Source organism: Pseudomonas sp. KB-10 (genome assembly GCF_018221585.1).
Lineage (GTDB): Bacteria > Pseudomonadota > Gammaproteobacteria > Pseudomonadales > Pseudomonadaceae > Aquipseudomonas > Aquipseudomonas yangonensis.
Window position 1 is genome coordinate 512386 of the sequence record NZ_QYYB01000002.1, and the last position, 53042, is coordinate 565427.

59 protein-coding genes, 1 tRNA gene and 5 pseudogenes (2 of these 65 only partly in view) are annotated in these 53042 nt (G+C 63.6%); 37 read left to right on the forward strand and 28 right to left on the reverse strand.

Features of this window, described 5'->3' with window-relative positions:
• Positions 1–595, reverse strand: partial view of a LysR substrate-binding domain-containing protein gene (locus DXK50_RS07315; RefSeq protein WP_161867992.1) — the 5' portion only. The gene continues 305 nt to the left of window position 1, outside the view; only the first 595 of its 900 coding nucleotides appear in the window; its start codon is at positions 593–595; its stop codon lies beyond the left edge, outside the window.
• Positions 596–714: 119 nt separating this feature from the next.
• Here DXK50_RS07315 and DXK50_RS07320 point away from each other — a divergent pair, with 119 nt between their 5' ends.
• Positions 715–1416 carry an FMN-dependent NADH-azoreductase gene (locus DXK50_RS07320; RefSeq protein ID WP_212629837.1) on the forward strand — a complete coding sequence of 234 codons (702 nt, stop codon included), beginning with the start codon at positions 715–717 and terminating at the stop codon, positions 1414–1416.
• Between the two features lie 42 nt (positions 1417–1458).
• On the opposite strand, the gene DXK50_RS07325 is transcribed toward DXK50_RS07320, so the two are convergent.
• Positions 1459–2472 carry a sterol desaturase family protein gene (locus DXK50_RS07325; protein ID WP_212629838.1) on the reverse strand — a complete coding sequence of 338 codons (1014 nt, stop codon included), beginning with the start codon at positions 2470–2472 and terminating at the stop codon, positions 1459–1461.
• A gap of 110 nt (positions 2473–2582) precedes the next feature.
• Positions 2583–3326, reverse strand: a complete 744-nt coding sequence (locus tag DXK50_RS07330; protein WP_212629839.1) for a class I SAM-dependent DNA methyltransferase — start codon at positions 3324–3326, stop codon at positions 2583–2585.
• 179 nt (positions 3327–3505) lie between these two features.
• On the opposite strand from DXK50_RS07330, the pseudogene DXK50_RS25410 reads away from it, so the two are divergent.
• From DXK50_RS25410 to DXK50_RS07370, 9 genes and pseudogenes are all read left to right on the forward strand, one after another.
• A pseudogene (locus DXK50_RS25410) lies at positions 3506–4282 on the forward strand (PAS domain-containing protein); the annotation flags it as partial.
• Positions 4283–4387: 105 nt separating this feature from the next.
• Positions 4388–4816 (forward strand): annotated as a pseudogene (locus tag DXK50_RS25415) (methyl-accepting chemotaxis protein); the annotation flags it as partial.
• A gap of 208 nt (positions 4817–5024) precedes the next feature.
• Complete coding sequence (locus tag DXK50_RS07340; protein WP_212629840.1) at positions 5025–6116, forward strand: SMP-30/gluconolactonase/LRE family protein; 1092 nt, start codon at positions 5025–5027, stop codon at positions 6114–6116.
• A gap of 209 nt (positions 6117–6325) precedes the next feature.
• The gene (locus DXK50_RS07345; protein WP_212629841.1) at positions 6326–6805 is read left to right on the forward strand and encodes a phage infection protein; all 480 of its coding nucleotides are present in this window, start codon (positions 6326–6328) and stop codon (positions 6803–6805) included.
• 213 nt (positions 6806–7018) lie between these two features.
• Positions 7019–7366, forward strand: a complete 348-nt coding sequence (locus tag DXK50_RS07350) for a cupin domain-containing protein (RefSeq protein ID WP_013716543.1) — start codon at positions 7019–7021, stop codon at positions 7364–7366.
• Positions 7367–7596: 230 nt separating this feature from the next.
• Positions 7597–8187, forward strand: a complete 591-nt coding sequence (locus DXK50_RS07355; protein WP_161865881.1) for an SCO family protein — start codon at positions 7597–7599, stop codon at positions 8185–8187.
• Complete coding sequence (locus tag DXK50_RS07360; RefSeq protein WP_212629842.1) at positions 8177–8839, forward strand: cytochrome c oxidase assembly protein; 663 nt, start codon at positions 8177–8179, stop codon at positions 8837–8839. The genes DXK50_RS07355 and DXK50_RS07360 overlap by 11 nt, the downstream gene beginning before the upstream one ends.
• A gap of 197 nt (positions 8840–9036) precedes the next feature.
• Positions 9037–9513, forward strand: coding sequence for a serine protease inhibitor ecotin (gene eco, locus DXK50_RS07365; RefSeq protein WP_212629843.1), 477 nt, complete (start codon positions 9037–9039; stop codon positions 9511–9513).
• Positions 9514–9699: 186 nt separating this feature from the next.
• A complete protein-coding gene (locus tag DXK50_RS07370; RefSeq protein WP_212629844.1) occupies positions 9700–10521 on the forward strand; it encodes an HDOD domain-containing protein in 822 nt (273 codons plus the stop codon).
• Between the two features lie 76 nt (positions 10522–10597).
• Here the strand turns inward: DXK50_RS07370 and DXK50_RS07375 are convergent, their stop codons facing one another.
• Complete coding sequence (locus DXK50_RS07375; protein ID WP_461818596.1) at positions 10598–11434, reverse strand: YecA/YgfB family protein; 837 nt, start codon at positions 11432–11434, stop codon at positions 10598–10600.
• Between the two features lie 114 nt (positions 11435–11548).
• Between DXK50_RS07375 and DXK50_RS07380 the strand changes: the two genes are divergently transcribed.
• The 3 genes and pseudogenes from DXK50_RS07380 (at position 11549) to DXK50_RS25425 (ending at position 14871) form a co-directional block, all read left to right on the forward strand.
• Positions 11549–13558, forward strand: a complete 2010-nt coding sequence (locus tag DXK50_RS07380; RefSeq protein ID WP_212629846.1) for a peptidase U32 family protein — start codon at positions 11549–11551, stop codon at positions 13556–13558.
• Between the two features lie 512 nt (positions 13559–14070).
• A pseudogene (locus DXK50_RS25420) lies at positions 14071–14406 on the forward strand (methyl-accepting chemotaxis protein); the annotation flags it as partial.
• 42 nt (positions 14407–14448) lie between these two features.
• Positions 14449–14871, forward strand: a complete 423-nt coding sequence (locus DXK50_RS25425) for a CZB domain-containing protein (protein ID WP_249186742.1) — start codon at positions 14449–14451, stop codon at positions 14869–14871.
• On the opposite strand, the gene DXK50_RS25430 is transcribed toward DXK50_RS25425, so the two are convergent.
• The 3 genes and pseudogenes from DXK50_RS25430 to DXK50_RS07395 all read right to left on the reverse strand — a co-directional run bounded on the left by DXK50_RS25430 (position 14868) and on the right by DXK50_RS07395 (position 16603).
• Positions 14868–15473, reverse strand: a complete 606-nt coding sequence (locus tag DXK50_RS25430) for a methyl-accepting chemotaxis protein (RefSeq protein ID WP_438810730.1) — start codon at positions 15471–15473, stop codon at positions 14868–14870. The two genes, DXK50_RS25425 and DXK50_RS25430, sit on opposite strands and share 4 nt — an antisense overlap.
• A pseudogene (locus tag DXK50_RS25435) lies at positions 15453–16202 on the reverse strand (PAS domain-containing protein); the annotation flags it as partial. The gene DXK50_RS25430 and the pseudogene DXK50_RS25435, both read right to left, overlap by 21 nt.
• A 104-nt stretch (positions 16203–16306) precedes the next feature.
• Positions 16307–16603 (reverse strand): putative quinol monooxygenase, encoded by a 297-nt coding sequence (locus DXK50_RS07395; RefSeq protein ID WP_161865873.1) that lies wholly within the window; start codon positions 16601–16603, stop codon positions 16307–16309.
• A 151-nt stretch (positions 16604–16754) separates the two neighbouring features.
• Between DXK50_RS07395 and DXK50_RS07400 the strand changes: the two genes are divergently transcribed.
• Positions 16755–17342 (forward strand): NADPH:quinone oxidoreductase MdaB, encoded by a 588-nt coding sequence (locus DXK50_RS07400; protein WP_212629848.1) that lies wholly within the window; start codon positions 16755–16757, stop codon positions 17340–17342.
• 9 nt (positions 17343–17351) lie between these two features.
• Here DXK50_RS07400 and DXK50_RS07405 read toward each other — a convergent pair whose 3' ends face one another.
• Positions 17352–18212 carry a CAP domain-containing protein gene (locus DXK50_RS07405; RefSeq protein WP_212629849.1) on the reverse strand — a complete coding sequence of 287 codons (861 nt, stop codon included), beginning with the start codon at positions 18210–18212 and terminating at the stop codon, positions 17352–17354.
• A gap of 185 nt (positions 18213–18397) precedes the next feature.
• On the opposite strand from DXK50_RS07405, the gene DXK50_RS07410 reads away from it, so the two are divergent.
• Complete coding sequence (locus DXK50_RS07410; protein WP_212629850.1) at positions 18398–19447, forward strand: GGDEF domain-containing protein; 1050 nt, start codon at positions 18398–18400, stop codon at positions 19445–19447.
• Here DXK50_RS07410 and DXK50_RS07415 read toward each other — a convergent pair whose 3' ends face one another.
• The gene (locus tag DXK50_RS07415; protein WP_212629851.1) at positions 19448–19897 is read right to left on the reverse strand and encodes a hypothetical protein; all 450 of its coding nucleotides are present in this window, start codon (positions 19895–19897) and stop codon (positions 19448–19450) included.
• 263 nt (positions 19898–20160) lie between these two features.
• On the opposite strand from DXK50_RS07415, the gene DXK50_RS07420 reads away from it, so the two are divergent.
• Positions 20161–20442, forward strand: coding sequence for a peptidylprolyl isomerase (locus tag DXK50_RS07420; RefSeq protein WP_090430990.1), 282 nt, complete (start codon positions 20161–20163; stop codon positions 20440–20442).
• A gap of 80 nt (positions 20443–20522) precedes the next feature.
• Here the strand turns inward: DXK50_RS07420 and DXK50_RS07425 are convergent, their stop codons facing one another.
• Positions 20523–21416 (reverse strand): EamA family transporter, encoded by an 894-nt coding sequence (locus tag DXK50_RS07425; RefSeq protein WP_212629852.1) that lies wholly within the window; start codon positions 21414–21416, stop codon positions 20523–20525.
• A gap of 139 nt (positions 21417–21555) precedes the next feature.
• Here DXK50_RS07425 and DXK50_RS07430 point away from each other — a divergent pair, with 139 nt between their 5' ends.
• On the forward strand, positions 21556–22290 hold the full coding sequence (locus DXK50_RS07430; RefSeq protein ID WP_212629853.1) for a sulfite exporter TauE/SafE family protein: 735 nt from the start codon (positions 21556–21558) through the stop codon (positions 22288–22290).
• Between the two features lie 27 nt (positions 22291–22317).
• Here DXK50_RS07430 and DXK50_RS07435 read toward each other — a convergent pair whose 3' ends face one another.
• The gene (locus tag DXK50_RS07435) at positions 22318–23352 is read right to left on the reverse strand and encodes a DUF1176 domain-containing protein (RefSeq protein ID WP_249186707.1); all 1035 of its coding nucleotides are present in this window, start codon (positions 23350–23352) and stop codon (positions 22318–22320) included.
• A gap of 239 nt (positions 23353–23591) precedes the next feature.
• Between DXK50_RS07435 and DXK50_RS07440 the strand changes: the two genes are divergently transcribed.
• The 3 genes from DXK50_RS07440 to DXK50_RS07450 all read left to right on the forward strand — a co-directional run bounded on the left by DXK50_RS07440 (position 23592) and on the right by DXK50_RS07450 (position 25162).
• Positions 23592–24293 carry a YebC/PmpR family DNA-binding transcriptional regulator gene (locus tag DXK50_RS07440; protein WP_161865863.1) on the forward strand — a complete coding sequence of 234 codons (702 nt, stop codon included), beginning with the start codon at positions 23592–23594 and terminating at the stop codon, positions 24291–24293.
• A gap of 40 nt (positions 24294–24333) precedes the next feature.
• Positions 24334–24735 (forward strand): NUDIX hydrolase, encoded by a 402-nt coding sequence (locus DXK50_RS07445; protein ID WP_212629855.1) that lies wholly within the window; start codon positions 24334–24336, stop codon positions 24733–24735.
• Positions 24736–24832: 97 nt separating this feature from the next.
• Positions 24833–25162, forward strand: coding sequence for a DUF2025 family protein (locus DXK50_RS07450; RefSeq protein WP_161865861.1), 330 nt, complete (start codon positions 24833–24835; stop codon positions 25160–25162).
• A 7-nt stretch (positions 25163–25169) separates the two neighbouring features.
• Here the strand turns inward: DXK50_RS07450 and DXK50_RS07455 are convergent, their stop codons facing one another.
• Together DXK50_RS07455 and DXK50_RS07460 are read right to left on the reverse strand one after the other, a co-directional pair.
• The gene (locus DXK50_RS07455) at positions 25170–25991 is read right to left on the reverse strand and encodes an amino acid ABC transporter permease (RefSeq protein ID WP_212629856.1); all 822 of its coding nucleotides are present in this window, start codon (positions 25989–25991) and stop codon (positions 25170–25172) included.
• Positions 25988–26809, reverse strand: coding sequence for an ABC transporter substrate-binding protein (locus DXK50_RS07460; RefSeq protein WP_212629857.1), 822 nt, complete (start codon positions 26807–26809; stop codon positions 25988–25990). The genes DXK50_RS07455 and DXK50_RS07460 overlap by 4 nt, the downstream gene beginning before the upstream one ends.
• A gap of 103 nt (positions 26810–26912) precedes the next feature.
• Between DXK50_RS07460 and DXK50_RS07465 the strand changes: the two genes are divergently transcribed.
• The 3 genes from DXK50_RS07465 to DXK50_RS07475 all read left to right on the forward strand — a co-directional run bounded on the left by DXK50_RS07465 (position 26913) and on the right by DXK50_RS07475 (position 29421).
• Positions 26913–27809, forward strand: a complete 897-nt coding sequence (locus DXK50_RS07465) for a homocysteine S-methyltransferase family protein (RefSeq protein WP_212629858.1) — start codon at positions 26913–26915, stop codon at positions 27807–27809.
• Between the two features lie 53 nt (positions 27810–27862).
• Positions 27863–28267 (forward strand): GNAT family N-acetyltransferase, encoded by a 405-nt coding sequence (locus DXK50_RS07470; protein WP_161865857.1) that lies wholly within the window; start codon positions 27863–27865, stop codon positions 28265–28267.
• A 107-nt stretch (positions 28268–28374) separates the two neighbouring features.
• Positions 28375–29421 (forward strand): GGDEF domain-containing protein, encoded by a 1047-nt coding sequence (locus DXK50_RS07475; RefSeq protein WP_212629859.1) that lies wholly within the window; start codon positions 28375–28377, stop codon positions 29419–29421.
• Between the two features lie 3 nt (positions 29422–29424).
• On the opposite strand, the gene DXK50_RS07480 is transcribed toward DXK50_RS07475, so the two are convergent.
• The 3 genes from DXK50_RS07480 to DXK50_RS07490 form a co-directional block, all read right to left on the reverse strand.
• A complete protein-coding gene (locus DXK50_RS07480; protein ID WP_212629860.1) occupies positions 29425–29751 on the reverse strand; it encodes a hypothetical protein in 327 nt (108 codons plus the stop codon).
• 140 nt (positions 29752–29891) lie between these two features.
• A tRNA-Thr gene (locus tag DXK50_RS07485) sits at positions 29892–29967 on the reverse strand.
• A gap of 55 nt (positions 29968–30022) precedes the next feature.
• A complete protein-coding gene (locus DXK50_RS07490) occupies positions 30023–30865 on the reverse strand; it encodes a CvfB family protein (RefSeq protein ID WP_212629861.1) in 843 nt (280 codons plus the stop codon).
• Positions 30866–31104: 239 nt separating this feature from the next.
• Between DXK50_RS07490 and DXK50_RS07495 the strand changes: the two genes are divergently transcribed.
• Positions 31105–31296 carry a hypothetical protein gene (locus DXK50_RS07495; RefSeq protein ID WP_024309032.1) on the forward strand — a complete coding sequence of 64 codons (192 nt, stop codon included), beginning with the start codon at positions 31105–31107 and terminating at the stop codon, positions 31294–31296.
• 59 nt (positions 31297–31355) lie between these two features.
• Here the strand turns inward: DXK50_RS07495 and DXK50_RS07500 are convergent, their stop codons facing one another.
• Together DXK50_RS07500 and DXK50_RS07505 are read right to left on the reverse strand one after the other, a co-directional pair.
• The gene (locus DXK50_RS07500) at positions 31356–32501 is read right to left on the reverse strand and encodes a PQQ-dependent sugar dehydrogenase (RefSeq protein ID WP_212629862.1); all 1146 of its coding nucleotides are present in this window, start codon (positions 32499–32501) and stop codon (positions 31356–31358) included.
• Between the two features lie 83 nt (positions 32502–32584).
• The gene (locus DXK50_RS07505) at positions 32585–33286 is read right to left on the reverse strand and encodes a substrate-binding periplasmic protein (RefSeq protein WP_212630002.1); all 702 of its coding nucleotides are present in this window, start codon (positions 33284–33286) and stop codon (positions 32585–32587) included.
• 169 nt (positions 33287–33455) lie between these two features.
• Between DXK50_RS07505 and DXK50_RS07510 the strand changes: the two genes are divergently transcribed.
• Entirely contained in the window at positions 33456–34433 is a 978-nt protein-coding gene (locus tag DXK50_RS07510) for a zinc-dependent alcohol dehydrogenase family protein (RefSeq protein WP_212629863.1), read from the forward strand.
• Between the two features lie 311 nt (positions 34434–34744).
• Positions 34745–36925 carry a putative bifunctional diguanylate cyclase/phosphodiesterase gene (locus DXK50_RS07515; protein WP_212629864.1) on the forward strand — a complete coding sequence of 727 codons (2181 nt, stop codon included), beginning with the start codon at positions 34745–34747 and terminating at the stop codon, positions 36923–36925.
• 231 nt (positions 36926–37156) lie between these two features.
• Here DXK50_RS07515 and DXK50_RS07520 read toward each other — a convergent pair whose 3' ends face one another.
• On the reverse strand, positions 37157–37942 hold the full coding sequence (locus DXK50_RS07520) for a hydroxypyruvate isomerase family protein (protein WP_212629865.1): 786 nt from the start codon (positions 37940–37942) through the stop codon (positions 37157–37159).
• A complete protein-coding gene (locus DXK50_RS07525; RefSeq protein WP_212629866.1) occupies positions 37939–38829 on the reverse strand; it encodes an NAD(P)-dependent oxidoreductase in 891 nt (296 codons plus the stop codon). The genes DXK50_RS07520 and DXK50_RS07525 overlap by 4 nt, the downstream gene beginning before the upstream one ends.
• A gap of 129 nt (positions 38830–38958) precedes the next feature.
• Here DXK50_RS07525 and DXK50_RS07530 point away from each other — a divergent pair, with 129 nt between their 5' ends.
• The 8 genes from DXK50_RS07530 to DXK50_RS07565 all read left to right on the forward strand — a co-directional run bounded on the left by DXK50_RS07530 (position 38959) and on the right by DXK50_RS07565 (position 44743).
• Positions 38959–39810, forward strand: coding sequence for a putative selenate ABC transporter substrate-binding protein (locus tag DXK50_RS07530; protein WP_024309039.1), 852 nt, complete (start codon positions 38959–38961; stop codon positions 39808–39810).
• A complete protein-coding gene (locus DXK50_RS07535) occupies positions 39807–40607 on the forward strand; it encodes a phosphonate ABC transporter ATP-binding protein (protein ID WP_212629867.1) in 801 nt (266 codons plus the stop codon). The genes DXK50_RS07530 and DXK50_RS07535 overlap by 4 nt, the downstream gene beginning before the upstream one ends.
• Entirely contained in the window at positions 40601–41428 is an 828-nt protein-coding gene (locus DXK50_RS07540) for a PhnE/PtxC family ABC transporter permease (RefSeq protein ID WP_212629868.1), read from the forward strand. Before DXK50_RS07535 ends, DXK50_RS07540 begins: the two co-directional genes overlap by 7 nt.
• Positions 41425–42189 carry a phosphonate ABC transporter, permease protein PhnE gene (gene phnE / locus DXK50_RS07545; RefSeq protein ID WP_212629869.1) on the forward strand — a complete coding sequence of 255 codons (765 nt, stop codon included), beginning with the start codon at positions 41425–41427 and terminating at the stop codon, positions 42187–42189. The genes DXK50_RS07540 and phnE overlap by 4 nt, the downstream gene beginning before the upstream one ends.
• Positions 42190–42284: 95 nt before the next feature.
• Positions 42285–42587: an ArsR/SmtB family transcription factor gene (locus tag DXK50_RS07550; RefSeq protein WP_013716588.1), complete on the forward strand. Its 303-nt coding sequence runs from the start codon at positions 42285–42287 to the stop codon at positions 42585–42587.
• A 153-nt stretch (positions 42588–42740) separates the two neighbouring features.
• Positions 42741–43730, forward strand: coding sequence for a zinc-dependent alcohol dehydrogenase family protein (locus tag DXK50_RS07555; protein WP_212629870.1), 990 nt, complete (start codon positions 42741–42743; stop codon positions 43728–43730).
• A gap of 28 nt (positions 43731–43758) precedes the next feature.
• Entirely contained in the window at positions 43759–44124 is a 366-nt protein-coding gene (locus tag DXK50_RS07560) for an antibiotic biosynthesis monooxygenase family protein (protein WP_212629871.1), read from the forward strand.
• A 139-nt stretch (positions 44125–44263) separates the two neighbouring features.
• Positions 44264–44743, forward strand: a complete 480-nt coding sequence (locus tag DXK50_RS07565) for a VOC family protein (RefSeq protein ID WP_161865100.1) — start codon at positions 44264–44266, stop codon at positions 44741–44743.
• An 8-nt stretch (positions 44744–44751) separates the two neighbouring features.
• Here DXK50_RS07565 and DXK50_RS07570 read toward each other — a convergent pair whose 3' ends face one another.
• From DXK50_RS07570 to DXK50_RS24900, 3 genes are read right to left on the reverse strand one after another with little or no spacing between them, the layout of a single operon-like run.
• Entirely contained in the window at positions 44752–45237 is a 486-nt protein-coding gene (locus DXK50_RS07570; protein ID WP_212629872.1) for a hypothetical protein, read from the reverse strand.
• A 45-nt stretch (positions 45238–45282) separates the two neighbouring features.
• A complete protein-coding gene (locus DXK50_RS24895; RefSeq protein WP_283088439.1) occupies positions 45283–45753 on the reverse strand; it encodes a helix-turn-helix domain-containing protein in 471 nt (156 codons plus the stop codon).
• Positions 45695–46171, reverse strand: a complete 477-nt coding sequence (locus DXK50_RS24900) for an AraC family transcriptional regulator (protein ID WP_249186709.1) — start codon at positions 46169–46171, stop codon at positions 45695–45697. Before DXK50_RS24900 ends, DXK50_RS24895 begins: the two co-directional genes overlap by 59 nt.
• Positions 46172–46310: 139 nt before the next feature.
• On the opposite strand from DXK50_RS24900, the gene DXK50_RS07580 reads away from it, so the two are divergent.
• The gene (locus DXK50_RS07580; protein WP_212629873.1) at positions 46311–47066 is read left to right on the forward strand and encodes an SDR family oxidoreductase; all 756 of its coding nucleotides are present in this window, start codon (positions 46311–46313) and stop codon (positions 47064–47066) included.
• A gap of 133 nt (positions 47067–47199) precedes the next feature.
• Positions 47200–47534, forward strand: a pseudogene (locus DXK50_RS07585) (SDR family NAD(P)-dependent oxidoreductase); the annotation flags it as partial.
• Here the strand turns inward: DXK50_RS07585 and DXK50_RS07590 are convergent.
• Positions 47528–48277 carry a substrate-binding periplasmic protein gene (locus DXK50_RS07590; protein ID WP_212629874.1) on the reverse strand — a complete coding sequence of 250 codons (750 nt, stop codon included), beginning with the start codon at positions 48275–48277 and terminating at the stop codon, positions 47528–47530. The pseudogene DXK50_RS07585 and the gene DXK50_RS07590 overlap by 7 nt on opposite strands.
• Before the next feature lie 375 nt (positions 48278–48652).
• On the opposite strand from DXK50_RS07590, the gene DXK50_RS07595 reads away from it, so the two are divergent.
• A complete protein-coding gene (locus tag DXK50_RS07595; RefSeq protein WP_167358717.1) occupies positions 48653–48826 on the forward strand; it encodes a hypothetical protein in 174 nt (57 codons plus the stop codon).
• Between the two features lie 302 nt (positions 48827–49128).
• Here DXK50_RS07595 and DXK50_RS07600 read toward each other — a convergent pair whose 3' ends face one another.
• From DXK50_RS07600 to DXK50_RS07615, 4 genes are all read right to left on the reverse strand, one after another.
• Complete coding sequence (locus DXK50_RS07600; RefSeq protein WP_212629875.1) at positions 49129–51174, reverse strand: pyridoxamine 5'-phosphate oxidase family protein; 2046 nt, start codon at positions 51172–51174, stop codon at positions 49129–49131.
• Positions 51175–51227: 53 nt separating this feature from the next.
• Entirely contained in the window at positions 51228–51854 is a 627-nt protein-coding gene (locus DXK50_RS07605; RefSeq protein ID WP_212629876.1) for a glutathione S-transferase family protein, read from the reverse strand.
• A 137-nt stretch (positions 51855–51991) separates the two neighbouring features.
• Positions 51992–52882: a LysR family transcriptional regulator gene (locus DXK50_RS07610; protein ID WP_212629877.1), complete on the reverse strand. Its 891-nt coding sequence runs from the start codon at positions 52880–52882 to the stop codon at positions 51992–51994.
• On the reverse strand, positions 52879–53042 hold the final stretch of the coding sequence (locus DXK50_RS07615; RefSeq protein WP_212629878.1) for a LysR family transcriptional regulator. The gene runs 760 nt beyond the window's last position; the window shows 164 of its 924 coding nt (coding positions 761–924); the start codon falls outside the window, past its right edge — the gene reads right to left on this strand; its stop codon occupies positions 52879–52881. Before DXK50_RS07615 ends, DXK50_RS07610 begins: the two co-directional genes overlap by 4 nt.

Here is a 53042-nt window from a genome sequence, read left to right on the forward strand (position 1 = left end):
GCGAGGAAATCGCCGCCTGGTTGCGAAAGTGAATCAGCGCATGCCTGGGCAGATCGGCGGCATCGTGCAACTCCAGTAGCGGGCTACAGGCCGGCACGAAGGTGTTGTCGAAGAGTTTCTCCGCAACCAGCCCTGGCCAGCGGCCATCGCCGTAGCGAATGGCGATATCGGCGGTGACGCCGTCGAGCGCCACCGGCTCATGCGAGGCATGAATGCGCAGGTCGATATCCGGGTGGGAATCGCGCAGCAGGCAGACCCAGGACAGCAGCCAGCGCACCGCCACCGCGGGCGTGGTGCTGAGGGTGACCGCATGCCGGCGCGGTGCGGCGCTGAGCCGCTCGACCGCAGCGCCGATGCTGTCGAAGGCGCTTTCCAGCACCTGCTGCAGCTCGCGCCCGGCCATGGTCAGTTCCAGCTGACGAGGCTTGCGTACGAACAGTGCAAGGCCGAGGGATTCCTCCAGCGCACGGATCTGGTGACTGATCGCCGTGGCGGTGACGGAGAGTTCCTCCGCGGCTTGCTTGGCGCTCTCATGACGAGCCGCCGCCTCGAAGGCACGCAAGGCAGATAGCGGTGGTAGTCTGCGCCGGCTCATAACTGAGTTTTCCTCATCTGTTTAAGAAAATATTGATCGTTTGTCGCCATATAGGAGCAAACCTAGCCTGTCACTGCAGCTTTTCACAGATGAATAGAAATTCAAGCAGGAGACTCGCCATGACCCATATTCTGCATCTCGACGCCAGCGCCCGCCCCGGCCTTGCCGGCAAGGATGAACACGGCTCGCACAGCCGCAACCTCAGCCATCGCTTCGTCAGCCAGTGGCAGGCACGCCGCCCACAGGACGTCGTCACCTACCGCGACATCGGCCAGAACCCGCCATCGATCATCAGTCATGACTGGATCGCCTCGTCCTTTACCCCCGAGCCGCAGCGCGAGGCCTGGATGCGCGACACCCTGGCCGAAAGCGATCGCCTGGTGGACGAACTGATCGCCGCCGACGTGCTGGTGATCGGCACGCCGCTGTACAACTTCGGCATGCCCGCCGCGCTCAAGGCGTGGATCGACCAGGTGGTGCGCCCCGGCCGCACCGTGGAGGTGGACGACAGCAACCCGCTCGATCCCTATGTGCCCAAGCTGGCCGACCGGCCACGCCATGTCGTGATCCTCACGGCGCGCGGCGGTGTCGGCTTCGATGCCGGTGGCGAGATGGCGCACATGAACCATCTGGAACCGAATGTGATCACCGCGCTCGGTTTCATCGGGCTCACCCGCGTGCACCAGATCGCCATCGAAGGCCAGGAAGTCGGCGGCGAACTGCTCGCCGAGTCAGTCAAGCAGGGGCTGGGCAAGGTCGATGCGCTGGTGGCCGAACTGCAGCGTTCGCTGCAGGCCGAACGCCTCGAAGAGCCGGCGTGACGACGCGAGGGCTTCGCGTGGATGGCCGCGGCGCCGTCCGCGCTAAACCCTGCGGCGCAGGTATCGCCCTTCGATGCTGTGCAGCGCCTTGCGCGCAGTATCGATGAAAGGCAGCACGATCAGGCTGTACAGGCTCTGGTAACGATGCGCATCGCGTTCGGCGGTGCCGAAGCTGAGCGGCTCCGGGGTGTGCGTGGTGGTGTAGAGCGTGCCGAACATCCAGTCCCAGATCGACAGGTTGGTGCCGAAGTTCTTGTGGAAGTGGTGCGGGGCATCGCTGTGGTGGATCTGATGCTGCGCCGGACTGTTGAGCAGGTGTTCCAGCCTGGGCCCGAAGGAGAGCCAGATATGCGTATGACGCAGATTGGCCGCCAGGCAGTTGAAGATGAACACCAGGTAGGTCACGCCGAACAGCGTGTAGCGGCTGATCTCGCCCCCGCACAGATACCAGAACGTCCCGGAGTAGGCGCCCAGCAGTACCAGCGTCAGCAGGCTGTCGGCGAGCTTTTCCACGACATGCACACGGCTGGCAGTAAGCGGCACCAGTACGGGCGCGACGTGGTGAACCTTGTGGAACTCCCACAACCAGCGCGAGTGGAAGGCGCGGTGCGTCCAGTAGCTGGCGAAGTCGTTGATCAGGAACACGCCCAGGCCGTAGAGCAGGCTCAGGCCAAGGTTTTCACCCAGTTGCGGCCGCGCGCCCCAGAGATTGGTGAAGAAGGCCATGTAGTCGGCCGAATGCAGCACATAGGGGTCGACCAAGCCGATCACCGGCACGATCAGCAGCACGCGCAGCAGAGCACGGACGAAGTAGTAGCGGTAGTCGAGCAGCGCCGAAGGATGCAGCAGCACCTGGCGCCCACCGATGAACTGCCAGAACGATGCAATGCCGCTGCTCACGCGCCGCCGGCGGTAAAGCAGGTAGGCCACGCTGTAGGAAAGCAGGATGAAGACCAGGCCGATACGCCCGTTGAGGTCGAAAAGGCCCTGAAACTGCCTGACCACGACGGCCAGCAGGTCGGTCAACGGATCGGCTGCCAGCGACAGCTCTTGCATCACTCCAGCCTCCCCCGGCAAAAGTGGCGGAATGATAAGCAAGAATGATGCTTTAGCAAATGAGAATAGTTACCTAAGCACACCTTTGAGCCAGCACAGCCGCATACGGCTCAGCGTTTGCTGCAGGCGAACAGCGCGTTGCCGGATTTGGCATCCCACTGCGCCAGGCGTTGATAGTCATGCTCCAGCACCTGCACCTCGAAATACGGCGCCAGCAGGGTCTGCAACTCAGCGAAGCTCACCGCCACCATCGGATGCTCGTCGTGCCAGATCTCGCTCTGCTCACCCTGGGTGCGTTCTATGCGCAGGCGCAGCGCCTGCTGTTCGCCCTCACCGCGGTAGAACCAGCCGGAGCTGAAACGCAACTGCCCTTCGCCATGCTGCGCGCTGTGGGATACGAACGAAGCGTTGTCGATGCGCTGCTTGTCCACGGCGTTGAAGCAGAACACCCCGCCCGGCGCCAGGGCACGGTGTACGCTGGCGATACAGGCCTTGAGCCGCTCGATGCTGGCGCTGTAGTGGATGGAGTAGAGAAAACAGGTGATCAGGTCCAGCGGCTGGTCGGCCTGGAAGCCGCACATGTCCTGCCGGAAAAAACGTGCCTCGGGGCAGCGCTGGGCGGCGCGGTCGAGCATCGGCTGGTTGATGTCCAGCCCGCTGCTGGCGTAGCCGGCATCGAGGAAATGGCGCACGTGCGGGCCGGTGCCGCAGGCCAGGTCGAGATGGCGCTTGCCGCCGTTGCCGAACAGCTGCTGCAGGCGGTGCACGCAGTGGCTCTGCGCGGCGTAGTCGATGTCCGCGCACATCAGGTCGTAATAGCCCGACAGGTCGGTATAGAGAGCGTTGCCGGACATGGTGACCCGTCAGGGGAGTCGAGGGGCGCGCATCATATCGCAAGCGCAGCCGCGCGCCGATAGAGAAACTTCGCTGCGCTGACGGCTATTCCCAACGGGCCGGTACGTGCCGCGCCCCCGCTAAACTCCTGGCGGTTGCAGCCGAAACAATGGCGTCAACCTTCATCGAGATGACCCACATGTTCAATGGAAGACTGAAGCAAGAGTTGCAGGCATTGCGTGACGATTTCTCTTCCGTTGAGCAGGTGCGCGCCAGCCTGGAAGAGGAAATGCTGGTGCTGATGCTCGACCCGCAAGGTCGCATCGCGCGCGCCAACGACAACTTTCTCAAGGAGATGGGCTACACGCCGGAGCGGCTGCAAGGCCAGCCCCTGCTGGCGCTGATCCCCGAACATGTGCGCGGTCTCGACTTCCACCACCGCGTGCGCCAGGCGCTGGAGCGTGGCGAGCATCTCGCCGGGGTGATCCGGCTGGTGCGCGGCGATGGCGAGGAAGCCTGGCTGCGCTCGATCCTGCAGCCAGTGCGTGACAGCAGCGGACGCATCCGTTACTTCTCGATCCACGCCAGCGACCTGACCCGTACCATCGTCACCTCTCGCGAGCATGAGAACCTGATCAAGGCCCTGCAGCGCTCCACCGCGGTGATCGAGTTCAATCTGAACGGTGAAGTCCTGACCGCCAACCAGCGCTTTCTCGATGCCATGGGTTATAGCCTGGCGCAAATCCAGGGCAAGCATCACCGCATCTTCTGCGACCCGAGCGAGTACAACTCCCCCGAGTACCAGCGATTCTGGGAGCAACTGCGCCGTGGCGAATTCGTCGTCAACCGCTTTCGCCGCCTCGATAGCCACGGCCGCGACGTATGGCTGGAGGCGTCCTACAACCCCATTACCGACGCCCACGACAAGCTGTACAAGGTGGTCAAGTTCGCCACGGTGATCACCGACCAGGTGCAGCGCGAGGAGGCCGTGGCTCAGGCCGCAGGCATTGCCTTCGAGACGTCCAAGGGCACTGACGAAAGCGCACGCAACGGCGCCTCGGTGGTGCAGCAGATGCTCGATGCCATGACCGAACTGGCCGCACGCATGCAGGAAGCAGCCCAGGGTATCGAAGCGCTGGACAAGCAATCCCAGCTGATCGGCTCCATCGTCAAGAACATCAGCAGCATCGCCGACCAGACCAATCTGCTGGCTCTGAACGCGGCCATCGAGGCGGCACGTGCCGGAGATCAGGGTCGCGGTTTCGCGGTGGTAGCCGACGAGGTTCGGCAGCTGGCCTCGCGCACCAGCGCAGCAACGGTAGAAATCACCTCGGTGGTTGGGCAAAACCAGCAATTGGCCGAGCGTGCAGTGGAGATCATCGATCGCGGCAAGACCCAGGCCGAGCTGGGCCTTGAACTGTCGGGCCAGGCCGGCCAGGTCATCGAGGAAATCCAGGACGGCGCACGGCGCGTGGTCAGGGCGGTCGAAAGTTTCGCCACGCAGCTGTGACGCAGGACACCGCCGATGCCGTGATGGCGTGCCGCCTGGACGGTCATCACACAACCCGCTATTGCAAGACGCCCTCAACAGCCTTATCCAGAGCCAAGCCGAGGCTAACCTGAATAAGTTGAGGCGTCGGTATTTTCAAAGTTGTCATACATCGTATAAGTTCTATAAGTCGCATCCGCGATCAACAAGAACAACAAGGAACCTCACGATGAATGACGAACGACGCCCCGACGGCTCACGCCGCCATTTTCTCAAGCAATCGCTGGTCTGTTCCGCTGCCGCCGCCAGCGCTGCGTCTCTGCTCCCGCAACTGGCCAATGCCACGCAGCCTCTCGATCTGCGCTACCCGTCCGGCGCGGTCAAGGCGCTGGATGACAGTTTCCTGCAATTGCGCCTGTTCAACGCCAGCGTGGAAAAGCTCGCCGATGGTATCCGCTGGGCCGAAGGCCCGGTGTGGTTCGGGGATGGTCGCTACCTGCTGGTCAGCGATATCCCCAACAACCGCATCATGCGCTGGGATGAGATCAGCCAGTCGCTGGCCGTCTACCGCCAACCATCGAACTATTCCAATGGCCTGGCGCGCGACCGCCAGGGCCGGCTGATCGCTTGTGAGGGCTCGACCACCCAGGATCTTGGCCGGCGTATCACCCGCACCGAACACGACGGCAGCATTACCGTGCTGGCCGACTCGTTCGACGGCAAGCGCTTCAACTCGCCGAACGACCTCGCGGTCAAGCGCGACGGCTCCGTCTGGTTCACCGACCCGCCCTTCCAGACCGGCAACTTCTACGAGGGCTACAAGATCGAGCCGGAGCTGCCCCATGGCGTCTACCGCATCGACGGCGAAACGCAGCAGGTGACCCGTGTGGTCGACGATCTGGCCGGCCCCAACGGCCTGTGCTTCTCACCCGACGAGAAGACCCTGTACATCGTCGAAGGTCGCGCCAAGCCGCATCGTCTGGTGTGGGCTTATCAGGTGAACGACGACGGTAGCCTCGGTCAACGCCGCAAACACATCGAAGCCACCGACACTGGCGCGCTGGATGGCATCAAGTGCGACGAATTCGGCAACCTGTGGTGCGGCTGGGGCAGCAACGGCTCGGCCGAGAGCGATCCGGAAAAGCTCGACGGCGTGCGCGTATTCAACCCACAGGGCAAGGCTATCGGCCATATCTCACTGCCGGAGCGCTGCGCCAACCTGTGTTTTGGCGGCGAGAAAGGTAATCGCCTGTTCATGGCCAGCAGCCATGGCATCTATTCCCTGTTCGTCAACGCACGCGGCGCCACCTTCGTCCAGTAACCGCTGCGCCACGGCCGATCCGGCCGTGGCCTGCCCGGCCCCAGGCGCGAACAACCCTCTCCAATACCCCTCGAAGGGCTCTGCTTCGCGCATTGCAGCAAACATCAGCGGCATCGATGTTCACCATCATGCCAATGAAGTTCTCTGAAAAAATCCAGTGCGTAACATCTGCTCCATACCCAACCACAACCCCGCTGGAGCACGACATCATGAAACGCCAACTCATCCTCAGCTTCGCTTTCTCCGTACTGGCAGCCAACGTATTCGCCGCTTCTTCCACCCAACCCGCAGTCGCCGAAGGCGGCTCTGATCGCCTGATCGAAAGTCGCGTTGCCGAAGGTGGCTCCGATCGTCTGATCGAAAGCCGCGTCGCTGAAGGTGGCTCCGATCGTCTGATCCAGAACCGCGTTGCCGAAGGTGGTTCCGACCGCCTGATCCAGAACCGCGTTGCCGAAGGTGGTTCCGACCGCCTGATCCAGAACCGTGTTGCCGAAGGTGGCTCCGACCGTCTGATCCAGAACCGCGTCGCCGAAGGTGGCTCCGACCGTCTGATCCAGAACCGTGTCGCCGAAGGTGGCTCCGATCGTCTGATTCAGAACCGCGTTGCCGAAGGTGGCTCCGATCGTCTGATCCAGAACCGCGTCGCTGAAGGTGGCTCTGACCGTCTGATCCAGAACCGCACCGCCTGATACGGCCTTCACCCACTATTCGAGAACATCGTATGACTCGATGCAAATGCAGCCCGAAAAGGCCGGCCTGATAAGCCGGCCTTGTTTTTTCAAGCGCTGAAAAAGCCCGTCGGCCACAGCGCGAATGAATAGCCCCGTGTCGACCCCAGGCAACCCGACACTCCGCCCCCGCTCTATGGTGAAGGCTCTTTTAGACCGATACCGGAGCGCCACATGGCCAACAAACCGATCACCGTTCTGCGCGATACCCAGCCGATGCCCGTTGTCGATGCCTGCAAGTGGGAGCGCATCGAAGGTGACCCGCACACCGTCAATCTCAACGCCTATACGTCCGACGATGGCAGCAAGATCATGGGAACCTGGATCTGCACGCCCGGCAAATGGCGCGTGGAGTACGTAAAGTGGGAGTACTGCCACTTCCAGGAAGGCTACTGCATCATCACCCCGGACGGCATGGAGCCGATTCACCTCAAGGCCGGCGACATCTTCGTGGTCGAGCCTGGCATGAAGGGCACCTGGGAAGTGGTCGAGACGGTGCGCAAGTACTTCGTTTTCGCCTGATCGCTGCACCTCGTATCGGTGTGCGTCCGCACGACGCCCACCGACCTGCCCGCCGTAGAGCGCGGCGTGTATCGCCACTCCGGGGCGCGCACGCCTCCAGCATCCCCACCGCCGTGCAGGGCTATTGAGCCAGCACGCCCGGCCGTCATGCAAACGAACCACAGATCTTTCGGGCACCCAATGGCCGATTGCGGGTCTGTAGAGATCGGGATGCAATTCGGGATGGCAGGATGAAGCGATCACTATGGCGCGCGGTAATTTGCATCGGCCTGCTGCTGGCGGGCTTGCCGCTGGCCTACAGGTTGTGGCCGGCTGCAGTACCGCCAGCGGCCTTGGTCGGGAAGGTCGCCGGGCCATTCGAGTTGGTCGACCATCAGGGCCGGCGCGTTGACCAGAACAGTTTTGCCGAACGCTGGATGCTGCTGTCATTTGGCTTCACACACTGCCCGGACGTGTGCCCCACCACCCTGGCCACAGTCGCCACGGCACTGGACAAGCTCGGGCCACGCAGCCGCCACCTGCAACCCCTGTTCATCACGCTCGACCCGGAACGCGACAGCCCACAGCTTCTGCAGCGTTACACGAGTTTCTTCGACCCACGCATTCTCGGCCTGAGCGGCAGCGCCCGACAGGTGAGCCAGGCTGCCGATGCTTACGGTGTCTACGTATCACGACGCGAGGCCAAGGGTACCTACCTGCTCGAACACTCCACTGGTCTTTATCTGGTGGCGCCCGACGGACGCCTCGTTGAACTGTTCGCACAGAACGTCACGCCCGAGCACCTGGCACGCAGTATCGGTAACCACCTCGATGCAGACTGAAAGCGCTGAGTCATCACCTAACTGGCCGCTGTACCTCGGCCTGCTGGTACTGGCAGCGCTCTGGCTGGGCCCCTTGCCTGCCATGAGCCGCACGGCATTCTCGCTGCACATGATCCTGCACCTGGGCGTCGTGGCACTCGCGGCCCCTCTGCTGGCTATCGGCATGGCGCGCGCCGGGCTCTGCCTTGACCGCTACTCAAGCGCAACCTGGCTGAGCCTGGCCTTCATCGCCGAGTTACTGGTGGTATGGGGCTGGCACCTGCCCGCCCTGCATGAAGCCGCCGCTCTGCATGCTCCGCTGTTCGTGCTGCAGCAGGCCAGCTTCCTTGCCGTTGGCCTGGCCATCTGGCTACTGGGTTTCGCCAGGCGTTCACAGCAGGGGCTGGTGCTGACGCTGTGTGGCTTTTTCCTGACGTTTGCCCACATGACCATGCTGGGCGTCGTACTGATCATGGCGCCACAGCTCATTTATCCTCCAGAGCTTTGCCTGGGCGCTTTCGGCCTGCAGGCCCTGGACGACCAGCGCCTGGGCGGCATGCTGATGGCAGGTTGGAGTGCAGTGGTCTATCTCGGCGCCACGCTGGCGCTGGCAGGCCGCTTGCTCAGGGATGACGAGTCCCTGCTCGGCGACGAGGCGGGGCCCGCCCGGTGACCTTAGGGTGCGGTTATGGCCAGCGACAGAAGTCTGGCGATGATCCCGGCATGACGAAGCGAAAGCGAGGGCATGGCGCCTGAGGCCGCTTGAAAAGCGCAGGAACCTGACCTATTGAAAAGGGTCTGTGCTGCTCCGCCGACCCGGCGGTTTCCCAATCACGGATGGCTCAAAAGGCCCTTCAGCAAGGAATCATCATGAACCGACGCAAACTGCCGTTATTCACCCTCGTCTGCGCGCTGCCGCTGGCGGCCTGCGCCGCCACGCCCGAGGCACTGAAACCCTACCCTGCGGCGGCCGCAGGCTACAGCCGCCACGTGATCGAGCTGCCGGCGCAAGCCAACGAAGCCGAGTACAAGGTAGAAATCATCGCCGGCAAAACGCTGGAGGTGGACTGTAATCAGCAACGCCTGGGCGGCCGGTGGCAGGAAAAGACCGTCGAGGGCTGGGGCTACAGCTATTACGAACTGGACCGGGTAGGTCCGGCCGTGAGCACGCAGATGGCCTGCCCGGACGGCAGCCGCAAGCAGGCATTCGTGCGCGTCGGCGGCGAGCCGCAACTGCTGCGCTACAACAGCAAGCTGCCGCTGGTGATCTATACGCCGGACGATATCGAGGTGCGCTATCGCCTGTGGTCGGCTACGGGCGAGACCAGCCCAGCGCCGCGCCAGTAACGGCGGACGCTGCCGCACCGGCCATGGACGGCCCGTGCTTCGCTGCGCTTGCGCAAGAGTGGGCCGAGCGGTGAAAAAAGCTCTAGCCAGCGGCTGCGAGACTGGATGCGATGGCCGACGCGGCTATGCTCAAAGGGCACCTTCTCACCGAGCGCCAGCATCGCGCCCGTATCTACCGGAGCCCACATGGATATTGATAGCCTCTTTGCCCAACTGCACACCCTGCCCAGCATTCCGAAGGTCGCGCAGGAGCTGATCCAACAGTTCGACAACCCCTCCTCCAGCCTGGAAAGCGTGGCGCGCAACATCGAACGCGATCCGGTTATCGCCGCCAAGGTATTGCGCCTGGCCAACTCACCTCGCTTTCGCGGCTCCCGCGAAGCGGTGAGCGTCGAAGACGCCGCCATGCGCCTGGGCTTCAACACGCTGCGTACGCTGGTGTTGGCCTCGGCCATGACCGGCGCGTTCAAGACCGATACCGGCTTCGACCTCAAGGGTTTCTGGATTCGCAGTTTCCGCGTCGCCAGTATCGCCCGCTGCCTGGCCAAGCAGCTCAAGCTGGACGCCGACGCGGCCTTCACCTGCGGCATGATGCACAACATCGGCGAGCTGCTGATCCAGACCGGTGCGCCGGATTTCGCCAGGCGTATAAACCGCCACCCGAAACGCGAGGCCGCTGCCCACGCCGCCGAGGAGACCCTGCAGCTGGGCTTCGGTTACCCCGAGGTCGGCGCCGAACTGACGCGGCGCTGGCAGTTGCCGGCACTGATCCAGCACGCCATCGCCTACCAGGCGCGTCCGACCCAGGCGCCTGGCGACAATCGCTATGCGCGCCTGGTCGCGCAATCAGTCACAGTCGCCGAAGCCATCGACTCGCATGGTGTCAACGAGCAGGCCAAGCAGAGCCTGGACGGCCCGCTGTTCGAAGAGGTCGATCTGGACAAGCTGTTCGAAGCCTTGCCGGCAGTATTGGAGGCGGACAAGGCATTTGCCGAACTGCTCGGCTGACGGGCGCGCTTCAACACCGTAACCACCAGACGGCTGAGGTATCGAACTCAGCCGACTGGCTGCAGCGCACACGCAATCAGCGCATGCAGCACTGCTTGTATTTCTTGCCGCTGCCGCAGGTGCAGGGGTCGTTGCGGCCGACCTTGGCCTCATCGCGGCGTACCGGCAGCAGCGGGTCCAGGTTCTGCTGCCAGTACTCGTAAAGCTCGACGGCGGCAGGCTCGATCATCGCCGTGCTGGCATCGTATTCGGCGTCGGACATCGCCTTGAGCGTCTCGGTGCCGCTTTCGTCACCGTGCAGGGTGATCAACGCCATAGCTGCCGCCACCGAGTCGGGCAGCGACTCCTCCAGCCAGCCGGCCACCGCCGCGCCGCGCAGGTAGCCGGCGCACCACTCGGAAACGATCAGCTTGTCGCCCTTGCCCTTGTCATCAGCGAGGAAGATCGCCTCGTAGTCGTCCGGCTCCTCACTGAGCATGTAGGTGGCTTCGCTCATCAGCTCCACGGCCAGCTTCATGAAGCGCTCGCCGTCCCTGTCGCTCGGCCATTGCGGCGGCTGGCCGGCCCAGATCGCCGCATACCAGACGGCCGGCGCGACCTGGCGCGGGGCAGAGACGATGGCCGCGAAATAGCCGTCCAGCTCGCTGGCAGAGAGGATCGAGTCATCGTTGCCGTACTTGAGCAGCCACTGATCGAGCTTCTCCAGGCCTCTGTTGTCCATCGCCACGCCTCTCACTGAAAAAAGGGCGCTACTGTCCCACAGTTGGCCGCCGCGAAACAGCCTGAGCGCCGGGCTTGCAGACCTAGAAACGCCAAAATCTGCAACCCGGCATATCGCCAGGAGCGAATTTACTCGCGATAGGCTTTTGCTTGGTGCGGCTCCATGATCGCGAACAAATTCGCTCCTACCCATCTGCGTACCGTTTCCGGGCTTTGTCGCAGGTGCGCTCGTCGGGACGGATGCCGATGCCACGGGCTGCCGCTACAATGCGCAGCTTGCCCGTGCCGCCTGATAAAGAAAAACATCATGTCCTTGCCCAAGAACCACCTGGAACTGCTCAGCCCTGCCCGCGATGTCGAGATCGCCCGCGAGGCCATCCTCCATGGCGCCGACGCCGTCTACATCGGCGGCCCGAGCTTCGGCGCGCGGCACAACGCCTGCAACGAGGTGAGCGATATCGCCAGGCTGGTGGAATTCGCCCGCCGTTATCACGCGCGGGTGTTCACCACGATCAATACCATTTTGCATGACGATGAGCTGGAGCCGGCGCGCGCGCTGATTCACCAGCTCTACGACGCCGGCGTGGATGCGCTGATCGTGCAGGACATGGGGGTGATGGAACTGGACATTCCGCCCATCGAGCTGCATGCCAGTACCCAAACCGATATCCGCACCCTGGCGCGGGCGAAGTTTCTCGACCAGGCCGGTTTCTCCCAGCTGGTGCTGGCACGCGAGCTGAATCTGCAGGAAATCCGCCAGATCGCCGATGCCACCGACGCGGCCATCGAGTTCTTCATCCACGGTGCGCTGTGCGTGGCCTTCTCCGGCCAGTGCAACATCTCCCATGCGCAGACCGGGCGCAGCGCCAACCGCGGCGACTGCTCGCAGGCCTGTCGCCTGCCCTACACCCTCAAGGATGAAAAAGGCGGCGTGATCGCCTACGAGAAGCACCTGCTGTCGATGAAGGACAACAACCAGAGCGCCAACCTGCGCGCCCTGGTCGAGGCTGGCGTGCGATCGTTCAAGATCGAGGGCCGCTACAAGGACGTGGCCTACGTGAAGAACATCACCGCCCACTACCGCCGCGAACTCGACGCGATTCTCGAAGACCGTCCGGACCTGGCCCGCGCCTCCAGTGGTCGTACCGCGCACTTCTTCGTGCCCGATCCGGACAAGACCTTCCACCGTGGCAGCACCGACTACTTCGTCACCGAGCGCAAGGTGGACATCGGCGCCTTCGACTCGCCGACCTTCACCGGGCTGTCTGTCGGCCATGTCGAGAAGGTGAACAAGCGCGACCTGATCGCCGTCACCCATGAGCCGTTGTCCAACGGCGATGGCCTCAACGTGCTGGTCAAGCGCGAGGTCGTCGGTTTCCGCGCCAATATCGCCGAGCTCAAAGCCGAGTTCGAAGAGGACGGCGAGAAGCGCTACCGCTACCGTGTCGAGCCCAACGAGATGCCCGAAGGGCTCTTCCGCCTGCGCCCGAATCATCCGCTGAGCCGCAACCTCGACCACAACTGGCAACAGGCGCTGCAGCGCACCAGCGCCGAGCGACGCATCGGCGTCAGCTGGAAGGCCGTGCTGCGTGAGAATGCCCTGACGCTAACCGCTACCAGCGAAGAAGGCATCAGCATCGAGGTCGCCCTGCCCGGCCCGTTCGGCGCGGCCAACAAACCGGAACAGGCGCTGGACGGCCTGCGCGATCTGCTCACCCAGCTCGGCACCACCATCTACCACGCGCAGGGCGTGACGCTGGATGCCCCTCAGGCCTTCTTCGTGCCCAACTCGCAGCTCAAGGCCTTGCGCCGCGAGGCCATCGAGGCACTGACCGAAGCGCGCGTCGCTGCCCATCCACGCGGCAGCCGCAAGGCCGAAACCGATCCGGCGCCTGTGTATCCGGAATCGCACCTGAGCTTTCTCTACAACGTCTACAACCAGAAGGCCCGCGACTTCTACCACCGTCACGGCGTGCAACTGATCGACGCGGCCTACGAGGCCCACGAGGAAGCCGGCGAGGTGCCGGTGATGATCACCAAGCACTGCCTGCGCTTTTCCTTCAACCTGTGCCCGAAACAGGCCAAGGGCGTGACCGGCGTGCGCACCAAGGTGGCGCCGATGCAACTGGTGCATGGCGATGAAGTGCTGACGCTGAAGTTCGACTGCAAGCCGTGCGAGATGCACGTGATCGGCAAGATGAAGGGTCACATCCTCGACCTGCCACAGCCAGGCAGCGCCGCGGCCCAGGTGGTCGGCCACATCAGCCCGGACGACCTGCTCAAGACCATTCGCCAGAAGCCGGGTTACAGCCATTGACGCTTGCCACGGCCTGATGGCAGGCCGGGTAAATCAGGTCATTAACACCACGAGATGTCAGATTGACATCTCGTCATAATGACTTCGAAACGCCAAGTCATTGATTTTCAAGACGCCAGGTGCTGGCACGAAAACTGAAACGTCCCTCGCGACCTTTTCCTTTCGTACCAGATACCGCCATGCTTTTCGTCAGCGCCAAACGTCATCGCAGCCTCGAAGCCGACCATCAGGCCCTGCTCGCTCGCCTCGCGGCCAGCGAACAGGAAACTCAGCATCTGCGCGCTGCACTGCAAGCCAGCGATGAGGACACCCGTCTGCAGAACGACCTGCGCTTCTACCAGGGGCTGGCGAGTAACCTGCTCAAGTTCGGCCAGTCGATCGGGCATGTCGGTGATTCCTTCGGATATCTCAACGCACGTCTCGATGAGAACAATCGCCGCGCCCAGGACGTAGCGAATGCGGCGATCCAGAACAAGCTCAAGTTCGGTCAGTTGCAGGAGGAATCGCAACGCATGGAAGACGGTCTGGCCAGTCTCAATCAGCGCATCTCGGAACTGGTCAAGCGCGCCAGCGAGATCGACCGCATCGTCGGGCTGATCGGCAGCATCGCCAGCCAGACCAACCTCCTGGCACTCAATGCAGCCATCGAGGCGGCGCGCGCAGGGGAGTCCGGTCGCGGCTTCGCCGTGGTCGCTGGCGAAATCCGCGACCTGGCAGAGAAAACTGCCAGCGCAACTCAGGACATCGTTCGTGAGACGGCAGACATCCAGAGCGTGATCCACGCTGCTCAGCAGGAAATCCAGCAACACGTGGGCAGTGCAGGGCACTTCCATGCCATGACCACCGAAGCCAGCGGTGCCATGCTCAACGTTCACGGCCAGGCGCAGCGCATGCACCACGAGATCAGCCAGTCGTTCTTTCGCTCCGGCATCGAACTCGCCAACCTTGCCGAGCTATCGCTCAAGGCCTCGGTTTATCAGGCGATTCTCAGCGGCAAGAGCGATGTCCGCGACCTGCCCACCGAAGAACAGTGTCTGTTTGGCCGCTGGTATTACGGCGAAGGCAACGCGGCGCTGCAGGGCAACCGCGAGTTCCGCCAGATCGAACACCCACACGAGCAGGTTCACCAGTGCGGTGCCCAGGCCATTACCGCCTTCGCCGAAGGTCAGCTGCAGGAGACGCTGGACAATTTGACCACCATGGAGGATGCCAACATCGAGGTGATGCGCATCGTCAGCAAAGTGCTCTACGAATACGACAAGGGCCTGACGGCACCATTGGAGCGTCCGCGTCTGCGCGCCGTACCGGCCTAGTGCAACTGCCGGGCGAAACGCTCCACCGCTCCGAGAACCTGTTTGGCGCCCTGGCGAATCTCGACGATGACGTCGCCCGCCTGGTTGGCCAGGGTCAGTCCGGTCTCGGCCTGGGCGCGACTGCTGGCCATGTCGCGTACCGCAGCATCCACCAGCTTCTGGTTGTCCTGCACCACCCCGACGATCTCCTCGGTGGCCTTGCTGGTGCGGCTGGCCAACTGGCGCACCTCGTCAGCCACGACCGCGAAGCCGCGTCCCTGCTCGCCAGCCCGCGCCGCCTCGATAGCGGCGTTGAGCGCCAACAGGTTGGTTTGCTGGGCGATGCCGCCGATGGTCTGCACCATGGTACTGATCAGAACTGATTGCTTGCCGAGGGCTTCGATACCCTCGGACGCCGACGTCATTTCCTGGGCGATACGCTGCATGGTCTGCACGGTCTCGGTCACTACCTGTGCGCCGTGCTGAGCAGTGGTGTCGGTGCGCTGGGAGATGCCGTAGGCGGTGTCGGCGGCGTCGTTGACCTCCTCCTCACGGTTGACCTGCTCGGTGATCACTGTAGCGAACTTGACCACCTTGTACAGGCGGTTCTGCGTGTCATGCACCGGGTTGTAGGTAGCCTCCAGCCAGACGGACCGGCCATGGCTGTCCACCCGCTTGAAGCGCCCGGCGACGAACTCGCCACGGTTGAGCCGCTCCCAGAACCGGGCGTATTCGCTGGAGGACACCTCCTGCGGCTCACAGAAGATCCGGTGATGCTGGCCCTTTATCCGCTCCAGGCTGTAGCCCATGGCATCGAGAAACTGCTGATTGGCATTGAGCACATGCCCCTGGAGATCGAACTCGATCACCGCAGTGGAGCGTAGCAAGGCATTGATGAAGTCCTCGTTCTCACGCGCCTCGTTCATGCTCTCGGTCACGTCGCTGCCGATGCACTGAATCTTACGCACCACACCACGCTCGTCGGCCAGCGGCATCCAGGAGGCTTGCACCCATACCAGCGCACCATCGCTGCGCAGGAAGCGGTAACGATCACTGACCGAACTCCCCGAGGTGATCGCCGCGTTGAGGTTCTTGAAGCACGGCAAATCCTTGACGTAAGCCGGCACGATGTCGCTCAGCGGGCGCCCTTGCAGCTGCTCGGGTGCATAGCCGACGAAACGGGCGAACTTGTCGTTACAGTCGACGATTCGCCTATCGGGATCTATCGACAGCATGATTTTCTGCGCCCGGATGCCCTCGTAGAGCTGCTTGTACAGCGCCAGCTCGGCATCTTTATCCTGCAATTCCCTTTTCAATCGATTAGCGAACATGCGCCTTCTCCAAGCAGTCATTCTCCAGAGCGTCGGCTGTCCCTGCGTTGAGCCAGGCCAACTTCAGCTCAAGCATAGAAGGCGTATAAAAAAAATGTCAGAGGCAAGCGCGTCGGCGCACGGGATCAAGCAGCAGGGCTGAGCATGACCACTTCACGCATCTCCAGATCACGGCGCAGATAATCCATGCGCCGCTCATGGAAGGCACGCATATGCGGCAGCGCCATGTGCTCGGCCAGTGCCGCCGGTGTCGCCCATACCTCAAAGAAGATGAACAGCGTCGGGTCCTGCGCGTCGCGCAGCATGTGGTACTGGATGCAGCCGGGCTCGGCTCGACTGGGTTCGACGTAAGCCTGAAACAGCTGCTCGAAAGCCTCGGCCTGCTCGGGCCGGGTGTGAGCGTGAAGGATGAAGGCGTGCATGAAGGGACTCCCGAGGTAACAAGAAGCTTCACCTTAACGCAGGATTCTCATCTAGTTTCATGACGTTTAGTCAATAATGATTTGATCGCTTCGGGGTATTTCGCCCGCGTGGGGCCGGATAACCTGCCGGCACATTTTCTGGAGAACCCCGATGAAAAAGATCCTCCTGCTCAATGGCGGCAAAACCTTCGCCCATTCCAACGGCCAGTACAACGCCACCCTGCACGATGCTGCCGTGGCCTTCCTCGATCGCGCCGGCTTCGACATCAAGACCACCTTTATCGATGGCGGTTACGACATCGACGAAGAAGTGCAGAAAATCCTCTGGGCCGACGTGGTGATCTACCAGATGCCGGGCTGGTGGATGGGCGCCCCCTGGACGGTGAAGAAGTACATCGACGAGGTGTTCACCGCCGGTCATGGCAGCCTCTACGCCAACGACGGGCGCACGCGCTCCGATGCCTCGCAAAAGTACGGCAGCGGCGGGCTGATCCAGGGTAAGCAATACATGCTCTCGCTGACTTGGAACGCTCCGCTGCAGGCCTTCGAAGACCCCAGCGACTTCTTCGAAGGCAAAGGTGTGGACGCGGTGTACTTCCCCTTCCACAAGGCCAACGAATTCCTCGGTATGAGCGCCCTGCCCAGCTTTCTGTGCAATGACGTAATGAAGATGCCTGACATCGAACGTGATGTGGCGCGCTACGAGCAGCACCTGGCCGAGGTGTTCGGCGTCAGCTGAATCAAGCCGTCATTGCCCGCCGAACAGCGCCGTCCAGTAGATGCCGGCGTCGCTCTGCGGGTCATTGGCGTAGGCAGCGCCCAGCTCGCTGAACTCCGGGTTCATGATGTTGGCGCAGTGCCCGGGGCTGGCCAGCCAGCCCTCGACCACCTTGGCGGTGGTGTCCAGCGCAGCGGCGATATTCTCGCCGACCCTGGTGCCAGCATAACCTGCCAGCTCGGCCCGATCTCCCGGCGTCAGACCGTCACGCCCCTGGTGAGCGAAGAAGTTGCCGTTGGCCATGGCCCGGCTATGACTCTCGGCGGCGCTGCCCAATGCGGCATTCCATACCAGTGGCGCCGTGGCGGCGAATGCCTGGTCGCCGCACAGGCGCGCCTCGGCGCGGGCGGAATTGATCAGCAGTAACAGACTTTCCCCCTCGGTCTGCCAGGTTTGCAGGCGCCCGCTCAGCAGTGGCCGTGCAAGCACGATGCGCCAGTCTCGATCCTGCTGACTGACGCCGATGTCGATGAATTGGGGGTCGAGCAGCACGCGGCAGAAGCTCTCGCTCAACGCCTGCATCGCCGCCTGCGCGTTTCGCGGGCCAGACAGCGTGATGGCCTGAACGTTGACCAGCGGATAACCGGAGGCACTCAGGGCATCCTGCAGATCCGCAGTACCATTGGCCGGCAGTATCAGGCGCGGGTCGTTGGTCAACGGCGGCAGCGGTTCGGAGGCCTGCACGCCGCAGCGCTGCACGTCGCTGCGATAGGCGTTGATCGTCTCGATCAGTGCCAGGTCCTCGCCGGCCTGAGCCGAATGCAGAACCCCCATCAGCAGCAGCGCCAGCAGGCAGCGATACCAGCCCCGTTTGTCCATCGTTGTTGTCATACAGCCCTCTCCCAACTAACGTCGTGATTCTGACGTATTTCCCGGCGCACTATCATGGCGCGTTTCCTCGTCCCTTCGAATGCCTGCGAATCATGGACTCGCCAGCACTCGGCAGGGTTCCTGCATGACGCCACCTGCCGCCATCGCGCTCTGCGCACTTTGCTCCACTCCGCTCGAGAACACTGATGCCCGGTTACTTCGCCAAGAATGAGCAACATCGACGCCTGGTCCTCAAAGCCTTGCTATGGATCACTTTGAGCGGCGGTTTGTTCTTCTCCGTGGTCAACCTGCTGCACGATAACTGGCTGCTGGCGGGTCTGGAGCTCGGTTACGCCGCCATATCGCTGTATCTGCTGACCATCCTCGACCGAACCCGCAACCTGCAGCTATTGACCGCGGCTTACCTGCTGCCGTTCTTCAGCATCATGATCGTGGCGCTGGCTCAGACCCACACCTCCTTCGCAGTGTTCGCCTGGATACAGTCGATTCCGATCATCTGCTATCTGCTGCTGGGGCTGCGCCTGGGCATGTACGGCTCGGTGCTGTTCGTCGGCATCGGCCTGTTTGTCTTCACTCGGCGGTTTTCTTCCGAAAGTCTGCTGCAGAACATCGAGATCGTCGCGAATCTCGGCCTGGCCAGTCTGGCGGTGATGATTTTCGCCCACATCTACGAGCGCAGCCGCATTCTCAACGAAAAGCGTCTGACCGAGCAGGCCACCACCGACGCGCTCACCGGCCTGCCGAACCGGCTGAAACTGGCCGAGGTGTTCGACCGCGAACGCGCCCATGCGCTACGCAATGGCACCCCGCTTTCGCTGGTGTTTCTCGATATCGATCACTTCAAGCAGATCAATGATCGCTTCGGCCATGAGGTCGGAGACCGCGCCCTGGCCCACTTCGCCACGGTGCTGGCGCAACGCTTGCGCATCAATGATCTGTTCTGCCGCCTGGGCGGCGAGGAGTTCGCCGTGCTATTGCCGAGCAGCACGGCGACGCAGGCCCGGGACATCGCCGAGAATCTGCGCGAGCGTCTGGCAGCGGAGCCGTTGACCTTTGATGGCAGCGCTCTGCCCATGACGCTGAGCGCCGGTGTGGCGAGCTTCGGAATGGACGGACAAACCCTCGACGCGCTGATGCTGGCGGCTGACAGACGTACCTACGCCGCCAAACGTGCCGGACGCAACCGTGTGATCACCCGTGAAGACATGGGTGACGGCAAACCCGCCCTGGGTTGATCAGGCGTAGACGCTGAGCCCGCCCTTTTCCTGCAGCCACTGGCGGTAGGTTTCCAGCGAGTCGGTCTGCTTGTCGCCATTGTGCCCGGCGATGCGAACGCTGCCGTCCAGGCCGGCATCGACCATCTTCTGCACCTGCTGCAGCAGTTTGGCGGCATCGTCGCGATCGAGCTGCGTCACATCGGGCAACTGGATCACCGAGGGCGCCGCGGCTTGACCCTCGGCACCGCGCTGCGCGGCATTGGCGGGCGTCGCCGCGCCGCCGTTCATCGCCCGCAGCAGTCCACCCTCGCTGCGCGCGACGACCTGCTTGGCGAAACGTCGCAGATCGCCCAGCGGGTCCTGACCAGTCTGGCTGTCGGCTTCACCGCTGGCGGCACTGGAACGATTGTTGAGCTGGCTGCCGTAGTAGCTGAGCATGGCAGGCGTGCTGTTGTTGATGCTGGTCATATGGCCTCCCGCCAAAAGCATTCGCCACAGGCAAAGCAGGTTTCGGGCCAGCCGCTGCCAGCCTCTGATCACGGGCTCGTCGCATGCCTTAGCGGCAGTGACTTGCCACCGCAAGGCAAGGTTTTTCCGGTGCACGGAGCCCTCATGCCGCTAGCGGCGCAGCCGGCGGCCAATGAAAGGCTGAACATGGGCGAACGGCTTTCCGTTTGCTTGGCGAGGCGATTGCGCTAGGCTCTGCACCTCTATCGATAGGAGGTACTCCCATGGCCCGCGCCACTGCCCGCCACATCCTGGTTGCCAGCGAAGACAAGTGCAACGAACTGAAAGCCGCCATCGAAGGCGGTGCCGATTTCGCCCAACTGGCCCGCGACAACTCCACCTGCCCGTCCGGCCGCAGCGGCGGCGACCTGGGCTCCTTCGGCCCGGGCCAGATGGTCAAGGAATTCGACACCGTGGTCTTCAGCGCGCCGGTCGGCGTGGTACAGGGTCCGGTCAAAACCCAGTTCGGCTATCACCTGCTGGAAGTCACCAGCCGCCAGGACTGATCCAGCCAGACCGAAGAGTGGCCATAGCCACTCTCCGGTTTCTCCTGCCCATCCTCGCCCCGTCTCGCCCCCCCGCTCCGTCAAACAGCTCTGGCTGAGCGCTGGCGCCAGCTGTCGAGCAGGCGCCCGCCCCAGACATTGATCAACAGCCCGGCCATGACTAGCGCCGCGCCGACCATCTGCAGGCCGCCGAGACGCTCACCCAGCAGCAGCGCCGAAGAGCTGATGCCCACCACCGGCACCAGCAGCGAGAACGGCGCCACCTGGCTGGCCGGGTAGCGCGACAGCAGCCGGCTCCACAGGCCATAACCGAGAATGGTGGCGCCGAATGCCAGGTAGGCCAGCACCAGCAACGAATCCAGGCCTAGCGCGCGCAGCGACTGGCTGATCAACTCCGGCCCCTCCAGCCACAACGACAGGGCCAGGAACGGCAACGGCGGAATCAGGCTGCCCCAGACCACCAGGCCGACCAGATTGACTTTGCCCAGCTTGCGCGTCACCACATTGCCCAGCGCCCACATCGAGGCCGCCGCGATGGTCAGGGCGAAGCCCGCCAGAGTCATCGCCTGCCCACCCTGCAGACCGATCAACACCAGGCCGCTGGCCGCCACCAGCAAGCCGAACAGGTTGCTGCCGCGCAGCCGTTCACCGAGAAACAGCGCAGCGAAGAACAGGGTGAAGAACGCCTGCGACTGCAGCACCAGCGACGCCAGGCCCGCCGGCATGCCGACGTACATGGCATAGAAGAGAAAGGCGAACTGCCCCAGCGAGATGGTCATGCCATAGGCCAGCATCCAGCGCAGCGGCACCTGCGGCCGACGCACGAAGAGTATCGCCGGGAAGGCCGCGAGGAGAAACCGCAGGGCCCCCATCAGCATCGGCGGCATGCCGTGCAGGCCGACCTTGATCACCACGAAATTCATGCCCCAGACGACGATCACCAGCAGCGCCAGCAGTAGATCCTTGGGTGTCATGGGTCGCAACCTCAGCTTGAATGAGCAGGCATTAGAGCAGCCTCCCCCCAGTGCAGACAGACACAGAGGGCAGGGAAAAAAGCCACACAGCCATGCGCGGCTGCTACCCTGCGCGCTTCAGTGCCGTTACGCCGAGCCCATGACCCTGCACGATTTCCTTCTGTTCGCCCTGCCAGCGGTGTTTCTCACCGGCCTGTCCAAGGGCGGCTTCGGTGGCGCCCTGGGCGGCATCGCCGTGCCGCTGCTGGCCCTGGCCACCTCGCCGAAACAGGCCGTGGCGGTGATGCTGCCGATTCTCTGCCTGGCTGATGTGGTTGGGCTGAGGGCCTACTGGGGCAAGTGGGATACGGCCAACCTCAAGGTCATGCTGCCGGGTGCCGTGATCGGTATCGGCATCGGTTCGCTGACCTTCGGCATCTTCGATGAACGTGCCATCGGCCTGCTGATCGGCACCATCGCCATCGTCTTCGTCGGTCTTGGCTTGCTGGCTAGCAACCAGGCGCCCCGGCCACTGCAAAAGGGCCGCGGCACCTTGCTGTCGAGCCTGGCCGGTTTCACCAGCTTCGTTGCCCACGCGGGCGGGCCGCCGGTGATGATGCACCTGTTGCCGCAGCAGCTGGACAAGGTGCGCTTCGTCGCCACCATCAACCTGTTCTTCCTGCTGACCAACGCCGCCAAGCTGTTCCCCTACGCGGCGCTGGGCCAGTTCACGCGGGAGAACCTGCTGCTCAGCCTGATGCTCGCGCCCATCGTGCCGCTGGGGGTATGGAGTGGGCTGTGGCTGCAAGTGCGGGTCAACCACCTGTGGTTCTATCGCGTTGCGCGGCTGGGCATGCTGCTGGCTGGCGTGCAACTGATCTGGCGCTACCTGTAGCGGGTCCTGCCAGCAACCCGCACGGGGTCATGGCTCGACCACACGCCACAACTCGGGCCACTCGCCCGGATTACGCGCCGCACAGCGGCCGAGAAAACTGAGCGAGGCCAGCTGAAAACGCTCGCCATCGAAACGCCAGCTGCCCGACTCGCCGCAATCTGCGATCCCTCGCCCCTTGTACAGATAGCCCAGCTCGCCGGTGTCGGGGTTGTAACTCACCCAGCCGGACAACGCGCCGAGGCCCAGCGGCGCCGGCTCGAGCTGCAGATCACGCTCGGCGTACGGCGCCTGACGGTCGACACGATATACGGCGAAGTCGCAGTTGTAGGCGGCGCACCAGGTTCGGATGATGACCAGCGCCTCGCGGTCGTTGAGCGCGAAGGCCTCGGACTCATTGCTCATGTCCTCGTCGAACCACTGGCCGCGCGTTGCAGCCATCACCTGCTGGGCGATGTCACGCTGCTCCACTTCGCTCAGCGGGGTGACGCCAGGATAGGCACGCAGATGCGGCGCCTGTGGCGCAGCGGGCACCTCGCCGTCGGGTCGTGAGCCGGGACGATACAGGGCACTGCGGCTGTCCACCCGCCCCTGTACGGCATCCATCAGCAGCAAGGCTGCGGAAAGACCACTGAGCGAAACCACCGCCTCGTAATCGCGCTCCCCTTCCATGCGCAGTTGCGCGCCGTTGCGCAACTCGGCCAACACAGCCTGAGCATCGGCGCCTTCAGCCACCAGCGTGGTTTCCCCCTGGCTTTCCACCGGATGCAGGCGACCAGCAGTGGACAGGGCTCGGCCATCGAGCCGCAGCGGCGCATAGCCGCCTTGCTCGGCATAGTGCAGTGACAGTCGCAGCGGTGCCTGGGCACCTGCAGCACGCTCGAACTGAAGGCTCAAAGGCGTGTAATCGAAACTTTCCGGGGCACTCAATGCCTGGCATCCGCGCAGATTGCCGCAGGCGACGACCCAATCCTTGATTTCCCGGTACAGCGGCACCTGCTCGGGGGTGGCCTGGGCGATGCCCGTCGCCAGCAGCAGAGCCGTGATCAGAACCCGAGGAGACATGAACAACTCCTTCTGACGATTGCGCAGGGCCGCCATGTTCCTTCGCCCGGCCAGGCCAGGCAAGCACCGTCGCAGCACCGGCAGTTGGTGCGACTCGAAGGCCCGCCGACAAGTACGCTCGCACCCTGGGGAAATTGCAGGTGCCGACAGCCGCGCAAGGCACTAGAATCCGCAACCTATCCGATCGTCACGCCCAGATGCGCGCGACGCCGTCTCACCTATCGGCCAGGAGACCCCAGATGGGCGCCCAGTGGAAAGCCAAACCCAAAGAAGCCGCCGCCAATGCCCGAGGCAAGATCTTCGGCAAGCTGGTGAAGGAAATCATGATCGCCGCGCGTAACGGCGCCGACCCGGACATGAACCCCAAGCTGCGCCTGGCCGTGCATCAGGCCAAGAAAGCCTCGATGCCCAAGGACACCCTGGAGCGCGCGATCAAGAAAGGCGCGGGCCTGTCCGGTGAGGTGATCAACTACGAGCGTACCCTCTACGAAGGCTTCGCCCCGCATCAGGTGCCGGTGATCGTCGAGTGCCTGACCGACAACGTCAACCGCACCGTGGCCGAGATTCGCGTGCTGTTCCGCAAGGGCCAGCTCGGTGCGTCCGGTTCGGTCAGCTGGGACTTCGACCATGTCGGCCTGATCGAGGCCAGCACTGACAGCGATGCCGACCCGGAACTGGCCGCCATCGAAGCCGGCGCACAGGACTTCGTCCCCGATGACGAGGGCGCGACCCTGTTCATCACCGATCCGACCGACCTCGACGCCGTGTGCAAGGCGCTGCCGGAGCATGGCTTCACCGTCAACTCGGCCAAGCTCGGCTACCGTCCGAAGAACCCGGTGACCAGCCTGACGCCGGAACAGATGGAAGAAGTCGAGGCCTTCCTCGAAGCCATCGACGGCCATGACGACGTGCAGAACGTCTACGTCGGCCTGGCCGGCTGAGGTGCGCCGGGCGCTCTGCACGGGCGCCCGCCGCTATCCGATGAAAACCACTCTGCAGATCGCCGCCGCCTGCCTGTTCGACGAACGAGGCCGCCTGCTGCTGGTACGCAAGCGCAATACCCGCTTCTTCATGCTGCCTGGCGGCAAGCGCGAGCCGGGCGAAGATGCGCTGTCTGCGCTCGAGCGTGAACTGCTCGAGGAGCTGGAGCTGCAACTGGACAGCGCAGCGCTGCAACCACTCGGCCAGTTTCACGCCCCCGCCGCCAACGAAGCCGATACCTGGGTGCAGGCCGACATCTATCGCGCCGCCCTGCCCCACGCCGTTCAAGCAGCTGCCGAGCTGGAAGAACTGCGCTGGCTCGATACCGCCCAGCCCCTGCCCGATGACCTGGCACCGCTGCTTCGCGAGCAGGTATTGCCGGCCCTGCAACGGCTTTCTTGATCCAAGGCAACGGCAGCCAGCGTTTCAGGCGTTAGGCTGCGCCGATAAACAGAACCATTCGCCTTGCCTGCAAACCCCACAGAAAAAGAGGTTTGCCATGAGTATCACGTCCGCCCAGATCTGCCAGGCCGCCGACCAGCTGCAGGGTTTCGTCGGCTTCAATGCCAAGACCGGCCAGTACCTGCTGCGTTTTTCCGAAGACAGCTTCGGCCTCGATGTGCCCGCCGAGACCATCACTCCGACCTGCGAATACGTCTGGCACGCTGACGAAGGCCAGCTGATGCGCCTGGATCGCCAGCGCCTGGCCTGGTTGCAGGAACAGCGTATCGATGACCGGGTCAATCTCAGCGAACCGCTACGCGTGTACCTGCGCCGCAACGACCTGCCGGAGATCCGCGCCGAACGCCGTCGCCTGGCGCCGGCTTGACCGGACCTCAGCGCCGGTAGCCGCGAGAGAAGTGCCGCTCCAGACGCGCCTGGATCAGCTCCAGCACGATCGACAGCACCCAATAGATCACCGCGGCGGTGGTCAGCATTTCCAGGTAGCGGTAGCTGGAGCGGCCATAAGACTGGGCCAGGAACATCACCTCCCACACGCCCATTACCGAGATCAGGGACGAATCCTTGAGCATCGAAATAAACTGGTTGGCCGTCGGTGGGATGATGGTGCGCATGGCCTGCGGCAGAGTGATGTGCAGGAAGATCTGCGCCGGCCGCATACCCATCGCCAGCGCTGCCTCGCGCTGGCCGGCAGGCACGGCCATGATCCCGGCGCGGAAGATTTCGCTCAGGTAGGCACCGTAGTTCAGCGATAGGGCGATGATGCCGGCGCTGATCGCTCCCGGTACCACGCCGATCTGGGGCAAACCGAGATAGATCAACAGAATCTGGATCATCAGCGGCGTACCGCGGAAGAACGAGGTATAGAAACTGGCGACGCCCAGCAGTACCGCGCTGGTCGACAGCCGCGCCAGGGCTGCGGCGAAGCCGAGCAGCAAAGACACCACCATCGAGCACAGGCACAGGAACAGCGTAAGGGCCGCACCTTGCAGGAAGCCGTTCGGGCCGAGCCTGAAACCGGCCAGATAGGGAAACTTCTCCACGATGATGGAGAATTTCAGATCGAAGCTGAGGAAGAAGGCGACGAAGAGAACGAACAACGCCAGCCAGGTCAGGTACAGGCGCGAACGGAAGCCGAACAGGTCGAAGCCAGACCCGTGCTGGGCCTGGCCTCGGGTAAATTGCTGATCACTCATTTACTGATGTCGGCGCCGATCCACTTCTGCGACAGACGCGTCAGCGTGCCGTCAGCCTTCAGCTCGGCGAACACCTCGCGTACTTTGGCGTCCCATTCGGCATCGCCCTTTTCGATGGCGACCGAGTTGGGTTCCTCGTACAGCGGTGCACCGGCCAGTTTGAAGCGGTTGTCCTGCTGCAGACGCGCCTGCGCCGTCACCAGATTGGTCAGCACGGCATCGAGGCGCACGCCTGCGCCCAGGGCCAGATCCTGAAAAGCGACATTCTCGGTGTCATAGGGAGCGCTCTGCACGAAGTCGAACGGGTATTCGATCTCCCGATCCTCATCCCCCTCGATCACCAATCCCTTGTTCAGGTAGCTCTCGTAGCTCGAAGCGCTGATCACACCGACCTTGAGGCCATTGAGTTCCTTTGCTGACTGGATGCGCTCATCCCTGGCGTTGACCACAATCACGGCCGGCGAGGCGTAGTATTCCACCGGGAAGTCGAAGACCTCGGCGCGCGCCTTGCTCGGCGTCATCGAGCAGATGCAGATGTCGTAACGACCATTCCAGCGGCCAGCGGCGATCACATCCCAGGACGGCGTTTCGAAACGCACCTTGACCCCGAGCTTCTCGGCCACAGCCTTGGCCACGTCCACGTCGAAGCCATCGAGCTGGTTCTGTTCATTGAGGAAGGAGAACGGTGGATAGCTCTCCATCAGGACGTTGACCATCTCCTGCTTGGACTGCACACGATCGAGAATCTCGCCGGCGAAAGCGTGCGTGGTAACGGTGGCAGCGAGCAGGCCCGCGCCGAGCAAGGTTGGCAAACGCATTGAAATACCTGAACAATAGATAAACGAAAGGACGGCGTATTAAATAGTTATAAACGCCATCCCAGAAGTGAATTTTGTTCATATGGATATTATCGGAAAGCATATGCATCACAAGCCTTTGGTTATTCTCGACGGCGGTATGGGACGAGAGCTGCAGCGTCGTGGCGCGCCCTTTCGTCAGCCGGAATGGTCGGCCCTGGCCCTGACCCAAGCACCGGAGGCCGTGATCGCTACACATTCGGCGTTTATCGAGGCCGGGGCGCAGGTCATCACCAGCAACAGCTACGCCGTCGTGCCCTTTCACATCGGCGAAGAGCGTTTCGCTGCCGAAGGTCTGAGCCTGGCCGATACCGCTGGCCGCCTGGCGCGCAGCGCGGCCGATGCCAGCGCTCACGCGGTACGCGTGGCCGGTTCACTGCCGCCGCTGTTCGGCTCCTACCGGCCGGATCTGTTCCAAGCGCAACGCGTCAGCGAAATCCTCACGCCATTACTGCAGGGCTTGGCGCCGCATGTCGACATCTGGCTTGCCGAGACCCAGAGTTCGATTGCTGAAGTAAGCGCTATCCATGCGCTGCTGCCGCAAGACGGCAAGCCTTTCTGGGTGTCCCTCACCCTGCAGGATGATGGTGTCGATGAAGTGCCGCGCCTGCGTTCCGGTGAACCCCTGAGCGAGGCTGCCGAGGTCATGGCCGGCCTGGGCGTACAGCACCTGCTGTTCAATTGCAGCCAACCGGAGGTGATTGGTGCGGCCATCGATGTCGCCCGTGAAACCTTCGCCCGCCTTGGCGCAGACGTCACCCTCGGCGCCTATGCCAATGCCTTCCCGCCGCAGCCCAAGGACGCGAAAGCCAATGACGGACTTGACGAGCTGCGCGAAGATCTCGACCCACCAGGCTATCTGGTCTGGGCCAGGGACTGGCGCCAGCGCGGCGCGAGCATGATCGGCGGCTGCTGCGGCATCGGCCCGGAACATATCGCCGAGCTCAAGCGCCATTTGTAACCTCGTCGGGCATGACGTGCAGCGCCCGCGCGTCATGCCTGCCGCGCCCCTGCATGCCTGAGCCCCGCCAACTCCCCAACGTGCTGCGCCCCCTGGTGGACAAGTTCTATCGCCAGCATCGCTCGCCCATGCGCAGCCAGGCCGGCGACGAGCTCTGGGTAATCCAGCAAGGCGGCGAAATCGTCGCCGCGCTGTGTCTGCGCCCGGTTGCCGACGGGCGGTGGCTCACAGGGCTTTTCGTGGCCCCTGCTCACCGCAGCCGGGGCCTGGCTGCCAGCCTCCTGGCGCAGAGCCTGCAGGCTAACCCCCAACCGATATGGCTGTTTTGCCATCCTGATCTGCTCGGGTTCTATCAACGCCAGGGCTTTGCCCCATGCCCGCAATTACCCGTTGAACTGGCGCAACGCCTGGCTCGCTATCAGCGCAACAAATCGCTGATGGCGCTGTGCAGGCACTGAGCGGCCTGCCATCACAGACCAAAATGCTGGCAAATTGCTCAGGAATGCCCCTTGCCATTAGCGGTCCAAGCTCTGCATGCTTGTCCAATAACAACGAAAAGAACGCTATGGCTACCCAGACTGCTCGCTTGCTGAAGCGCCTACGCAACGATTTTCAGCTGTCGATCATCACCCTGATGGGGCTGTTCGGGGTCATCGGCATTACCCCCTATGCCGTGTACCGTCTGCTCCAGGGCAACTATCTGGTGGGCCTTGCGGACACCATCATCGTCCTGTCCACCGTGTTCGCCGTGCTCTATGCCTGGGTCACCCGCGACACGGTCAAGCCCGGCATCTACCTGGCTGCGGTGTTTTCGCTCGGCGCTACGCTGATCGCCATCAACCTGGGCGTTAACGGCCTGTTCTGGATCTATCCGCTGATCCTGTTCAACTTCTTCATGGTGACGCCCGGCAAAGCCCTGCTGGCGACGGCTCTGGTGTTGATCAGTCTGGTCAGCCATGCGCTGCTGGTACCCGGCAGTGTGTTCGAAAGCCATTACCAGATGGTGTCGTTTCTGGTCACCTGCATGATGGCCAGCGTGCTCAGCTTTATCTTCGCCTTCCGCACGCGTACCCAACGCGACCAACTGCAACTGCTGGCGATCCACGATCCGCTCACCGGCGCGCGCAATCGCCGCGCCATGAACGAGGAACTGAAGATCGCCGTGGCCAGCCATCGTCGTCACAGCGACAGTTATGGCCTGCTGGTGATGGATCTGGACCACTTCAAGCAGATCAACGACCGCTTCGGTCACCACGTTGGCGATCAGGTACTGGTGGCTTTCGTCGGGCTCATCAAGCGCCACTGCCGCAAGGAAGATCGCCTGTTCCGTTTCGGCGGCGAGGAGTTTTTGCTATTGCTGCCCGGTACCGAAGCAGAAGGCCTGTTCACCGCTGCGCAGAACCTGCTGAGCAAGGTCGCCAATGAACTGCACAGCCCCGGGGGTGCGGTGACTGTCTCCATCGGCGGTGCGGTCCTGCATGACGGCGAGCATTGGAAAAGCTGGCTGCAGCGCGCCGACGAATGCCTGTACCGGGCCAAGAGCGAAGGACGCAACCGCGCGGTGATCGCCGAAACCCCGACCGGCCAGAGCAAAGCAGCAGTCAATCACTGACATTCAACGACTACGCTGCTGTTGATAACTGCTGCCGCCCGGCTGGCGTTCGATGATCAGACCGCCCGGATATTCGATGGTCTGGCGAATCCCGCCACGCGTTCCGATGGACTGGCTGCCGTAGCGGCTCTCCTGCCGCACGCTGCCCTGCGGCAGGCGCTGGCCACCGTAGAGGTTGTGCTGCTCATAGCTCGACGAGCCCGAAACGCTGCCGCTGGCTCCGGGGCTGACGTAACTCTTGGGGATGACGCGAATGGTCTGCGGCTGATCGGCGAACGCAGCAGCGGCGAATGCGGCTCCGACAATCAACACCAGCGAACGAATGAACATAGGCAACTCCCGTCTGAATCAGGATCAGACTTGATGTGCCTGAACCTGAAAACATCATCACACCCGCTATGACAACAGCGCGAGGGGATATTCAGCTCAAAACGACAAAGGGTCAGCCGAAGCTGACCCTTTGCTTTTTATGGTGCCGGAGACAGGAATCGAACCTGCGACCTTCGCGTTACGAGTGCGCTGCTCTACCGACTGAGCTACACCGGCGGGAAAACGCCGGCATTATGCGAGTTGCCACGCCCGCGCTCAAGTCACTGTTGTTTCAGTTGTCGAGCAGTTCGATACGGTCGTCGTGGATGCGGATCAGGCCCTGCTTGTAGAGCCCGCCGATAGCCTTCTTGAAGTTGCCCTTGCTGACCCGGAATTGTTCGGCGATCAGCTCCGGCGGGCTCTTGTCCCCCAGCGCCAGCACGCCACCCTGAGCGTGCAGACGCTCGATGATCTGCTCGGCCAGGCCGCTGGCGGCCTCCTGACCGATGGGCTGCAGGCTCAGGCTGATCTTGCCGTCGGCACGCAACGCCTTGATGTAGCCCTTCTCGCGCATGCCACTGCGGATGAACTTGAACAGCTCGTTCTTGTGAATCAGGCCCCAGTGTTTACCGTCGATGATGGCCTTGAAGCCGAGATCGGTGCGCTCGACCACCAGCAGATCGACTTCCTGGCCGACCTGGTAGTTGGCAGGCACCTTGTCCAGATGACGATCCAGGCGCGCGGTGGCGGTGAGGCGGCGGGTACGCTTGTCCAGATACAGGTAGACCACGCAGTAATCGCCGATCTGCAGCGGGCGCTTTTCTTCGGAATGCGGCAGCAACAGGTCCTTGGGCAGGCCCCAGTCGAAGAACAGGCCGACGCGGTTGATATCCACCACCTTGAGGCTGGCGAACTCGCCGAGCTGAATCTTCGGCTTCAGCGTGGTGGCGATCAGCTTGTCTTCGCTGTCGAGATAGATGAACACGTTGAGCCAGTCCTCGACCTCGCTCGCCGTGTCTTTGGGGATGTAGCGCTTGGGCAGGAGGATTTCGCCATCGGCACCACCGTCCAGATAAAGACCGAAGTCGGTGTGCTTGACCACCTGTAAAGAATTCATCCGCCCGATAACGGCCATCGTTTCCACCTCGACAAAACAGCCGCGCATTCTACCTGAGTTGGCGAACGACCGGGCTGACTGCATGGCGAATCGACAGCCGGTCACCAGGCCGTATAAGTGTCTGGAAAACAAGCCATAACGTGTCGCGAAAACGCGCTCATGCGCCGCGTTGTGGCAGGTAACAGGGCGATTATCCAAGCAGAAACAGGCGGATTGAGGCATAATGGCCGGCCGCCCATCTGAAAGAGATCAAGGTCATGGCCACCCTTCGCGTCAAGTCGTCCGCCAGCAAAGTCAGCAAACCCGCACCTGCCGTGGAAACCCGCGAGTCCATCGAGGCGCAGATCGCTGCCTTCCTGCAGAGCGGCGGCGAGATCCAGCAGATCGCCAAGGGCGTCAGTGGCCAGACCTATGGCGGCACTCGCCAGATCACCATCAGCAAGAAGTGATCGCCTCGGGTGCGCATTGCGCACCCAGCCCCCCTCCCCGCCTCAGCCTCCCCCCAAGCTTACTCGCCCGCGAGACCCAGGCGCAGCAACTGCCCTTTCGGCGCATCCGTCAGCACGTAGATATAGCCGTCCGGCCCCTGCCGCACATCACGTATCCGTGCCTTCAGCGATTCCAGCAAACGCTCCTCATGCACGATTTGATCGCCGTCGAGCTGCAGGCGAATCAGCGCCTGGCTGGCCAGCGCACCGATGAACAGGTTCTGCTGCCAGGCGGGGAAACGCTCGGCATCGTAGAACGCCATGCCGCTGATCGCAGGCGATTTTTCCCAGACATGATGCGGCGGCTCGGTACCTTCGACCGTTTTGCCCTTGGCTTCGGGGATCGGCAGCATCGAGTAATTGATGCCGTGGGTCGCCAGCGGCCAGCCGTAGTTCTTGCCGGCTTCGGGAATGTTGATTTCATCCCCGCCGCGCGGGCCGTGCTCGTGAGTCCAGAGGCGGCCGCTCCAGGGGTTGAGCGCCGCCCCCTGCTGGTTGCGGTGCCCGTAGGACCAGATTTCCTTACGCGCGCCTTCGCGGGAAACGAAAGGGTTGTCCTCGGGGATGCGCCCGTCCGGGAAGATACGCACCAGCTTGCCCTGCAACTTGTCCAGCTCCTGCGCGGTGGGGCGGTCGTTGTTGTCACCCAGGGCGATGAACAGATGGCCGTCACGGTCGAACACCAGGCGCGAGCCGAAGTGCGTGCCGCTCGACAGCTTGGGCTGTTGGCGGAATATCACCTCGAAATTTTCCAGGGCCGAAGCATCGGCCGACAGCTTGCCGCGCCCGACCGCCGTACCCGCGGCGCCGTCGCCCTTCTCGGCGTAGGACAGGTAGACCAGTCGGTCCTCTGCGAAATCAGGCGACAGCACCACGTCGAGCAAACCGCCCTGGCCGACGGCAAAGACGTCCGGCACGCCGCGCAGCGGCTCGGATACCTTTCCCTCGGCACTTATCCAGCGCAAGGCGCCTGGCCGCTCGCTGACCAGATAGCCCTGACCATCCGGCAGAAAGGCCACAGCCCATGGATTGGCCAGGCCTTCGGCGATGGTATGGACGTTCAGCGGACCCAGTTCCGAAGATAGCTGCCGGTCTTCGGCGAAGCTGTACTGGGAGCCGATCAGGGCGATCAGGCCGAGGGCTGCGAGGGGTTTCAGGCGCGGCATCGAGACGTCTCCAGTCATCAGACAAGCCGGCATAGTGCAACAGCCTTTCTGCCGTGGCAGCCCTGCAAAAGTTTCCTCAGATTTCAGTCAGCCAGATAGCGCCGTTCGATGCGCTGGTAGTCGCCGGATTCGCGCAACATGCGCAACCCCTCATCGAAACGCAGACGGTGCTGCTGCCGCCGAAAGCCGACGCGGTATGGCGTAGGAGGGAAGATTTCGAACCAGTCGAGCGATTGGCTCACGTCGACCTGGTCGTTCACCTCACGATTGAGGTAGCGAATGATGCGCTTGTCACCCACCACCACATCGGTGCGGCCGCTGTAGAGCAGGCGATTGCGGTTGATCTGCAGCGCCTCCTCGCGATAGCGCGGGTTGTTCATGGCCATACGCTCGAACTCTGGCCCGAGCAGCAGGCGGGCCCGCTGAAAGGCGCTGACTGCATGGTTGCTCAGGTCGGCGATACGCTCGATGTGATAATCCCGACTGGCCAGCGACACTGCAACGTTGTGGTAGTGGATATAGACATCGGAATAGAACGCCACAACCCCGCTGCGCTCGTGGGTAGTGGTAATGGCATCGATTTCGCCGCGCCGCAGCATCAGGTGCAGGCGCTCCATCGGTGCGTAATAGGCGGTCAGTTCGAAGCCGGCGTTGTGCGCGGCGCGCTCCACCAACTCGTACTCCAGGCCACGCGGTTCACCTTCGAACACGTAAGGCGGCTTGTGCGTGCCGAAACCGACATGCAGCACCTCCGCGGCAGCCGTCGCGCTCAGGCAAGCCAACATCAAGCCCAGCCACCATCTGACCATCATCTACCCCGCTATCGGACTGCCAGAGCATAGACGGCTGGCGGCCTTAATAACTAGAGTGGATGCCGGTCGATTCATTCCGCTTTGCCTTTTCGTGGCTAGACTGGCTGCACGCATTTTGCGCCCGATTTCAGGAGATCAGACCATGCTCAAAGCCGAATACCAGCAACGCGGCCCGGTGCCTCAGGACGTCATCAGCGCCGTGCCGCTGCAGTTACCGGAGCCCGCTGCGGGTCAGGTGCGGGTCAAGGTACTGGCTGCGCCGATCAATCCGTCCGACGTGCTGACCCTGACCGGCGCATACGGCATGCTGCCGCCGCTACCTGCGGTAGGCGGCAATGAGGGCGTAGGCAAGGTCGAGGCGCTCGGGGAGGGCGTCGGCAACTTCAAGGTCGGCCAGACCGTGCTGCTGCCGGTGGGCTGCGGTACCTGGGTCACGGCCATGAACGCGCCGGCAGACAAGCTCATCCCGCTGCCGGATGCCGACCCGCTGCAGCTGGCCATGCTCACCGTCAACCCGCCGACCGCTTCGCTGCTGCTCAGCGAGTTCGTCGACCTCAAGCCGGGCGACTGGGTGATCCAGAACGCCGCCAACTCCGGCGTCGGCAGCTACCTGATTCAGCTGGCCAAGCTGCGCGGCTTCAAGACCATCAACGTGGTGCGCCGCGAATCGGCGGTCGCCGCCGTCGAGGCCGAAGGCGGCGATCTGGTACTGGTGGACGGCCCGGACCTAGCCAAGCGCGTGCGTGCTGCCACAGGCGGCGCGGAAGTGCGTCTGGGCATCGATGCCGTAGGTGGAGAAAGCACCGATCACATCGCCGCGGCCCTGGCCAACGGCGGCGTGCTGGTCAACTACGGCATGATGAGCGGCCAGGCCTGCCAGGTTTCGCCGGCCTCGTTCGTGTTCCGCGACGTGACCCTGCGCGGCTTCTGGCTGGCCAAGTGGTTCCAGCAGGCCAGCCCGGCGCAGCAGATGAAGGTGTTCGGCGAGCTGGTCCAGCTGATTGCCAGTGGCAAACTGAAGACACGGGTTGCGGCCACCTACGATCTGGAACACATCAAGGACGCGGTAGCGGCAGCGGCCAGCGGCGAACGCGACGGCAAGATTCTGCTGGTGCCTTGAAGAATCCGACACGGCGCGCCCTTTCCCCCGAAGGGGCACGCCGTCCAAGTGCCGCTCCAGTCCCCGGCTCCGGCCATGCGCATTGGCCATGCACCGTAGCTGACCATGCACTTGGCCATCATCCAGACCACAAGCTGCCAGGTTGCTGCCCGATATTCGCTGCGCGAAGGCAAAGTGCCATTTTCTTGTGCTAAAAACTTATTGGCACTGATCATTTCTTGACCTGATTCCTATGGGTTCACAAGTAGTACGAGCGTGCCTGTGCTTCACTGAACGGACATGTGCAGCGCCCTGAGCCAGGGGAAATGACTATGGAAGGACTCTGGATCCGCTTTCTTGTCGATCTGCCCGAACAAGGGCAGCTTCTCCTCGACTGCCAACATGATCCCTGGCTGGTGGTTCTGTCATACGTCATCGCCAGCGTCGGCAGCCTCAGCACCCTGACCATCGCCAGGCATCTCGATCAGGTGCAAAGACGCAGCATGCGCCTGGTCTGGGGGCTTCTCGGCGGGCTGTGCCTGGCGGGCGCGATCTGGTCCATGCACTTCATCGGTATGCTGGCCTTCCAGGCGCCGGTCGCCATTCGCTACGACCTCGCCATCACCATCCTGTCGCTCCTGGTGGCGCTGGCCGCCGCTCTCCTCGCTCTCTACTACATGGCCATGCCACGTCCCGGGTTGAGCCGCCAGTTGCTGGCGGCCGTGATCATCGGCCTGGGCATCAGCGCCATGCACTACAGCGGCATGGCGGCGATTCGCTCAGAGGCCCAGGCCTACTACCACGGCGGCCTGTTCACCCTGTCCATCGTCATCGCCATCAGTGCCAGCTTCGCCGCGCTGCTGCTCAACCGCTACGTCCGCCACGGCTCGCAGAAGCGCCAGCGCTGGATGATGGTTTCTGCGGCGCTGGTGATGGGCGCGGCGATCGCCTCCATGCACTACACCGGCATGGCCGCGCTCAATCTGGTGGTGCAGGAAGGCACGCTGCTGCAACTGCGCAGCGCCGACAACAGTGTGCAACTGGTACTGATCGTCGCCTCCATCACCCTGCTGATCCTCAGCCTTAGCCTGGCGGCGGCCTGGATCGATAGAAAGCTCGATGACAAGGAGCGCGACCTGCAACGGGTCAATACCCTGCTGGTTCAGCTCGATCAGGCCAAGGCCTCGCTGGAACAGGTGGCGCATTTCGACCCGCTCACCGAGCTGCTCAATCGCCGCGGCTTCAACCGGGTATTCGCCGCCACGCTGGAAGAACACGCGGTGACCGGGCGCACCCTGGCGGTGATGTTTCTCGATGTCGACCACTTCAAGCGCATCAATGACAGCCTTGGCCACGATGCCGGCGACGAACTGCTGCGCGTGGTGGCGCAGCGCATTCGTGCTGCATTGCGTGAGCGCGACATCATCGCGCGCTTCGGTGGCGACGAGTTCTGCGTGGTCGCCAGCCTGGACAGTAACGCCGACCCACGCGCCCTGGCCGCGCGCGTGCTGGAGCAGATGAAAGAGCCGATCAGCCTTGCCGGGCGCAGGATCGTGATGACCACCAGCGTCGGCATCAGCCTGTTCCCACAGGACGGCAGCAGCGCCGACGAGCTGCTCAAGCACGCCGATCTGGCGCTTTATCAATCCAAGGGCAGCGGGCGCAATGTGGTGCATTTCTTCAACCCGCACCTGAAGCAGAAAGCCTCATTCGAGTTGCAACTCGAGGAAGATCTGCGCCAGGCGCTGCTGCAGGACAATGACCTGCTGCTCTACTACCAGCCGATCATCGATCTGCGCAGCGGTGCATTGAGCAAGCTCGAAGCCCTGGTGCGCTGGAATCATCTACAGCACGGTCTGCTCACCCCGGAACGCTTCATCGCCATCGCCGAGGCCAACGGCTTTATCGATCAGCTCGACAACTGGGTGCTGCGTCGGGCCTGTCTCGACCTCCACAGCCTTGAACAGATGGGCTATCCGGGTTTGAAGATCGCGGTCAACTGCTCGGCGCTCAATCTGGCCAATGACCAGTTGCCGGGCCGTATCGAGCAGTTGCTGAATGCGACCCGTTGCCCCGCCCATTGCCTGGAGCTGGAAGTGACCGAAAGCGCGCTGCTGAGCAACATCAACCGCGCCATCGGCCTGCTGGAAAACATCCGCGCGCTGGGCGTGAGTCTGTCCATCGACGACTTCGGCACCGGCTATTCCTCCCTCGCCTATCTGCGTCGATTGCCGCTGGATACGCTGAAGGTGGATCGCTCCTTCATTCAGGACGTAGCCAACTCCAGTCAGGACCGCGAGATCGTCCACGCCATCATTGCCATGGCCCATGCCCTGCATCTGAAGGTCGTCGCCGAAGGTGTGGAAACCACCGCCCAGCTGGCATTCCTGCAGGAGCGCGGCTGCGATCAGGTGCAGGGTTATCTGTTCAGCAAACCGGTACCGCTGGAAGAAATCCTGGCCCGCTTCCCTCCACATTACCGGCCGCTGGAACGGGTGGCGGCCAGGTCCTGAGCTGTCTTTGAGCATAAGCTCGCCGCTAAAGCGCCTCCTACAACAATCGCGCCGCCCTGTGGGAGGGGCTTTAGCCGCGACCAGCGGCGTAGCCCGGATGCAATCCGGGGAAAGCTCGCGCACCTTGTCGTTGCTTGGCCGTTGCCTGAGTCTGATATCTCATCGCGGCTAAAGCCGCTCCTACGAAATCGGTGGGTATCTGTAGGAGCGGCTTCAGCCGCGACCAAACACTCACACTCCAGCCTTGAACCCCGGCAACCAACTCAGACTCGCCTGGGTACCCGCCTCGCCCGGCTTGTACTCAGCCCCCAGCCAGCCGTCATAACCACTGTCGCGCAGGGCGCCCAGCAGCGGCGCAAAGGTCAGCCCCCCCGTACCCGGCGCGCCGCGCCCCGGCACATCGGCGAACTGCACATGACCGATGTGCCCGGCCAGCAGGCGCATGCCGGCGGCCACGTCCAGCTCCTGGCGCGCCATGTGATAGAAGTCGTATTGCGCCGCCAGATTCGGGTGATCGACCGCACGCAGCAGCTCATCGAGATGCTCCGGCGTGTTGATCACAAAGCCCGGCATGTCGATGGGGTTGATCGCCTCGACCAGCACACGAATGCCCAGTGTGGAGAACGCCTCGGCGCTCTTGCGCAGGTTGGCGACCAGACACGCCAACGCCTGCTCGCGGCTCACGCCTTCGGCCAGGCGCCCCGGCAGCACGTTGATGCAGGTCGGGCGCACCATGGCGGCGTAGGTCAGCGCCTCCTGCAGCGCAGCGTCGAACTCGGCCTGGCGCGCCGGCACGCTGGCCAGACCGGGGCCGCCCGTCATCAGGTCGCCCGCCGGCACGTTGATCAGCACCAGTGGCATGCCGCTGAGCTCCAGCACTTCCTTCAGGGCGATGGCCGGCAGCTCGTAGGGAAACTGGATCTCCACACCATCGAACCCCGCACGCATCGCTGCCAGCACGCGCTCGCGCAGCGGCAGTTCGGTGAACAGCATGGACAGGTTGGCAGCGATCTTCATGGGCACTGCTCGCGCAGCAGTTCCACCAGCGTGGCCGGGTCGCGCTCCAGGTTTCCCTGGCTGCCGTGCAGGCGCATCAGCTGTGCGGCCAGGCCGCTCATGGGCGTGGCGCTGCCCTGCTCACGGGATAGTTTGACCGCCGTATCGAGGTCCTTGAGCAGTGTGCGCACGTGCCACTTGATCGGCTCGAACTGGCTGGCGGCCATCTGCGGGGCGAGGATCTGCAGCGGCTTGGAATCGGCGAAACCTCCGGCCAGCGCCGGTGCGATCAGGCTGGCATCGACGCCGGAGCGCTCGGCCAGGGCCACCACCTCGGCGATCACCAGCGCGTTGCAGGCGACGATCATCTGGTTGCACACCTTGGTCACCTGCCCGGCGCCCACCTCGCCCATGCGCGTCAGACGCTGGCCCAGTTGCGCCAGCACCGGGCGCACGCGCTCTACGTCCTCTTCGCGGCCGCCAGCCATGATCGCCAGCGTGCCGGCCTCGGCGCCGGGCGTGCCGCCGGACACCGGGGCATCCACCCAGCGCATGCCGGTACGCGCCTCCAGTTCTGCCGCCATCTCACGGGTAGCCGCCGGTTCCAGGCTGGAGAAATCCACCAGCAACTGCCCCGGCCGCGCGCCCTCGACGATGCCGCCCGGGCCGAACACCACCTCGCGCACCACCTCGGTATTGGCCAGGCAGAGCATCACCACGCTGGCATCACGGCACAGTTCGGCAGGGGTCTCCACGCGATGCGCCCCCTGCTCCAGCAGCGGCGCGCATTTGTCCGGCGTGCGATTCCAGAGCGTCAGTGGATAGCCTGCGGCGAGCAGGCGGCGGGTCATCGGCAGGCCCATCAGGCCGATCCCGGCGAAGGCCAGGGCGGGCAGCGTTGCGGTCATCGAGAGCTCCAGGCAGTTTCCTATTCAACGCGCATATTAACCCCGGAGTCAGCGCATGCGTGCTGCAAGCGCGGCGTCGCGCCACTATACTGCGCGCGCCTTCCCCGCTATTGAACCGGAGAATCCGACATGTTCAAGAACACCCTGGCGCTCGCCGCCGGTATCGCCCTGTCCGTATCCGCTGTATTCGCGCAAGCTGCCGACGTCCTCAAGGTCTCGGCCATCCCCGACGAAGCCCCCACCGAACTGCTGCGCAAGTTCAAGCCGCTGGGTGCCTACCTGGAACAGGAACTGGGCATGAAGGTCGAGTTCGTGCCGGTGGCCGACTACGCCGCCGTGGTCGAGGCGCTGGCGGCCGACCGTATCGACATGGCCTGGCTGGGCGGCTTCACCTTCGTCCAGGCGCACCTGAAGACCGGCAACGCCGTACCGCTGGTACAGCGTGAACAGGACGCCGAGTTCACCAGCAAGTTCATCACCTCCGACCCGGCCGTCAAATCGCTGCAGGATCTGAAAGGCAAGACCTTCGCCTTCGGCTCGGTGTCTTCCACCTCCGGTAGCCTGATGCCGCGCTACTTCATGCTGCAGGACGGCATCAAGCCGGAAGACTTCTTCAGCCGCGTGGCCTATTCCGGCGCCCACGACGCCACCGCAGCCTGGGTACAGGCCGGCAAGGCCGACGCCGGCGTGCTCAACGCCTCGGTCTGGCAGAAGCTGGTCGATGGCGGCAAGGTCGATACCGACAAGGTCAAGGTCTTCGCCACCACCCCGACCTACTACGACTACAACTGGACCGTGCGCGGCAATCTCGACGCCGACCTGCAGGCGAAGATCAAGAGCGCCTTCCTCGCCCTCGACCCGGCCAAGCCCGAGCACAAGGCGATTCTCGACCTGCAGGCCGCCAGCCGCTTCATCGAGACCAAGCCTGAAAACTACCAAGGCATCGAAGAAGCCGCTCGCGCCGCCGGCCTGCTCAAGTGAGCATCGCCCTGCGTGGCGTGAGCCTGGCCCACGCCAACGGCAAGGTTGCGCTCGAAAACATCGATCTCGAGGTCAGCCCCGGCGAACGGGTGGCCATCATCGGCCCCTCGGGTGCCGGCAAGACCACCCTGCTGCGCCTGCTGGCCACCAGCCTGCAACCCACGCACGGAGAGATCGACCTGCTGCAGCACAACCCCTGGCGCCTGGCTACCCGCCAGCGCCAGCGTCTGCGCGCACGCATCGGCCTGATCCACCAGGCGCCGCCGCTGCCACCGCGTCAACGCGTGGTCACCGCCGTGCTGGCCGGCAAGCTTGGCCAGTGGTCATTGGCCAAGGGCCTGATCAACCTGCTGCATCCGCTGGATGCAGGCGGTGCCCAGGCCGCCCTGGCGCGTCTGGATATCGCCGACAAGCTCTACCAGCGCTGCGACCAGCTCTCCGGTGGTCAGTTGCAGCGCGTCGGCATCGCCCGCGTGCTGTACCAGTCGCCGGAACTGATCCTCGCCGACGAACCGGTCTCGGCCATGGACCCGGTGCTGGCCGGCCACACCCTGGCCGTGCTCAACCGCGAGGCCGCCGAGCGCGGCATGACCTTGCTGGCCAGCCTGCATGCCGTCGACCTGGCGCTGGCGCACTTCCCGCGGGTGATCGGTATTCGCGACGGGCGCATCGCCTTCGACCTGCCGGCCGGTGAGGTGCAGCCTGCCCAGCTGCAAGCGCTCTACATGAACGAGCAGTTGCAGGCCACGCCCAGCTCGCCCGTACAGCCGCAACCGACGCATATCCCGCGATGCTGAACACCGCCCCACGCGACCCCGCCGCCCTGCCACGCCTGCTGATCACCGCGCTGGCGCTGCTGTTGTTGTGGCCGGGTCTGAGCCTGAGCGAGCTGGACCTGGCCGTGCTGGTCGATGGCGACAACACCCGCGCCATGGGCAACTTCCTCGCCGGTTTCTGGCCGCCTGCGCATGACGCCGAGTTCCTCGCCCTGCTCGGCCGCGCCACCCTGGAAACCCTGGCCATCGCCACCGCCGGCATGAGCCTGGCGCTGCTGATCGCCATTCCCGCCGCACTGCTGGCAAGCCGTGCGCTGTCGCTGTCGGCCGTGCATCGCGGTGGCCGCCCGGCCTGGTGGGCGAACCTGGCGCGCTGGCCGGTACGCGGGCTGCTGATCTTCCTGCGCAGCGTGCCGGAAATCGTCTGGGCGCTGCTGTTCGTCCGCGCCGTCGGCCTCGGCCCCACCGCCGGGGTACTGGCCATCGCCATCACCTACGCCGGCATGCTCGGTAAGGTGTGTGCGGAAATCTTCGAATCGGTCGACGCCCGCCCCACCCGCGCGCTACTGGGCGCCGGTAGCAGCCGGCTGACCGCTTTCGCCTACGGCGTGCTGCCCAATGCCGCCGGGGAAATGCTCTCCTATACCGTGTACCGCTGGGAATGCGCCATCCGCGCCTCGGTGGTGATGGGCTTCGTCGGTGCCGGCGGGCTGGGCCAGCAGATCGACCTGTCACTGCGCATGTTCGCCGGCGGCGAAGTGGCGAGCATGCTGCTCACCTTCCTGCTGCTGGTACTGCTGGCCGACCAGTTCAGCCGCCTGCTGCGCGCGAGGCTGACATGAGAGCCGGCAATCTGATCCTGTTCGCCGCCCTCCTCGGCGCGGTGATCGCCTCGTTCCTCTACCTGGGCATCGACCTCGGCGCGTTGGTGGCCGGCGACAGCCTGGCGCAGATGCGCCAGTACGCCGGCGGCTTCCTGCAGCCGGACGTCTCCGCCGCGCACCTGCAGGCCATCGGCCGCGGCGCGCTGGAAACCCTGGCCATGTCCGCCATCGGCACATTGCTCGCCGCCCTGCTCGGCCTGGCCCTGGCGCTACCGGCCGCCGGGCGCTTCGGCGGTGTCGCCCTGCACCTCACACGCCTGCTGCTCAATGCCCTGCGCGCCATTCCTGAACTGGTCTGGGCGGCGCTGATGGTGCTGGCTGCTGGCCTGGGCCCCAACGCCGGCACCCTGGCCCTGGCCCTGCACACCGCAGGCGTGCTCGGCCGCCTGTTCGCCGAAGCGCTGGAGAACACGCCACGCGAGCCGGCCGACGCCATCCGCGAAAGCGGCGGCGGACGTATGCTCGCCTTCTGCTACGGCACCCTGCCCGGCGTCTGGCCGCAACTGGTTGCCTACAGCCTGTACCGCTGGGAAAACAACATCCGCATGGCCAGCGTGCTCGGCTTCGTCGGCGCCGGCGGCCTCGGGCAGATGCTCTACATGTCGCTCAGCCTGTTCCAGGAAGCCCAGGCCGCCACCGTGATCCTGGCCATGCTCCTGCTGGTGCTGGCGGTGGATGCCTTGAGTGGCTGGGCCAGGCAGCGCTGGGTGAGCGCCTGAGCAACCCGCGAGGTGACGGCTGCCAGCAGCGACTGAGCCCGAGACATGATGAATTTGCGCATTGACATATCGGTAAATACCGATATTATCGCGCCATGGAACTGATCGAAATCTTCAAAGCCCTCTCGAACCGTACGCGCCTTGAAATTCTCAAGGGGCTGAAGGATCCCGCGAAGAACTTCCCTCCGCAGGATGAAGGAGACGTTCACGAGGTGGGGGTCTGCGTCAGTAGCATTCAGGAAGGCGTCGGCCTCTCGCAATCGACGGTGTCCGACTACCTTGCCACTCTGCACCGAGCAGGTCTGGTCAAAGTCAGGCGGATCGGTCAATGGACGTACTACAAGCGCAATGAAGAAACCATCAGTGCTCTGGCCGAGCTGATAGGAAAAGAGCTGTAATCGCTTTACCCATTAACATCGAAAAATCCCGATATTTCTTTTCGATCAACAGGCTTGCGACGAGTCGGAGCATAGGGAAAGAGCTGCAAATTTTTCCAATAATGTATATCGAAAAATACCGATATCCCTTTTTAGCGAAACGAGGAACATGACATGAAAGCGCAGATACTCAACTCATTTGGCGGCCCGGAATCGTTCGAGCTTCGCGAAGTACCCAAGCCGGTGCCGCAGGCACGACAGGTGCTGGTCCGCGTTCACGCCACCTCCATCAATCCGCTGGATTACCAGGTACGTCGCGGCGACTATGTCGACTACGTCCCCCTTCCGGCCATTACCGGGCATGACGTATCCGGTGTGGTCGAAGCGGTCGGTCCGGGTGTGACGAGCTTCGTGCCAGGCGACGAAGTCTGGTACACCCCGCAGATCTTCGACGGCCCCGGCAGCTACGCCGAGTACCACGTCGCGGACGAAAGCATCATCGGCAAGAAACCTGCCTCACTGAGCCACCTCGAAGCGGCCACCCTGACCCTGGTGGGCGGCACGGCCTGGGAGGCACTGGTGGTACGCGCCGAGCTCAAGGTGGGCGAGAGCATCCTGATACACGGCGGTGCCGGAGGCGTCGGTCATGTGGCGATCCAACTGGCAAAAGCCATGGGTGCCCGGGTGTTCACCACCGTGCGCGAAGCGAACTTCGAGTTTGCCCGCAGCCTGGGTGCCGACGTCGTCATCGACTACGAGCAGGAGGACTACGTCGACGCCATCCTGCGGGAAACCGCCGGCCAGGGCGTCAACGTGATATTCGACACCATAGGCGGCGACACCTTGTCACGCAGCCCCGACGCCCTCGCACAACTGGGCCGCGTGGTTTCGATCGTGGACATCGCCAAACCGCAAAACTTCATTCAGGCCTGGGGCAAGAACGCGAGTTACCACTTCGTCTTCACCCGACAGAACCGTGGCAAGCTCGATGAGCTGAGCGCACTGGTCGAACGCGGCCAACTGCGGCCACACGTCGGCGCCGTCTACTCCCTTGCCGACATCTCGCGTGCCCATGCGCTGCTGGAGAGCCCCAACAACGGCCTGCGGGGGAAGATCGCGATTGCCGTCGAGCCACAGGCTCAGCTCGTCAATGCCAGTGTCTGACCATCGAACTCAGCCCGAGGAATTACACATGATCTATGAAATCGCCCTGCTGCCCGTTCACCGGGAGCGGATTGAGCAGTTCAGACAGGCATTCGCCGAGGTCGCGCCCTTGCTGCGCCGCGCCAAAGGCTACCACGGCCACATGTTGGCGCAAGGTATCGAAACACCAGAGCGGTTCAACCTGATAGTGCGCTGGCAAACCCTTGAGGATCACACGCCGGGCTTCGAGGCGAGTGAAGACCATAGGCAGTTCATGGTGGCTCTGGAAAACTACTTTTCGGAAGAACCGCAGGTCTACCACATCGAGGCAGCGGCGTTCACCGCCTGTGAGCAGGCTGAACAGCATGGCATCTTCGACAGCGCGGAGCCACTGCCTCAGGACGTAGCGCCATAACCTGGCGCGATTGTGATGGGGCCTGCGCGTCGCCTGCTACGGAACCTGCGTTTGTCGCGACAGGTCATCGGGCAGGCGGCGGCAACCACTACACCGGTCTAGACTTCCGGGTCCATCCCCCTCACCGAGGAGATTGAGGATGACCAGCAAGAACACCATCTGCCTTTGGTACGACCGCGACGCGCTGGAGGCTGCGACCTTCTACGCCGAAACCTTCCCCGACAGTGCCGTGCTGGCCGTGCATCACGCCCCTGGCGACTACCCCTCCGGCCAGCAGGGCGATGTGCTGACGGTCGAGTTCAAGGTGATGGGCATCCCCTGCCTGGGCCTCAACGGCGGTCCGGCGTTCCAGCACAGCGAGGCGTTCTCGTTTCAGGTCGCCACCGACGATCAGGCCGAGACGGACCGACTCTGGCACGCGATCATCGACAACGGCGGCCAGGCCAGTGAATGCGGCTGGTGCAGGGACAAATGGGGCATCTCATGGCAGATCACGCCGCGTATTCTCAGCGCTGCCATCGCCAGCCCGGACCGTGCAGCGGCCAAGCGCGCCTTCGAGGCAATGATGACCATGGGCAAGATCGACATCGCCAGGATCGAGGCTGCGCTGAAGGGCTGATCGACCGTTCAGGCGCGGGCGTTCTTCTTCTGCAGGATCGCCGAGGCCTCGTTGAAGGCGCTCTGGAAAGCTTCGCTGCTGACCCAGGCCACTGCCGCGCCTTCATCGTCCTCGTGGAAGATGGCGCGATAGACGATCAGCAGGCCCATCATGAAGTCGGTCGCGGCGTCCTCGGATTCCTCGGCGACCACCAGTTCCAGCACCGGATATTGCAAGAACACCAGGCACAGGGCGAGCAGACTGATGCCCTCTGCGGTCTTCATCGTCTGGAACAGATCATCGAAATGCGCCGGGTCGAAGCCGTTTTCTTCGATGTCCTTGAAGTCGAAGGTACTGAGGTCGATCTCGACATCATCGAACGGCTCGTCGATCAGCGGGTTGGCCAGGATCGGATGGACGAGGTTGGCCTGCGGCCTGGGCTTGCCCATGCGGTTCTGCCTGGCCTTGGCCTTGGCCCGCTGGGCGCGTTTCTTCTGTTTGTCTGCGGAAGCCATGGGGCGAGTCCTCGTGCGATAGGGCCATGAGCGTGGCGTGCAAGTCTATGCGTTTGCATGCAAATCACCCAAGCAAGAGATGCTCGAATCCTTGGCAGGCGGCAGACCAAACAGCCGACGGTACTCACGACTGAACTGCGACACGCTTTCGTAACCCACCGCGAAGGCCGCGCTGCTGGCCGTGACGCCCTCCGCGGTCATCAGGCGACGCGCCTCGATCAGCCGCAGCTGCTTCTGAAACTGCAGCGGCGTCAGCGATGTCTGGTTGCGAAAGTGATGATGAAAGGACGATGGGCTCATACCGGCCACGGAAGCCAGACGCTCCACCGGAAGCGGCTGGGTGAACTCGCTGCGCAGCACCTTAACCGCCCGCGCGATGCGTTGCGCGTGGCCATCCGGCCAGCCGAGGCGACTGATCGCCGGGCCATGTCGGCCAGCCAGCAGCCAGTAATGCAGTTCACGCACACGCGAAGCGTGCAGCACCCTGGCCGAGGCCGGACCATCGAGCAGGCGCATAAGACGTAGAGCCGCTTCGGCCACCTCGCCATCGGATGCGGATGGGCTCCGCCTCTGTACTCGGCACCGCCTTCATCTCCTCCATCAACTCAGTGAGCAGAGCAGGGTCAAGATCGATCACCAGCGAGATGTACGGTGCCTCTTGGCTCGCCTGAACGATCTGGCTGACGGTCGGTACATCGGCGGTGACCAGCAGGGAATCACCGGCGCTGAAGGTGAAGCCGCGGGTCCCCATCATCACATGCTTGCCGCCCTGCAAGACCAGGCAGGCCAGAGGTCGGGTGATGGCGTAATCCAGCCCGCTGGGCTGCGCTGGGCGAATGACGGTCAACCCGGGGATGGGCGTTTGGGCAAGCCCGCCGGAGTTGTCATTTCTATCCAGATAGTCGCGGACGACTTCCAGCAAGGCTGCGCTCATTGAGAGCTCCTGAGGCTGATTCTGGGCATGTCGCTCCCCTTTGGAGGAATAGGCAAAAAGCGTCGAGGTTTCGGTAAGGACGGGGTTGCACCACGCGCCACACAATCAAATCCCCTTTACCCACAAGAGGATTTTTACCATGACCAAGATCGCCATCGTAACCGGCTCCAGCCGTGGCCTGGGCCGCAACACCGCACTGAACATTGCACGCCAGGGAAGCGACGTCATCGTTACCTATCACAGCCAGGCCGATGCCGCGCAGGCCGTGGTCGCAGAGATCCAGGGCCTGGGGCGCAAGGCGGCCGCCCTGCAGCTCAACGCTGGCGACGTCAGCACCTTTCCGGCTTTCGTGCAACGCCTGCGCCAGGCGCTGAACGAGACCTGGCAGCGTGAGCGCTTCGATCACCTGATCAACAACGCCGGCCACGGCGACATGGCGTCGATTGCCGACACCACGCAAGCGCAGTTCGATGCCCTGGTGAACGTGCACTTCAAAGGGGTGTTCTTCCTCACCCAGGCGCTGCTGCCGCTGATCGCCGACGGCGGTCGTATCGTCAATATCTCGTCCGGGCTGACCCGCGTGTCCTATCCCGGTTTTTCCGCTTACGCGGCGGTCAAGGGCGCGGTGGAAGTGCTGAGCCTGTATATGGCCAAGGAGCTGGGCAGCCGGGGTATCGCAGTCAATACCGTCGCACCCGGCGCCATCGAGACCGACTTTCTGGGCGGCGCCGTGCGCGACATGCCGGACCTGAACAAGGTATTTGCAGACATGACCGCGCTCGGTCGGGTCGGTGTGGCGGACGACATTGGTCCGATGATCGCCAGCCTGCTCGGCGAGCAGAATCGCTGGGTCAACGCCCAGCGCATCGAGGTGTCCGGTGGTCAGGCAATCTGATCCGCCTGCTGCGAGCGGGGCGTTCGGTCGCAGGGGCTGGCGCCAGTGCCGCCAGTGCCGCCTGAGCCGGCAGGGCCTTGCGGTGCTGCGGTCGAACAGCTGCAGATCCAGCTCGGCTTCGAGCTGGGCGATGAGCAATGCCGCGGCCTATGGCGCCAGCAAGGGTGGCCTGAGCCTGTTCACCATGGCCCTGGCGCTCGGTCTGGCGCCTTACGGCGTGCGTTGCAATGCCGTTTCACCCGGCGACATCGAGACGCCCATGCTCAGGTTCCAGGCCGAGCGCTATGGCAACGGCGACCCGCAGGCGTACCACCGGGAGCTGCCGGCGAAGTATCCACAGGGCGATCAGGCGCGCTTCATTCAGCCAGAGGAAGTGGCAGAGCTGGCCTTCTTCCTTTGCCAGCCCGACGCTCGTTCGTCACTGGCCTCGACATGGCGATCGATCAGGGGCTGTCACCCGGTCATTGAACGCCCGGTTCTGTGTAGCGACGCTGGATACGCTGCAGCTCACCCGAGTTGCGCAGTTGCTCCAGCGCAGCAGCCCACGCGGCGACGACTGCATCGTCACTGTCATAACTGAAGGCGATGTACAGCGAGGAGCGATACAGCTCGATGGGGACTCGTCGCAAGGTAGCGGCATCGATGTTCAACTGGCGGCTGTGGTAGGCCACGCCTGCGTCGGTGTCACCGATGATGATCTCGGTACGCCCGGCCAGCAGCATGAGGTAAAGCTGCTGACTCTCGGTCGCGCGCATATCCAGATTGTTGAAACCGAGAGACTGCAATAGCGTGGGCACCAGGCCGGCGTGCCGGGTAGTGATTCGTGGCGCATGCAGCAACTGCTCGAGCGTGTGGATCGGCTGCGTCGCGGTGGCCAACTGATAGGGATAGATGGACTCCTGCGTGATGGGTCCAACCCATTTGAACAAGGACTCTCGCTCAGGCGTGCGAAACAGCGAATACATGATGGTCCTGGGCTGGGTGCGCAATTCGCGGGTAGCACGCATGCTGGCATTGAGCTTGATAGGAAAGTCATCGCCAGTGAGCTGCATGATCGCCCGCACCACGTCGGTGGCCATACCGCTGATCTGCCCGTTCTCGACGTAGTTGTAGGGCGCCCACTCTTCGGTCACGAGCTGATAGCTCTCGGCTCTGGCAAGCGCACCAAACGACAGACAAAGCAACGCGGCTACAAAGGTCGAGTGCTTCACTGGTTGTACCTGGGGGGCTGGATGCGGTTCAAGGTGTGCATCTGATCAGTGCTGCCAGGCAAGCATAGACGTTGGCCGCCGTTACAGACCTATGGCCTACCCGCAATATCGTCAGGACGCGAGCCATCCGCCTCGCCTGGCGGCCAGGCAGGCCAAGCTCGGTGCAGGGTTCACACCCGCAACCGCTCGCCAGCACCAGGGATCATTTTGAGCGGTTGGCCAGCGCCAAGGCTGGCATCGCGACAATCTTCAAGCCGTTTCGCTCGTTGCATTGGCGCAACAGTCCTTTGCCGAAGCAGCGGTTAATTAGCTTGCTAACGAGGCGTATAAAAGAAATGCGACCTTTCGCCGCACCCGCATTTCGAGGAGACAAGCATGAACGTGATCGTGCATGAGCGTGACAACGAACATCTTTCCCGTGAAGCCCGCGCCATGGGCATAGTGGTCTGGGACGTGATCCAGAATGGCGAGCTGGTCGGCATCTTCCCGACCCAGGATGAAGCCGACGCCTACCGCAAAGAGCTGGAAGAGACACAAGCGCAAGGATAAGCCGAGGCTGTTGCCGTTTCGAGCGAAACGGCAACAGCTTCACGGCGCCTGCCGCGCCCGCGCCCAAGCATCACTCTCGCCAGCACGACAACCTCACCTGCGCAGTTGCCAAGCCAACGCCAAAGCCCACCGCCGACTGAACCTCCCACCGGCACCTCACGCCCTGGCAGCAGCTGCGTCGCCAGATAGCCCGATTCGACTTCCGCCTGCAGGTAAGCATCACAGACAACGCGATCATGGCTCGATTCGGCATCAGGCCAGGCGTTATGGATGAAGAGTTGAACGCTCATTGCCCAGCCCTCTTACAGATCCAGCACCAGCGGTTGTACGCCTTCTTCGCCTTTTGCCGGCACCGCGCAGCAGATCAGCACGCCGCCATCATCCGGCAGCTCGGCCGGCGGATTGGGGTAGTGCACCTGGCCGCTGACCAGGCGCGTCTTGCAGGTGCCGCAGGAACCGCCGCGGCAACTGAACTCGGGCGTCAGGCCACGGCTTTCCGCCAGCTCCAGCAAGCTGCCGCTGTCCGGCGTCCAGCGCGCCTCCTTGCTCGAAGCGCTGAAGTACACCGGCACCGGTTCGCTCGCGGCAGGCGGCTGCACGAGGGCCGTCACCTGGCCATCGGTACGACGCGTGAGCGTCGAGGGGCCGAACGCCTCGGCGTGGATGCGCTCATCGGCGACATTGAGATCGCGCAGGCCATCGTAGATCGCCTGGGTAAAGGCGGCCGGGCCACACAGGTAGAAGTCGTAGTCATCGAACGACAGCGCCGCCTTGATCTGCGCCAGGTCGATACGCCCCTGCTGCTCGTAGTCGCGGCCCACAACAGCGTCCGCCTCCGGCGCACTGAGCGCGCGGTGCACCTGCAGCAAACCACCCGCACGCTGCACCAGCTCATGCAGCTCGGACTGAAACGGCAGGTCGCTCAGCGTCCGCGCGCCCTGGAAGAAATGCATGCGCCTGCCCTGCCCCAGCGCCACCTGTTCACGCAGCATCGACAGCAGCGGCGTGATACCGACGCCGGCGCCGATCAGCACCAGCGGCCGGCGGCTTTCGCTGTTCAGAGTGAAGCTGCCCAGCGGCGCACGCACGTCCAGCACATCGCCCACCCGAACCTGCTCGTGCAGATGCCGCGACACCACGCCCTGCGCCTTGACGCTGATACGCAGGAAACCATCCGACGGCGCGCTAGAGAGGCTGTAGGTGCGCAGCAGAGTCTCACCGCTGGCGGTGGTGATTCGAATCGGCAGGTGCTGACCGGCGGCGAAACCGGGTGCGGCGCCCTGCTCCGGCGCCAGCACGAAGGAGCGGATATCGCTGCTTTCCTGCTGCACACTCTGCACACGCCAGCGCTGCCACTGGTTGCGCTGCTCACGCTCGCGCAAGCGCGCATCGGTCTCTGCCCAGGTGCCGGTCATCAGGCTGGTCGGTGCATATTCTTCGAAGGCCCAGCGCAGCGAAGCCGCCGCCGGGCGCAGCACCACCTGCTCGACGTCGAAGGTCCACAGCCGCTCGGCGCCTTCGAAGGCATTGATCAGCGGGCTGTCGAGGATGATCTCGGCGCGGCCGGCCAGCTGCAGCACATCGCCCGTGGCGAAGTCGACGAACAGCAGCCCGGCACGCGGATTGACGCTGAGGTTGCCCAGGGTATTGAAGTGCAGGTTGCCGGCGTAGTCGGGAATGGTCAGGCGATTGCCCTGCACCCGTACGAAGCCGGCGCGCCCGCCACGGTGCGAGACGTCCACCGAACGGCGGCCATCGTCGTGCTCGACGTAGCTGGCGACGAAAAAGGTATCGGCGCTGCCGATCATCTCGGCGCTGCGCGCATCCAGCTCGGTCGCGTCCAAGCGCTCGACGCCACGCTGGTGCACACGGCGGTACTGGCGCAGCTGGATGTACTGCGGGCAGTTGCCGAAGGAATGCTCCACATCGATGTCCAGGCGCTGCGCCGAGGCCTGGCGGATATGCCCGTTGATGCGATTGCGCCGCCGCGTGTGCAGCTCGATGCCGAGCAGGCCGATGGCATCGCCCGCATGCAGTCCACTGGTGGTCGGATCCAGCGGATCGAGCGCCATGGCGGCCAGATCGAACGACAACTGACGCGGGTCGGGCGAGGTAACGAAGCCCTCCTCGCCTTCGATCAGGGTGGCCCAGGGCTGGCCGCCAGCATCCACGGCGCCGGCGATCATGAAGGGCAATTGCCGGTAGAAGTCGCGATGCTGATCCGGCATGTAGTCGCGGATCACCTTCTGTCCGAGCACTTCCATGCGTTCGGCGACGCCGACCTTTTCCTGCAGTTGCTTTTCACCGGCATGCCAGGGCGAGTGCCGATGGCTGGGAAGCTGTTGCATGTTCTGCCCTCCACGAAAGCGGCCGCCGGGCGATCCCGGCGGCGGTCAGCGACTCAGTCTTGCAGGCCGGCAGCGGTACGCGGCATCGGCACGAAACCCGGCAGCGCCTCGATGCGAGCCAGCCAGGCGCGGATGTTCGGGTAGGGCTCCAGCGACACGTTGCCCTCCGGCGCATGGGCGATGTACGAGTAGTTGGCGACATCGGCGATGCTCGGCTTGTCGCCGGTCAGGAAGGGGGTGTCGCTCAGCTCGCCCTCCATCACGGTGAACAGCGCATGGGCGCGGTTGATCACTTCTTCGGTGTTGAACGAGTAGCCGAATACGGTAACCAGGCGCGCGGCGGCAGGGCCGAAGGCCACCGGACCGGCCGCCACGGACAACCAGCGCTGCACACGGGCAGCAGCGGCGGGCTCCTGCGGCAGCCAGTCGTCATTGCCGTAGCGCTTGGCCAGGTAGACGAGGATGGCGTTGGAGTCGGCGACGACGGTGCCACCGTCATCGATCACCGGCACCTGGCCGAAGGGGTTGAGGGCGAGGAACTCCGGCGTCTTGTGCGCGCCCTTGGCCAGATCGACGAAGATCAGCTCGGTGGGCAGCTGCAGCAGCGACAGCATCAGCTCGGCGCGGTGGGCATGGCCGGAGCGGGGAAAGTTGTACAGTTTGATGGCGGGACGGGACATGGCGATGACTCCTTGAGAGTGGGGTTGGTCTCCGCGAGATAAGCGGGCTTCGCGACGATGGAGTCATGTTCACCCCATCCAACCTGGAGAAGAATCCCCATTCAAGGCAATCCACTATTTCACTTTCTGCAATGACCTCAGACCTGAAAGGCCGGGTGGGCGCGCAGCCGCGGCACGGCAAAGTCGAGGAAGCTGCGTACCCGCGCGGCCGCCCGGCGCCCTTCGCGGTAATACAGCTGCACCGGCAAGGGCGGCGCGGCGAAATCCTCGAGCACGGCCAGCAGTTGCCCCGCCTGCAACTCATGATGGGCTTCGTAACTCAGGCAGCGGGTCAGCCCGAAGCCGGCGAGCGCCGCGCGAATGGACGCCTGCGGCGTGCTGCAGGTCAGCTGTGGCGCAAGCTTCACCACCCTGTCGGCAAAGCGCCATTCCCCGGCATGGCCGGTCGAGGAGGTGGCGATGGTACGATGCGCGGCCAAGGCGTCCGGGCTGGCCGGCCGGCCCCAGCGCTGCAGATAGGCCGGTGCCGCACAGATCAGCGGGCGCACCTGCCCCAGCGGTACGGCGAAACCGGACGAACTGGGCAGGTGACCGACCACCAGCGCCAGGTCAATGCCCTCCTCCAGCAGCCTCGGCAGCTCCTCGCGCGCCAGGGTAGCCAGGCTCACCTCGGGAAAGCCCGCCAGGTAATCGACGGCGATGGGCGCCAGCACCTGATGCGTCATCAACAGCGGCAGGGCCAGGGTCAACTGCCCGGCCGGGCTGGCATGCAGCCCCGTCACCGACTGCTCGGCCTCCTCCACCCGCTGCAGGATGCGCTGGCAACTATCGGCGAAAGCGGTACCCGCCGCGCTCAGGCTAACCCCGCGCGGCCCGCGCAGCAGCAGGGTGCAGTCCAGACGCTGCTCCAGGCTGGCGATGGTGCGCATCACCGTGGCCTGCGACAGCTGCAGCGTCCTGGCAGCCGCCGCCAGGCTGCCCGCCTGTGCCACGGCGAGGAACACCTGCATTTCGCGGTGCTGGCTCATGGCGTGGACGGTGCGCCAGCCGCGCGCAGCGCCGGGTCGGCACGAAAGCTCGCGGCGCAGTGATCGACGAAGGTACGCACCTTGGCCGAAACCTGGCGACCGCCCTGATGAATGATATGCACCGGCAAGGCCGGCGGTTCGAAGGCCTCGAGCACCAACT

Bases quoted from the DNA above. Each gene is read 5' to 3' on its own strand.
- DXK50_RS07320 (WP_212629837.1), top strand. From the start codon at position 715: ATGACCCATATTCTGCATCTCGACGCCAGCGCCCGCCCCGGCCTTGCC.
- DXK50_RS07325 (WP_212629838.1), bottom strand. From the start codon at position 2,472: ATGCAAGAGCTGTCGCTGGCAGCCGATCCGTTGACCGACCTGCTGGCC.
- DXK50_RS07330 (WP_212629839.1), bottom strand. From the start codon at position 3,326: ATGTCCGGCAACGCTCTCTATACCGACCTGTCGGGCTATTACGACCTG.
- DXK50_RS07340 (WP_212629840.1), top strand. From the start codon at position 5,025: ATGAATGACGAACGACGCCCCGACGGCTCACGCCGCCATTTTCTCAAG.
- DXK50_RS07345 (WP_212629841.1), top strand. From the start codon at position 6,326: ATGAAACGCCAACTCATCCTCAGCTTCGCTTTCTCCGTACTGGCAGCC.
- DXK50_RS07350 (WP_013716543.1), top strand. From the start codon at position 7,019: ATGGCCAACAAACCGATCACCGTTCTGCGCGATACCCAGCCGATGCCC.
- DXK50_RS07355 (WP_161865881.1), top strand. From the start codon at position 7,597: ATGAAGCGATCACTATGGCGCGCGGTAATTTGCATCGGCCTGCTGCTG.
- DXK50_RS07360 (WP_212629842.1), top strand. From the start codon at position 8,177: ATGCAGACTGAAAGCGCTGAGTCATCACCTAACTGGCCGCTGTACCTC.
- eco (WP_212629843.1), top strand. From the start codon at position 9,037: ATGAACCGACGCAAACTGCCGTTATTCACCCTCGTCTGCGCGCTGCCG.
- DXK50_RS07370 (WP_212629844.1), top strand. From the start codon at position 9,700: ATGGATATTGATAGCCTCTTTGCCCAACTGCACACCCTGCCCAGCATT.
- DXK50_RS07375 (WP_461818596.1), bottom strand. From the start codon at position 11,434: ATGGGTAGGAGCGAATTTGTTCGCGATCATGGAGCCGCACCAAGCAAA.
- DXK50_RS07380 (WP_212629846.1), top strand. From the start codon at position 11,549: ATGTCCTTGCCCAAGAACCACCTGGAACTGCTCAGCCCTGCCCGCGAT.
- DXK50_RS25425 (WP_249186742.1), top strand. From the start codon at position 14,449: ATGCACCACGAGATCAGCCAGTCGTTCTTTCGCTCCGGCATCGAACTC.
- DXK50_RS07395 (WP_161865873.1), bottom strand. From the start codon at position 16,603: ATGCACGCCTTCATCCTTCACGCTCACACCCGGCCCGAGCAGGCCGAG.
- DXK50_RS07400 (WP_212629848.1), top strand. From the start codon at position 16,755: ATGAAAAAGATCCTCCTGCTCAATGGCGGCAAAACCTTCGCCCATTCC.
- DXK50_RS07405 (WP_212629849.1), bottom strand. From the start codon at position 18,212: ATGACAACAACGATGGACAAACGGGGCTGGTATCGCTGCCTGCTGGCG.
- DXK50_RS07410 (WP_212629850.1), top strand. From the start codon at position 18,398: ATGCCCGGTTACTTCGCCAAGAATGAGCAACATCGACGCCTGGTCCTC.
- DXK50_RS07415 (WP_212629851.1), bottom strand. From the start codon at position 19,897: ATGACCAGCATCAACAACAGCACGCCTGCCATGCTCAGCTACTACGGC.
- DXK50_RS07420 (WP_090430990.1), top strand. From the start codon at position 20,161: ATGGCCCGCGCCACTGCCCGCCACATCCTGGTTGCCAGCGAAGACAAG.
- DXK50_RS07425 (WP_212629852.1), bottom strand. From the start codon at position 21,416: ATGACACCCAAGGATCTACTGCTGGCGCTGCTGGTGATCGTCGTCTGG.
- DXK50_RS07430 (WP_212629853.1), top strand. From the start codon at position 21,556: ATGACCCTGCACGATTTCCTTCTGTTCGCCCTGCCAGCGGTGTTTCTC.
- DXK50_RS07435 (WP_249186707.1), bottom strand. From the start codon at position 23,352: ATGTCTCCTCGGGTTCTGATCACGGCTCTGCTGCTGGCGACGGGCATC.
- DXK50_RS07440 (WP_161865863.1), top strand. From the start codon at position 23,592: ATGGGCGCCCAGTGGAAAGCCAAACCCAAAGAAGCCGCCGCCAATGCC.
- DXK50_RS07445 (WP_212629855.1), top strand. From the start codon at position 24,334: ATGAAAACCACTCTGCAGATCGCCGCCGCCTGCCTGTTCGACGAACGA.
- DXK50_RS07450 (WP_161865861.1), top strand. From the start codon at position 24,833: ATGAGTATCACGTCCGCCCAGATCTGCCAGGCCGCCGACCAGCTGCAG.
- DXK50_RS07455 (WP_212629856.1), bottom strand. From the start codon at position 25,991: ATGAGTGATCAGCAATTTACCCGAGGCCAGGCCCAGCACGGGTCTGGC.
- DXK50_RS07460 (WP_212629857.1), bottom strand. From the start codon at position 26,809: ATGCGTTTGCCAACCTTGCTCGGCGCGGGCCTGCTCGCTGCCACCGTT.
- DXK50_RS07465 (WP_212629858.1), top strand. From the start codon at position 26,913: ATGCATCACAAGCCTTTGGTTATTCTCGACGGCGGTATGGGACGAGAG.
- DXK50_RS07470 (WP_161865857.1), top strand. From the start codon at position 27,863: ATGCCTGAGCCCCGCCAACTCCCCAACGTGCTGCGCCCCCTGGTGGAC.
- DXK50_RS07475 (WP_212629859.1), top strand. From the start codon at position 28,375: ATGGCTACCCAGACTGCTCGCTTGCTGAAGCGCCTACGCAACGATTTT.
- DXK50_RS07480 (WP_212629860.1), bottom strand. From the start codon at position 29,751: ATGTTCATTCGTTCGCTGGTGTTGATTGTCGGAGCCGCATTCGCCGCT.
- DXK50_RS07490 (WP_212629861.1), bottom strand. From the start codon at position 30,865: ATGGCCGTTATCGGGCGGATGAATTCTTTACAGGTGGTCAAGCACACC.
- DXK50_RS07495 (WP_024309032.1), top strand. From the start codon at position 31,105: ATGGCCACCCTTCGCGTCAAGTCGTCCGCCAGCAAAGTCAGCAAACCC.
- DXK50_RS07500 (WP_212629862.1), bottom strand. From the start codon at position 32,501: ATGCCGCGCCTGAAACCCCTCGCAGCCCTCGGCCTGATCGCCCTGATC.
- DXK50_RS07505 (WP_212630002.1), bottom strand. From the start codon at position 33,286: ATGTTGGCTTGCCTGAGCGCGACGGCTGCCGCGGAGGTGCTGCATGTC.
- DXK50_RS07510 (WP_212629863.1), top strand. From the start codon at position 33,456: ATGCTCAAAGCCGAATACCAGCAACGCGGCCCGGTGCCTCAGGACGTC.
- DXK50_RS07515 (WP_212629864.1), top strand. From the start codon at position 34,745: ATGGAAGGACTCTGGATCCGCTTTCTTGTCGATCTGCCCGAACAAGGG.
- DXK50_RS07520 (WP_212629865.1), bottom strand. From the start codon at position 37,942: ATGAAGATCGCTGCCAACCTGTCCATGCTGTTCACCGAACTGCCGCTG.
- DXK50_RS07525 (WP_212629866.1), bottom strand. From the start codon at position 38,829: ATGACCGCAACGCTGCCCGCCCTGGCCTTCGCCGGGATCGGCCTGATG.
- DXK50_RS07530 (WP_024309039.1), top strand. From the start codon at position 38,959: ATGTTCAAGAACACCCTGGCGCTCGCCGCCGGTATCGCCCTGTCCGTA.
- DXK50_RS07540 (WP_212629868.1), top strand. From the start codon at position 40,601: ATGCTGAACACCGCCCCACGCGACCCCGCCGCCCTGCCACGCCTGCTG.
- phnE (WP_212629869.1), top strand. From the start codon at position 41,425: ATGAGAGCCGGCAATCTGATCCTGTTCGCCGCCCTCCTCGGCGCGGTG.
- DXK50_RS07550 (WP_013716588.1), top strand. From the start codon at position 42,285: ATGGAACTGATCGAAATCTTCAAAGCCCTCTCGAACCGTACGCGCCTT.
- DXK50_RS07555 (WP_212629870.1), top strand. From the start codon at position 42,741: ATGAAAGCGCAGATACTCAACTCATTTGGCGGCCCGGAATCGTTCGAG.
- DXK50_RS07560 (WP_212629871.1), top strand. From the start codon at position 43,759: ATGATCTATGAAATCGCCCTGCTGCCCGTTCACCGGGAGCGGATTGAG.
- DXK50_RS07565 (WP_161865100.1), top strand. From the start codon at position 44,264: ATGACCAGCAAGAACACCATCTGCCTTTGGTACGACCGCGACGCGCTG.
- DXK50_RS07570 (WP_212629872.1), bottom strand. From the start codon at position 45,237: ATGGCTTCCGCAGACAAACAGAAGAAACGCGCCCAGCGGGCCAAGGCC.
- DXK50_RS24895 (WP_283088439.1), bottom strand. From the start codon at position 45,753: ATGCGCCTGCTCGATGGTCCGGCCTCGGCCAGGGTGCTGCACGCTTCG.
- DXK50_RS24900 (WP_249186709.1), bottom strand. From the start codon at position 46,171: ATGAGCGCAGCCTTGCTGGAAGTCGTCCGCGACTATCTGGATAGAAAT.
- DXK50_RS07580 (WP_212629873.1), top strand. From the start codon at position 46,311: ATGACCAAGATCGCCATCGTAACCGGCTCCAGCCGTGGCCTGGGCCGC.
- DXK50_RS07595 (WP_167358717.1), top strand. From the start codon at position 48,653: ATGAACGTGATCGTGCATGAGCGTGACAACGAACATCTTTCCCGTGAA.
- DXK50_RS07600 (WP_212629875.1), bottom strand. From the start codon at position 51,174: ATGCAACAGCTTCCCAGCCATCGGCACTCGCCCTGGCATGCCGGTGAA.
- DXK50_RS07605 (WP_212629876.1), bottom strand. From the start codon at position 51,854: ATGTCCCGTCCCGCCATCAAACTGTACAACTTTCCCCGCTCCGGCCAT.
- DXK50_RS07610 (WP_212629877.1), bottom strand. From the start codon at position 52,882: ATGAGCCAGCACCGCGAAATGCAGGTGTTCCTCGCCGTGGCACAGGCG.